At 62.4% G+C, this 56,616-nt stretch carries 50 protein-coding genes and 1 riboswitch (2 of these 51 running past the window's edge); of the genes, 32 read left to right on the forward strand and 18 right to left on the reverse strand.

What is annotated here, in order from left to right; translation table 11 throughout:
* Positions 1 to 2,431: the 3' portion of an IPT/TIG domain-containing protein gene (locus ACQ4W4_RS24285; protein ID WP_436544124.1), read on the forward strand. Its footprint begins 41 nt before the window's first position; 2,431 of the gene's 2,472 nt are visible here — the last part of the coding sequence; its start codon lies off the left edge, out of view; the stop codon is at positions 2,429 to 2,431.
* A 159-nt stretch (positions 2,432 to 2,590) separates the two neighbouring features.
* Entirely contained in the window at positions 2,591 to 2,998 is a 408-nt protein-coding gene (locus ACQ4W4_RS24290; RefSeq protein WP_436544125.1) for a tautomerase family protein, read from the forward strand.
* On the opposite strand, the gene ACQ4W4_RS24295 is transcribed toward ACQ4W4_RS24290, so the two are convergent.
* The 3 genes from ACQ4W4_RS24295 to def form a co-directional block, all read right to left on the reverse strand.
* Entirely contained in the window at positions 2,999 to 3,901 is a 903-nt protein-coding gene (locus ACQ4W4_RS24295) for a LysR family transcriptional regulator (protein WP_436544126.1), read from the reverse strand. It lies immediately after the preceding gene.
* A gap of 30 nt (positions 3,902 to 3,931) precedes the next feature.
* Complete coding sequence (gene fmt / locus ACQ4W4_RS24300; RefSeq protein WP_436544127.1) at positions 3,932 to 4,888, reverse strand: methionyl-tRNA formyltransferase; 957 nt, start codon at positions 4,886 to 4,888, stop codon at positions 3,932 to 3,934.
* A gap of 218 nt (positions 4,889 to 5,106) precedes the next feature.
* Complete coding sequence (gene def, locus ACQ4W4_RS24305; protein ID WP_326458157.1) at positions 5,107 to 5,649, reverse strand: peptide deformylase; 543 nt, start codon at positions 5,647 to 5,649, stop codon at positions 5,107 to 5,109.
* Positions 5,650 to 5,955: 306 nt separating this feature from the next.
* On the opposite strand from def, the gene dprA reads away from it, so the two are divergent.
* The 3 genes from dprA (at position 5,956) to ACQ4W4_RS24320 (ending at position 10,658) form a co-directional block, all read left to right on the forward strand.
* On the forward strand, positions 5,956 to 7,059 hold the full coding sequence (dprA, locus tag ACQ4W4_RS24310; RefSeq protein ID WP_436544128.1) for a DNA-processing protein DprA: 1,104 nt from the start codon (positions 5,956 to 5,958) through the stop codon (positions 7,057 to 7,059).
* Positions 7,060 to 7,153: 94 nt separating this feature from the next.
* Positions 7,154 to 7,618: a Smg family protein gene (locus ACQ4W4_RS24315; RefSeq protein ID WP_070222738.1), complete on the forward strand. Its 465-nt coding sequence runs from the start codon at positions 7,154 to 7,156 to the stop codon at positions 7,616 to 7,618.
* Between the two features lie 373 nt (positions 7,619 to 7,991).
* Positions 7,992 to 10,658, forward strand: coding sequence for a DNA topoisomerase III (locus ACQ4W4_RS24320; protein WP_436544129.1), 2,667 nt, complete (start codon positions 7,992 to 7,994; stop codon positions 10,656 to 10,658).
* A gap of 229 nt (positions 10,659 to 10,887) precedes the next feature.
* Here the strand turns inward: ACQ4W4_RS24320 and ACQ4W4_RS24325 are convergent, their stop codons facing one another.
* The 3 genes from ACQ4W4_RS24325 to ACQ4W4_RS24335 form a co-directional block, all read right to left on the reverse strand.
* Positions 10,888 to 11,625 carry a hypothetical protein gene (locus ACQ4W4_RS24325; protein WP_436544130.1) on the reverse strand — a complete coding sequence of 246 codons (738 nt, stop codon included), beginning with the start codon at positions 11,623 to 11,625 and terminating at the stop codon, positions 10,888 to 10,890.
* Between the two features lie 74 nt (positions 11,626 to 11,699).
* Positions 11,700 to 13,109, reverse strand: a complete 1,410-nt coding sequence (locus ACQ4W4_RS24330) for an alkaline phosphatase (protein ID WP_436544131.1) — start codon at positions 13,107 to 13,109, stop codon at positions 11,700 to 11,702.
* Between the two features lie 29 nt (positions 13,110 to 13,138).
* Positions 13,139 to 14,590 carry an alkaline phosphatase gene (locus tag ACQ4W4_RS24335; RefSeq protein ID WP_436544132.1) on the reverse strand — a complete coding sequence of 484 codons (1,452 nt, stop codon included), beginning with the start codon at positions 14,588 to 14,590 and terminating at the stop codon, positions 13,139 to 13,141.
* 269 nt (positions 14,591 to 14,859) lie between these two features.
* Here ACQ4W4_RS24335 and ACQ4W4_RS24340 point away from each other — a divergent pair, with 269 nt between their 5' ends.
* From ACQ4W4_RS24340 to ACQ4W4_RS24355, 4 genes are all read left to right on the forward strand, one after another.
* On the forward strand, positions 14,860 to 15,729 hold the full coding sequence (locus ACQ4W4_RS24340; RefSeq protein ID WP_436544133.1) for an MBL fold metallo-hydrolase: 870 nt from the start codon (positions 14,860 to 14,862) through the stop codon (positions 15,727 to 15,729).
* Between the two features lie 20 nt (positions 15,730 to 15,749).
* Positions 15,750 to 16,406 (forward strand): DsbA family protein, encoded by a 657-nt coding sequence (locus ACQ4W4_RS24345; protein WP_436544134.1) that lies wholly within the window; start codon positions 15,750 to 15,752, stop codon positions 16,404 to 16,406.
* A 94-nt stretch (positions 16,407 to 16,500) separates the two neighbouring features.
* Positions 16,501 to 17,964: a catalase gene (locus tag ACQ4W4_RS24350; RefSeq protein WP_436544135.1), complete on the forward strand. Its 1,464-nt coding sequence runs from the start codon at positions 16,501 to 16,503 to the stop codon at positions 17,962 to 17,964.
* 170 nt (positions 17,965 to 18,134) lie between these two features.
* Positions 18,135 to 18,518 (forward strand): hypothetical protein, encoded by a 384-nt coding sequence (locus ACQ4W4_RS24355; RefSeq protein WP_436544136.1) that lies wholly within the window; start codon positions 18,135 to 18,137, stop codon positions 18,516 to 18,518.
* 59 nt (positions 18,519 to 18,577) lie between these two features.
* Here the strand turns inward: ACQ4W4_RS24355 and ACQ4W4_RS24360 are convergent, their stop codons facing one another.
* The 4 genes from ACQ4W4_RS24360 to ACQ4W4_RS24375 form a co-directional block, all read right to left on the reverse strand.
* Entirely contained in the window at positions 18,578 to 22,156 is a 3,579-nt protein-coding gene (locus tag ACQ4W4_RS24360; RefSeq protein ID WP_436544137.1) for an ABC transporter permease/M1 family aminopeptidase, read from the reverse strand.
* A 9-nt stretch (positions 22,157 to 22,165) separates the two neighbouring features.
* Positions 22,166 to 23,059, reverse strand: coding sequence for an ABC transporter ATP-binding protein (locus ACQ4W4_RS24365; RefSeq protein ID WP_436544138.1), 894 nt, complete (start codon positions 23,057 to 23,059; stop codon positions 22,166 to 22,168).
* Positions 23,060 to 23,241: 182 nt separating this feature from the next.
* A complete protein-coding gene (locus ACQ4W4_RS24370) occupies positions 23,242 to 24,438 on the reverse strand; it encodes an ABC transporter permease (protein WP_436544139.1) in 1,197 nt (398 codons plus the stop codon).
* 3 nt (positions 24,439 to 24,441) lie between these two features.
* A complete protein-coding gene (locus ACQ4W4_RS24375; protein ID WP_436544140.1) occupies positions 24,442 to 25,221 on the reverse strand; it encodes an ABC transporter ATP-binding protein in 780 nt (259 codons plus the stop codon).
* Between the two features lie 148 nt (positions 25,222 to 25,369).
* Here ACQ4W4_RS24375 and ACQ4W4_RS24380 point away from each other — a divergent pair, with 148 nt between their 5' ends.
* The gene (locus ACQ4W4_RS24380; protein ID WP_070312425.1) at positions 25,370 to 25,801 is read left to right on the forward strand and encodes a hypothetical protein; all 432 of its coding nucleotides are present in this window, start codon (positions 25,370 to 25,372) and stop codon (positions 25,799 to 25,801) included.
* An 86-nt stretch (positions 25,802 to 25,887) separates the two neighbouring features.
* Positions 25,888 to 26,532 (forward strand): 2-polyprenyl-3-methyl-6-methoxy-1,4-benzoquinone monooxygenase, encoded by a 645-nt coding sequence (gene coq7 / locus ACQ4W4_RS24385; RefSeq protein WP_436544141.1) that lies wholly within the window; start codon positions 25,888 to 25,890, stop codon positions 26,530 to 26,532.
* Positions 26,533 to 26,622: 90 nt separating this feature from the next.
* On the opposite strand, the gene ACQ4W4_RS24390 is transcribed toward coq7, so the two are convergent.
* Positions 26,623 to 27,045, reverse strand: coding sequence for an OsmC family protein (locus ACQ4W4_RS24390; RefSeq protein ID WP_436544142.1), 423 nt, complete (start codon positions 27,043 to 27,045; stop codon positions 26,623 to 26,625).
* A gap of 225 nt (positions 27,046 to 27,270) precedes the next feature.
* On the opposite strand from ACQ4W4_RS24390, the gene rplM reads away from it, so the two are divergent.
* The 5 genes from rplM to erpA all read left to right on the forward strand — a co-directional run bounded on the left by rplM (position 27,271) and on the right by erpA (position 30,248).
* Positions 27,271 to 27,699: a 50S ribosomal protein L13 gene (gene rplM / locus ACQ4W4_RS24395; RefSeq protein ID WP_010393282.1), complete on the forward strand. Its 429-nt coding sequence runs from the start codon at positions 27,271 to 27,273 to the stop codon at positions 27,697 to 27,699.
* 9 nt (positions 27,700 to 27,708) lie between these two features.
* Complete coding sequence (rpsI, locus tag ACQ4W4_RS24400) at positions 27,709 to 28,101, forward strand: 30S ribosomal protein S9 (protein ID WP_010393285.1); 393 nt, start codon at positions 27,709 to 27,711, stop codon at positions 28,099 to 28,101.
* Positions 28,102 to 28,271: 170 nt separating this feature from the next.
* A complete protein-coding gene (gene argC, locus ACQ4W4_RS24405; protein WP_436544143.1) occupies positions 28,272 to 29,309 on the forward strand; it encodes an N-acetyl-gamma-glutamyl-phosphate reductase in 1,038 nt (345 codons plus the stop codon).
* 90 nt (positions 29,310 to 29,399) lie between these two features.
* A complete protein-coding gene (locus ACQ4W4_RS24410; RefSeq protein WP_070290243.1) occupies positions 29,400 to 29,789 on the forward strand; it encodes a bactofilin family protein in 390 nt (129 codons plus the stop codon).
* 96 nt (positions 29,790 to 29,885) lie between these two features.
* Positions 29,886 to 30,248: an iron-sulfur cluster insertion protein ErpA gene (gene erpA / locus ACQ4W4_RS24415; RefSeq protein ID WP_029496047.1), complete on the forward strand. Its 363-nt coding sequence runs from the start codon at positions 29,886 to 29,888 to the stop codon at positions 30,246 to 30,248.
* 65 nt (positions 30,249 to 30,313) lie between these two features.
* Here erpA and ACQ4W4_RS24420 read toward each other — a convergent pair whose 3' ends face one another.
* Together ACQ4W4_RS24420 and ACQ4W4_RS24425 are read right to left on the reverse strand one after the other, a co-directional pair.
* On the reverse strand, positions 30,314 to 31,408 hold the full coding sequence (locus ACQ4W4_RS24420; protein ID WP_436544144.1) for an anhydro-N-acetylmuramic acid kinase: 1,095 nt from the start codon (positions 31,406 to 31,408) through the stop codon (positions 30,314 to 30,316).
* 138 nt (positions 31,409 to 31,546) lie between these two features.
* Positions 31,547 to 32,914, reverse strand: coding sequence for a M23 family metallopeptidase (locus ACQ4W4_RS24425; RefSeq protein WP_436544145.1), 1,368 nt, complete (start codon positions 32,912 to 32,914; stop codon positions 31,547 to 31,549).
* Between the two features lie 154 nt (positions 32,915 to 33,068).
* Between ACQ4W4_RS24425 and tyrS the strand changes: the two genes are divergently transcribed.
* The 11 genes from tyrS (at position 33,069) to ACQ4W4_RS24480 (ending at position 42,267) form a co-directional block, all read left to right on the forward strand.
* Complete coding sequence (gene tyrS / locus ACQ4W4_RS24430) at positions 33,069 to 34,334, forward strand: tyrosine--tRNA ligase (protein WP_436544146.1); 1,266 nt, start codon at positions 33,069 to 33,071, stop codon at positions 34,332 to 34,334.
* Positions 34,331 to 34,780, forward strand: a complete 450-nt coding sequence (gene dtd / locus ACQ4W4_RS24435) for a D-aminoacyl-tRNA deacylase (RefSeq protein ID WP_436544147.1) — start codon at positions 34,331 to 34,333, stop codon at positions 34,778 to 34,780. Before tyrS ends, dtd begins: the two co-directional genes overlap by 4 nt.
* Before the next feature lie 18 nt (positions 34,781 to 34,798).
* The gene (locus ACQ4W4_RS24440) at positions 34,799 to 35,437 is read left to right on the forward strand and encodes a YbhB/YbcL family Raf kinase inhibitor-like protein (protein ID WP_436544148.1); all 639 of its coding nucleotides are present in this window, start codon (positions 34,799 to 34,801) and stop codon (positions 35,435 to 35,437) included.
* A gap of 3 nt (positions 35,438 to 35,440) precedes the next feature.
* A complete protein-coding gene (locus tag ACQ4W4_RS24445; RefSeq protein WP_436544149.1) occupies positions 35,441 to 36,085 on the forward strand; it encodes a histidine phosphatase family protein in 645 nt (214 codons plus the stop codon).
* Positions 36,086 to 36,191: 106 nt separating this feature from the next.
* A complete protein-coding gene (dusB, locus tag ACQ4W4_RS24450) occupies positions 36,192 to 37,244 on the forward strand; it encodes a tRNA dihydrouridine synthase DusB (RefSeq protein ID WP_436544150.1) in 1,053 nt (350 codons plus the stop codon).
* Positions 37,245 to 37,422: 178 nt separating this feature from the next.
* Positions 37,423 to 37,656 carry a helix-turn-helix domain-containing protein gene (locus ACQ4W4_RS24455; protein ID WP_008445162.1) on the forward strand — a complete coding sequence of 78 codons (234 nt, stop codon included), beginning with the start codon at positions 37,423 to 37,425 and terminating at the stop codon, positions 37,654 to 37,656.
* Between the two features lie 106 nt (positions 37,657 to 37,762).
* Positions 37,763 to 39,349 (forward strand): bifunctional phosphoribosylaminoimidazolecarboxamide formyltransferase/IMP cyclohydrolase, encoded by a 1,587-nt coding sequence (gene purH, locus ACQ4W4_RS24460; protein WP_436544151.1) that lies wholly within the window; start codon positions 37,763 to 37,765, stop codon positions 39,347 to 39,349.
* 190 nt (positions 39,350 to 39,539) lie between these two features.
* Entirely contained in the window at positions 39,540 to 40,079 is a 540-nt protein-coding gene (ruvC, locus tag ACQ4W4_RS24465) for a crossover junction endodeoxyribonuclease RuvC (RefSeq protein WP_326458183.1), read from the forward strand.
* Positions 40,080 to 40,126: 47 nt separating this feature from the next.
* Positions 40,127 to 40,705: a Holliday junction branch migration protein RuvA gene (ruvA, locus tag ACQ4W4_RS24470; RefSeq protein WP_034784779.1), complete on the forward strand. Its 579-nt coding sequence runs from the start codon at positions 40,127 to 40,129 to the stop codon at positions 40,703 to 40,705.
* 6 nt (positions 40,706 to 40,711) lie between these two features.
* Positions 40,712 to 41,767 (forward strand): Holliday junction branch migration DNA helicase RuvB, encoded by a 1,056-nt coding sequence (gene ruvB, locus ACQ4W4_RS24475; protein ID WP_070312419.1) that lies wholly within the window; start codon positions 40,712 to 40,714, stop codon positions 41,765 to 41,767.
* Between the two features lie 32 nt (positions 41,768 to 41,799).
* On the forward strand, positions 41,800 to 42,267 hold the full coding sequence (locus tag ACQ4W4_RS24480) for a YaiI/YqxD family protein (protein WP_436544171.1): 468 nt from the start codon (positions 41,800 to 41,802) through the stop codon (positions 42,265 to 42,267).
* A gap of 67 nt (positions 42,268 to 42,334) precedes the next feature.
* Here the strand turns inward: ACQ4W4_RS24480 and ACQ4W4_RS24485 are convergent, their stop codons facing one another.
* The 4 genes from ACQ4W4_RS24485 to ACQ4W4_RS24500 form a co-directional block, all read right to left on the reverse strand.
* Positions 42,335 to 43,474 (reverse strand): OmpA family protein, encoded by a 1,140-nt coding sequence (locus ACQ4W4_RS24485; protein ID WP_436544152.1) that lies wholly within the window; start codon positions 43,472 to 43,474, stop codon positions 42,335 to 42,337.
* A 13-nt stretch (positions 43,475 to 43,487) separates the two neighbouring features.
* Positions 43,488 to 45,005: an ice-binding family protein gene (locus tag ACQ4W4_RS24490; protein ID WP_436544153.1), complete on the reverse strand. Its 1,518-nt coding sequence runs from the start codon at positions 45,003 to 45,005 to the stop codon at positions 43,488 to 43,490.
* Between the two features lie 275 nt (positions 45,006 to 45,280).
* Positions 45,281 to 45,709: a DUF2147 domain-containing protein gene (locus ACQ4W4_RS24495; RefSeq protein ID WP_436544172.1), complete on the reverse strand. Its 429-nt coding sequence runs from the start codon at positions 45,707 to 45,709 to the stop codon at positions 45,281 to 45,283.
* A 153-nt stretch (positions 45,710 to 45,862) separates the two neighbouring features.
* The gene (locus ACQ4W4_RS24500) at positions 45,863 to 48,670 is read right to left on the reverse strand and encodes a valine--tRNA ligase (RefSeq protein WP_436544154.1); all 2,808 of its coding nucleotides are present in this window, start codon (positions 48,668 to 48,670) and stop codon (positions 45,863 to 45,865) included.
* 515 nt (positions 48,671 to 49,185) lie between these two features.
* Here ACQ4W4_RS24500 and ACQ4W4_RS24505 point away from each other — a divergent pair.
* Entirely contained in the window at positions 49,186 to 50,226 is a 1,041-nt protein-coding gene (locus tag ACQ4W4_RS24505) for a porin (protein ID WP_436544155.1), read from the forward strand.
* Between the two features lie 7 nt (positions 50,227 to 50,233).
* Here the strand turns inward: ACQ4W4_RS24505 and ACQ4W4_RS24510 are convergent, their stop codons facing one another.
* Positions 50,234 to 52,330 carry a putative bifunctional diguanylate cyclase/phosphodiesterase gene (locus ACQ4W4_RS24510; protein WP_436544156.1) on the reverse strand — a complete coding sequence of 699 codons (2,097 nt, stop codon included), beginning with the start codon at positions 52,328 to 52,330 and terminating at the stop codon, positions 50,234 to 50,236.
* A gap of 237 nt (positions 52,331 to 52,567) precedes the next feature.
* Between ACQ4W4_RS24510 and ACQ4W4_RS24515 the strand changes: the two genes are divergently transcribed.
* From ACQ4W4_RS24515 to ACQ4W4_RS24530, 4 genes are read left to right on the forward strand one after another with little or no spacing between them, the layout of a single operon-like run.
* A complete protein-coding gene (locus tag ACQ4W4_RS24515; RefSeq protein WP_152253562.1) occupies positions 52,568 to 53,308 on the forward strand; it encodes a Crp/Fnr family transcriptional regulator in 741 nt (246 codons plus the stop codon).
* A 44-nt stretch (positions 53,309 to 53,352) separates the two neighbouring features.
* Positions 53,353 to 55,257, forward strand: a complete 1,905-nt coding sequence (locus ACQ4W4_RS24520) for a hybrid sensor histidine kinase/response regulator (protein WP_436544157.1) — start codon at positions 53,353 to 53,355, stop codon at positions 55,255 to 55,257.
* Between the two features lie 28 nt (positions 55,258 to 55,285).
* The gene (locus ACQ4W4_RS24525; protein WP_436544158.1) at positions 55,286 to 56,092 is read left to right on the forward strand and encodes a response regulator; all 807 of its coding nucleotides are present in this window, start codon (positions 55,286 to 55,288) and stop codon (positions 56,090 to 56,092) included.
* A 38-nt stretch (positions 56,093 to 56,130) separates the two neighbouring features.
* The gene (locus ACQ4W4_RS24530; protein ID WP_436544159.1) at positions 56,131 to 56,394 is read left to right on the forward strand and encodes a hypothetical protein; all 264 of its coding nucleotides are present in this window, start codon (positions 56,131 to 56,133) and stop codon (positions 56,392 to 56,394) included.
* 108 nt (positions 56,395 to 56,502) lie between these two features.
* Positions 56,503 to 56,616: riboswitch (TPP riboswitch) on the forward strand; it runs 2 nt beyond the window's last position.

Consider the following 56,616-nt stretch of genomic DNA (forward strand, 5'->3'; position numbering starts at 1 on the left):
CCTGTCCGCTTGCGGCGGTGGAGGCGGTGGTGATACGGTGGTATCGACCACGGCGGGCAATCCTGCCGTGGTTCCTGCCGTAACGGCCGTCTCGGCGGCGAATGTCGCCGTGGGCGGCAGGCTGGTGGTGACGGGCACGAATCTGAGCCGCGTGACGGCTTTCCAGATAGGCAGCGTGAACGTTGCCGCCAGCGCCAGCAGCGACACCAGCGTGACCCTGTCCATGCCGGGCGCGCCGGTGACGGGCGCCTTGAGCCTCGTCAGCGCCAGCGGCACGGCAAGCACCAGTTATAACGTCAATGTGTACTTGCCGCTGAGCGTGAGCAGCGTCGCGCCGGCAACGGGCGGCGTCGGTTCCAGCGTGACGATCGCGGGCGGCGGCATGGGCGCCGTGACGGCGGTGCAGTTCGGCAATGGCGCGTCGGCGACGCCGCAAAGCCAGACGGCCGGCAGCGTGACGGTAGTGGTGCCTGCGGGCGCAGCGACAGGCGCGCTGACGGTGCGCGGTCCGTACAACGATGTGATCAGCAGCGACACGTACACGGTCTTGGCCAGCGTGGCAGTGACGTCGATCACGTCGGTAGTCAACGGCGCGACCTTGTCGGTGACGTTGCAGGGCAGCAATCTCGACCAGGTCAGTTCGGCGACGGTGGGCAGTACGCCAGCCGTCATCGTCAGCGCCAGTAGCAGCCAGCTGCTGCTGTCTGCGCCAGCGTCGGCAACGGGCAACGTGATGCTGTCAGCCGCTTCGCGCATCGCCGTGAATGCGGGCACGGTGTCGGCCTTTACCTTGGGCAGCATTGATTTCGCGCAGGTACTGAACTTGAATTCCAGCGATGCAGCCTTGCGCCTGACGCGCGGCAAGCCGGCCGCCGTGCGCGTCTCCGTGCTGGCCATGCAAACAGGCCAGGCCAGCCCGGCCGTGGTCTTGAATGCGACGGCCGCCAATGGCAGCAACCTGGGCAGCATCACCATGAGCGGTCCATCGGTCTTGCCGACGGTGAAAAGCGATTACAGTTTCAACGGCAATTTCAGCGCCGTCCTGCCTGCTGGCTGGATCTTGCCCGGCGTGCGCGTGCGCGTGACGGCCGTGGGCAATGATGGTACGCAAGTGAGCCAGGAAGCGGCGCCCGTCGTGGCCAGCGCGGCGAAAATTCACCTGGTGCTGGTGCCGCTGAGCACCGACGATGGCGTGGCGCAGCTGCCTGACGTCCAGGATATCCGAGCCGCGCTGCTGCGCGTGTATCCGTATGCGGCGGAAAATATCAGCATTACCACGCGCGCCCCACTGAGCGTGGCGGGCAGCAGCACGGCCGACAGCTGGTGGAACACGACCCTGGAAGCCCTGAACGACAAGCGCGCGCAGGAAGATAGCGACGCCTATTACTATGGTTTCGTGCCGAGAATGTCTTCCACGCGCACCGCCGGCCTGGCCTACATCAACCCGCCTGGCAGCAGCAATGCCTTCACGGCGGCCATTGGCCTCGATGCCAAGTCCAACAGCATTGCCTCCGTCGATCCCTTCGGCAATAGCTGGCCTGAATGGCTGACTACGCTTGTGCATGAGCTGGGCCATAACCACTCGCTGCAGCACGTCGCCTGCGGCGGTCCAGCCAATGCGGCCACCGACTACCCGTATCCGAATGGCGAGCTGGGCCCGCAACCGCTGTACAACAGCAACTATGCGGGCAGCATTGGCCAGTTGAGCAAGGCAGTCTACGGCAGCACGCCGATGAAAGACGTGATGAGCTATTGCAGCGGTGCCTGGTTCTCCGACTACAGCTATGTGCGGGTACAGCAATTCCTGGAAAGACGCAGCACGCAGATTACAGGCAGCAATGTGCTGGCTGCCAGCATGTCCGTGGCCGAGAATGGCTATCTGACCATTTCCGGCCGCATCACGCCGGCCGGCGTGGGACTGCGTCCCGCCGTTGCCTCGTCGGTGCGCATCGGCCCCGCTGCCAGCGGCAGCGGCCATGCGTATATCTTGCGCGTGCTGACGGCGTCGGGACAGACTATCGACTTGCCTTTTGATGGCGTTTCCGTGGCTGACCATGGCGGCAACGCCATGAGCCATTTCCGCGTCAGCTTCGCCAACCCGGGTGAAATCAGCGATGTGCAGGTATTGGCAAATGGCAAGGCTTTAGCCAAGCTGGAGCGCCCTGCGCGCCGCAGCAGGGCCGCCGCCAACGATGCCACGTTCGATGCGACACAAAGCGGCGGCAAGCTGGCGCTGGTCTGGAATGCCGAGACGGAACCGTACGCCGCCGTGCTGCACGTGGCCGCCGATGGCCGCAAGACGGTGGTCGCCAGTGACTTGACGGGTGGCAAAGCCAGCGTCGACGTCAGCGCCTTGCCTGCCGGCGGCCGTTTCGAGGTCAGCCTGTCGTCATCCGTCGGCGCACGCCTGATGAAGGTGGCGCGCCGCTAAATAAGGGTGGCGCATGCAGCAAGGGCTTGCCGCGGCAAGCCCTTTTTTTATGCGCGCAGGCATTGGTGCATAAACTGCACAAATCCTGTACCTGGCGAGGGCTGCCGTTTTACCTCCCGCCTGCCTAGAATGGGGCTTCATCCACTTGCGGAGCATCCCATGCCCATCCTGAACCTGCGTTTGTCCACCACGCCCGATGCGCGCCAGTCGGCCGCCATCGCCGCCACCTTGAGCGCCTTGACGGCGCAGTTGCTGCACAAGGCGCCCGAACTGACGTCGGTGGCGATCAGCCATGCCGATGCGGCGCACTGGTTTGTCGGCGGGCCATCCCTGCAGGCGCAGGGCAAGGCCAGCTTTTTCCTCGATATCCTGATCAGCGATGAAACGAATACGGCGGCGGAAAAGGCCGCGTATATCGCCGCCGTGTTCGCCGCCATGCACGAGCATCTCGGCGCCTTGCATGACGTCAGCTATATCCACGTGCACGACGCGCGCCAGGCGGCCTGGGGCTACGGCGGCTTGACGCAGCAGTTCCGCGCCGTGCGCAAGGCGCTGCAGCCGGCCTGATCAATCCCAGCGGTGATTTTGATAGTGTTGCACGGCAAAATCGACAAAGACCCTGACTTTCGGCGACAACTGGCGGCTGTGCGGGTACAGCGCGTACAAGGTGCGTGGGCGCAAGGTGTAGCCGGGCAAGACTTCCACCAGCTGGCCGCTGCGCAGCGCGTCGCGCACGATGAAGTCGGCCGCGCCGGCAATCCCCATGCCGCCCACGGCGGCCTCGCGCAGGGCCACGCTGGTATTGGCTTGCAGGCTGCCGCGCACGGCTACCTTGTGCGCGCCGCCGCCGGCATCCGTGAACGACCACTCGGCCGGTTTCTCGCCGGAGCTGTACATCAGGCAATTGTGCTGCGCCAGGTCTTGCGGCATGGCCGGATGGCCATGGCGGGCCAGGTAGGCGGGCGAGGCGACGGCCACCGTGCGGCTGCCGCCCAGCTGGCGCGCCACCAGGGTGGAGTCGGGCAAGCCGCGCGCCAGGCGCAGCGCCACGTCGAAGCCATCGTCGATCAGGTCGACGATGCGGTCATTGCAGACGAGATCGATGTGGATGTGCGGGTAGTGGCGCGTAAACTCGGGCAGCCAGGCGGCCAGTTCCAGGGTGCCGAAGGCCATCGGCGCATTGATGCGCAGGCTGCCGGACGGCTGCGCCTGGTGCATGGCGACGGCCCTGTCGGCCGCATCGAGGGCGTCGAGGATGTCGCGGCTGGCCAGATAGTATTCCTGGCCGGCGGCCGTCAGGGCGAAGCGGCGCGTGGTGCGGTTGAGCAATTGGGCGCCCAGCTGGCTTTCCAGCTGGCGGATCTGGCGCGACACGATGGAGTGGGAAATGCCGAGTGCGGCGCCGGCGGCCGTGAAACTGCCCAGTTCCACGACGCGGCGCAAGGCGCGCAGGGCGGTCAGCTGGTCCATGGGCGCTTGCCGCCGGTATCGATTGCTTAATTAAACGAAACGTTTGCCTTCGAGGGGGAAGCCCTTGATGAACTCGGCTGCGGGCAGGCGCTTGCCGCCTGGTTTTTGCAGTTCCGTCAGGCGCAGCGAGCCATTGCCGCAGGCCACGACGATGCCGTGCTGGGCGTCGGCCGCCAGCACCTGGCCCGGCGCTTCCTTGCTGTCCGCTTCGAGTACCTCGGCGGCCCAGATCTTGATGGTGACGCCATCGACCTGGCCGCAGGCGCCGGGAAACGGATTGAAGGCGCGGATTTTCAGGCCCAGTTCCAGCGCCGGCAAGCTGAAATCGAGTGCCGCTTCTTCCTTGGCGATCTTTGCCGCATAGGTGACGCCCGCCTCCGGCTGCGGCACGGCTTCCAGCGGCTGCTGCTGCATCTTGCGCAGGGTCTCGACGATCATCTTGCCGCCCAGTTTGGCCAATTTGTCGTGCAGGGTGGCGGTGGAGTCGCCCGCCTCGATGGGCGTGCGCTCGATGGCCAGCATGGGGCCCGTATCGAGGCCTTCTTCCATCTGCATGATGGTGACGCCCGTTTCATCGTCGCCGGCCTCGATGGCGCGGTGAATCGGCGCGGCGCCGCGCCAGCGCGGCAGCAATGAACCGTGGATATTGATGCAGGGTTTGATGTCGAGCGTGCTGCGCGGCAAGATCAAGCCGTAGGCCGCCACCACCATCACGTCGTAATCGGTGGCCAGCAGGCGCTCGTGAGCCGCCTTTGCCTCGGCGGCGCGCTGCGGATCCTTGCTGTCCATGCGCAAGGACAGCGGCTGCAGCACTTCGATGCCGTGCTGCTGCGCGTACTGCTTGACGGCCGAGGCGTGCAGCTGCATGCCGCGACCGGCGGGGCGGTCGGGCTGGGTCAGCACCAGCGGAATCTCGAAGCCCGCTTCGTGCAAGTCTTTCAGGGCCGTGGCGGCAAATTCAGGCGTGCCTGCGAAGATCACTTTCATATGGTTCCTTGACGTGAGGTGCGCAGGCCCGGGCCGGAGGCGCCAGGCTGGCGTGGTATTACGGTCAGTCTATCAGCAGTGCTGTAAAAACTCCTTTAACACCTTACAAAACCGTAGCGAGCGGAAGCGAATTGTGGCTGAGAAGCGGAACTGTGCTTGAGCACAGTGAGCATCGCAGACCGCAAGTCGCGCCGGCCAGTAGGTTTGGTCAGGTGTTATCAGAAACGGCGGTTCTGTGCGCGCAGGCTCGCTTCGCGCTCGAGACCGCGGATTTCCTTGATCATCTTGGTCTTGATGCGGTTGCGCTTGAGCGGCGACAGGTATTCGACGAATACCTTGCCCAGCAAATGATCCATCTCATGCTGGATGCAGACGGCCAGCAAGCCATCGGCTTCCAGCTCGAACTGCTTGCCGTGGCGGTCCAGGGCGCGCACCTTGATGCGGGCCGGGCGCTCGACGCCATCGTAGACGCCGGGCACGGACAGGCAGCCTTCGTCGTAGACCTGCTTTTCTTCGCTGGCCCAGGTGATTTCCGGGTTGACGAATACTTGCAGCTGGTTTTTCTCTTCGGTGATGTCGATCACCATCATCTGGATATGCGCGTCCACTTGCGACGCGGCCAAGCCGACGCCGGGGGCGTCGTACATGGTTTCGGCCATGTCATCGATCAGGGTTTGCAGGCGCGCGTCGAACTCGGTGACGGGCTTGGCGATCGTGTGCAGACGAGGATCGGGGTAACGCAGGATATTTAATATGGACATACGGATTCGACTGGTTAAGGTGGGCGCCGGTGCGCCGGATTATTCATGCCTGGGCCATGCGAACGATGGCAGGGCTATTTTATTTTTGAGTACGCTACGGTTGGGCGCGTGTGGCGCAACGGCGCGGCAGATGCGTTTGCCAGTGCGCTATTCGTTTGCTGCAAAGGGAAATTTTATCACAGACGCCCATGGCCCTGTGCACGGCGGGCCGTTTTGCGGCGCCATTGCACGCATCCTTGCGCGCGTCGGTATCGCGTGCGCGCCATGGCGCTAGCATGGGATGTCACAGTACACGACGAGGTTGTCATGCATGCACTTGCCACGACGGCGGACACGGCCACGGAACTGGCGGGCTGGCTGCGCCTCCAGCATCTGCCCGGCGTAGGCCCGGTGGCGGCGCGCGCCTTGCTGGCCCGCTTCGGCTTGCCGCCGCACATCTTTGCCACACCGTTCGAAATCCTGCGCGAGGTGGTGCCTGCCAGCGTGGCGCGCGCCATCGTGCAGCCGCCCAAGCCGGTGGCCAACAGCCAGCTGGAACTCACGCTGCAGTGGCTGCAGCGGCCCGGCAACGCCGTGCTGACCCTGGCCGATGCCGCGTATCCGCCCCTGCTGCTGGAAATCGCCGATCCGCCGCTGTTGTTATATGTGCGGGGACGGGCGGAACTGCTGTCGCGTCCGGGCGTGGCCATCATCGGCAGCCGCAATGCCAGCGCGCAAGGCATGCAGAACGCGGCCGCCTTTGCGCAAGCCCTCAGCGCGGCAGGCTTGACCATCATTTCCGGGCTGGCGCTGGGCATCGACACGCACGCGCACGAGGGCGGCTTGCGCGGCGCGGGCGCCACAGTGGCCGTGATCGGCACGGGCGCCGATTTGGTGTATCCGCGACGCAACCTTGCTCTGGCGCAAAGAATTGCCGAACAGGGCTGCATCGTCAGCGAGTACGCGCTGGGGCTGCCCGCCATGCCGGGCAACTTTCCGCGCCGCAACCGCCTGATCAGCGGTCTGGCGCGCGGCGTGCTGGTGATCGAGGCGGCGGCTCAGTCGGGTTCCCTGATCACGGCGCGCCTGGCGGGCGAGCAGGGGCGCGACGTGTATGCCTTGCCCGGCTCCATCCATGCCACACTGGCCAAGGGGTGCCATGCGCTCATCAAGCAGGGCGCCAAGCTGGTCGAGTCGGCCGATGACGTGCTGCAAGAGCTGCAGTGGCTGGGCGGCGTCCCCAGCGTGCCGGCCGCGGTGGAGGACGAGCCGCCGCTGCTGGCCGCGCTGGGCCACGACCCCCGCGATGCCGACACCCTCGCCGCGCGCAGCGGCCTGGCCATGGGCGCGCTGATGGCTGAATTGCTGGCGCTGGAGCTGGCGGGCCGGGTCGAACGCTTGCCGGGAGGACTGTTTCAACGCTGCAAATGACAGCTTGTCACTTGTGTGGCGGCCTTGCCGCACGGGGGCGCTTTGTCTGCGCGCACCCTTGTGTCTTAGCGAACTTAGCTGCTAGAGTAGAGCCATGTTCGATATCCTGGTGTACCTCTACGAGACTTACTATCGCCCCGATGCCTGCCCCGAGCCGGCAGTGCTGGCGCGCAAACTGTCGGCCGTCGGTTTCGACGACGTGGAGATTTCCGAAGCGCTCGTCTGGCTGACGGACTTGAACGCCATGGCCGGCGCCGAACAAACCCTGACGGCCAGCTCCACAGGCACGCGCTTCTATGTGCAGCAGGAAAGCGACGTGCTGGGCACGGCCGCCATCGGTTTCATCCAGTTCCTGGAAAGCGCCAAGGTGCTCTCGCCGCTGCAGCGCGAAATCGTCATCGAACGGGCGCTGGCGCTCGACGAGGCGCCCGTGTCGCTGGGCAAGCTGAAAGTCATCGTGCTGATGCTGTTGTGGAGCCAGGGCAAGGAACCGGACGCCCTGATGTTCGACGATCTGTTTGTCGACGACGAAGACTTGCCTCCCCGCCTGCTACACTAATAAAAATGTCCATGGCGGCGTTACAGCGTCTTGCCGTACTAGCATACTGTCTGCGGCGCTGCGCCTTGCCCTGAACATTTTTATGCTGTCTTGCTGGCTGCCACAGCAGCCCTTGGCCTGACCCTGGCGCCGCCGTCCCGCCATCCCCTTTAATATGTGCCGCACCTGCGCGCACGCCAGACCATTGTGTTTGCGCCTGCGCATTCTTGCTTGCAGATAACTTGCCGAATTCTTCAATAGGCGCTTATCATTGGCCGCTTGACAAGACCACAAGTCACAAGGCCTTGCGCAGACAAAAGCGTCGGCGCCTGGCAATGCACTGTATGATGCGCATGCTGAAACTATCCTAGAGCATTTTTCGAGACTAAAAAATATGACAAAAACCCTCATCATCGCCGAGAAGCCTTCTGTCGCGAACGATATCGCGAAGACGCTTGGCGGCTTCACCAAGCACGATGAGTACTTTGAATCGGATGAATACGTCCTGTCGTCGGCGGTCGGCCACTTGCTGGAGATCGCCGTGCCGGAAGAATTCGACGTGAAGCGCGGCAAATGGAGTTTCGCGCACTTGCCGATGATTCCACCGTATTTCGCGCTCAATCCCATCCCGAAGACGGAAGCGCGCCTCAAAGTATTAAACAAGCTGATCAAACGTAAAGACGTATCCACCCTCATCAACGCATGCGATGCGGGGCGCGAAGGCGAGCTGATTTTCCGCCTGATCGCGCAAAACGCCAAGGCCAAGCAACCGGTCAAGCGCCTGTGGCTGCAGTCGATGACGCCGGGCGCCATCCGCGACGGTTTTGCGCACCTGCGCAGCGACGAAGAAATGCTGCCGCTGGCCGATGCGGCCCGCTGCCGTTCGGAAGCCGATTGGTTGATCGGCATCAATGGCACGCGCGCCATGACGGCGTTTAATTCGAAAGAAGGCGGTTTTTACCTGACCACCGTGGGCCGCGTCCAGACGCCAACCCTGTCCATCGTCGTCGAACGCGAAGATAAAATTAAAAAATTCGTGCCGCGCGACTTCTGGGAAGTGCGCGCCGAATTCGTCTGCGCGGCCGGCATCTATGAAGGCCGCTGGCTCGACACGAAGTTCAAGAAGGACGAGAACGACCCCGAGAAGCGCGCCGAGCGCCTGTGGAGCAAGGCCGCTGCCGACTCGATCGCCACCGCCTGCCGCGGCCGCCAAGGCATCGTCACGGAAGAATCGAAACCGACCACCTCGATGGCGCCGGGCCTGTTCGACCTGACCAGCCTGCAGCGCGAAGCGAACTCGCGTTTCGGCTTCTCCGCTAAAAATACCCTGGGCCTGGCCCAGGCGCTGTATGAAAAGCACAAGGTATTGACGTATCCGCGTACCGATTCGCGCCACCTGCCGGAAGACTACATGCCGACCGTGCTGCAGGCGCTGGAAACGGTCAAGGAAAACAGCAACTACCATCAGTTCGCCAAGCAGATCATCGACAAGGGCTGGGTCAAGCCGAACAAGCGCATCTTCGATAACACGAAGATCTCGGATCACTTCGCGATCATCCCGACGACGATCGCGCCAAAGAACCTGTCCGAGCCGGAACAGAAGCTGTACGACCTGGTCACGCGCCGCTTCATGGCCGTGTTCTTCCCGCCTGCGGAATTCCAGGTCACCACGCGCTACACGGAAGTATCCGGCCATCAGTTCAAGACTGAAGGCAAGGTCATGACCAATCCGGGCTGGCTGGCCATCTACGGCAAGGAAGCATCGACGGACGCCGACAAGGAAAGCAATGGCAACGGCAATCTGGTGCCCGTCGCCAAGGGCGAGAAAGTGCAGACGGAAAGCGTCAACGCCAACGGCCTGGTCACCAAGCCGCCTGCGCGCTTCACGGAGGCGACCTTGCTGTCGGCCATGGAAGGCGCCGGCAAGCTGATCGATGACGACGAGCTGCGCGACGCGATGGCCGGCAAGGGTCTTGGAACCCCGGCGACGCGCGCGGCCACCATCGAGGGCTTGCTGACGGAACGCTATCTGATCCGCGAAGGCCGCGAACTGATTCCGACGGCCAAGGCATCGCAGCTGATGACTTTGCTCAAAGGACTGGGCGTCAACGAATTGACGGCGCCGGAACTGACGGGCGAGTGGGAATACAAGCTGTCGCAGATGGAAAAAGGCAAGATTTCGCGCGAAGAATTCATGCGCGAAATCGCGCAGATGACGCAAATCATCGTCAAGCGCGCCAAGGAATACGACAATGACACGATTCCCGGCGACTACGCGACCCTGGAAACGCCATGCCCGAACTGCGGCGGCGTGGTAAAGGAAAACTATCGCCGTTTCGCCTGCACCAAGTGCGAATTCTCGATGAGCAAGACGCCCGGTTCGCGCCAGTTCGAAATCGCCGAAGTGGAGCAATTGCTGAAGGACCGCACCATCGGCCCGCTGCAAGGCTTCCGCTCGAAGATGGGCCGTCCGTTCGCCGCCATCCTGCGTATCGTGCGCGATGAAGAGATCAAGAACTTCAAGCTGGAATTCGATTTCGGCCAGAACGACGAGAGCGAAGATGGCGAAGGTGTCGATTTCACGGGTCAGACGCCCGTGGGACCGTGCCCCAAGTGCAATGCCGGCGTGTACGAGATGGGCCTGGCCTATGTGTGCGAGCACAGCGTGGCTAAGCCGAAGACGTGCGACTTCCGCAGCGGCCGCATCATCTTGCAGCAGGAAATCTTGCCGGAACAAATGGCAAAACTGCTCAACGACGGCAAGACGGACTTGCTGCCGGGCTTTGTATCGCAGCGCACGCGCCGTCCGTTCAAGGCCTTCCTCGTGCGCGGCAAGGATGGCAAGGTGAGCTTCGAGTTTGAAGAGCGCAAGGCCAAGCCAGGCGCGAAGACCAAGGCGGCAGCCGTCGAAGCCGAAGGCGAAGAAGGCGCGGCGCCAGCGAAGAAGACGGCCGTCAAGAAAGCGGCAGCCGTGAAGAAAGCGCCGGCCAAGAAAGCCACGGCCGTGAAAAAGCCGGCCGCCAGGAAGGCGCCGGCGAAGAAAGCGGCAGCGGCGGAGTAATCCGGCGCCAGCCAGACAGACGAAAGCCAGGGATCGTTCCCTGGCTTTTTTTACGTCCCGAGGCTGGCTAAGAGCCTGTCCCAGTAGATGAATACATCCCCCGCTGGCGCGCCTCAGAAGCGGGGACTGCGTTGATCGTCGTCGCGTGGCTCGCCACGCGTCCTCCTCACGCCTTGTCCGCGCTCCTGATGTGCTGCCAGCAGAAGACGCTCCCTACTGGGATAGGCTCTTAGTCCAGGTAGTCCGAATACTCGCGCTGCGCGTAGTTCTGCAGGTTGGCCCACGGCTGCGCCTTGCTGACGGTCGGCTGCAGCTTGACGTCGACCCGGCGATAGAAGGTGTTCGCGCGGTCGCCGCTTTCGATGATCAGCGGAATCTGCTTTTGCTCATCCCACAGGATGCGCTGGAACACGCCATTCTTTTCCACTTCGCGCCAGCGCGCGCCCGTCACGTTCGATGCCTGCTTCGACAGCGGCATGGCGGCCACCAGTTTCGGGTCCAGCAGGTAAAAACTGTTTTCCCAGGAACCGTCGAAATTGACGTTTTCGTACTCGGCCTTGGGAATCGAGACGACGATCTTGTCATGCGCATCGATGTACTCCACGCGCACGGTGTTCTTTTCCAGCATCACGTGGCGCGGGATCAGCACGGGATTGAAGTGCTTGTGTTCATGCTGCGTGGCCGCAGTCGACGTTTTCAGGGTCACCTTGGTGTTCTCGCCGTGCTTGTGGCCCGCATGCGCATCGGTCGACGGCGCCAGCACGCGCTCGACCCACACGTGGCCGGGACGGCGCAGCATCTTTTCTTCGTAGCGGCTCTCGCGCGTCACGCCTTCCGGCGTCAGCACGCGGCTGTAATAGGTGATGCCCAGGTCCAGGTCGGCAGGAGCGGAAGGCGTGGCAGGCGCGGCTTGCGCGCTGGCGGCAAAGCCGGCGGCGAGGAGGACGGCGATCAGGGACGATTTCATGGTGTTGCCTTTACGTGCAGAGGGGCGGAGGGCATACGCCATCCGCCCCGGTGGGGTTACCGTGTTGATGTGGATCAGAAGCCGAAGGCCGCCTTCAGCAAGTCGAACACCTTGGTGTTGTCCAGTGTGCCCTTGAAGGTCTTCGCGCCCGCGCCCGTGGCCAGCAGCTTGACGTCGCCGCCGCCGTGGGTTTCGCTGGCCAGGCGCACGCCTGTTTCTTGCAGGTAGTTGTCTTTCAGGGCCGTGGCGCTGTCGACGTTGCTGCGCAGGGCAGGGCGGTTCGGGCCGTTGCCGAACACCAGGGTGGTGTAGGTATTGCCATCGGCATCCTTGCTCGGCTGGTTATCCTTGTAGCCGCGGTTGATGTCGAGGATAGGATTGCCGCGCTTGCCATAACCGTTGAAGGCCAGCGTATGGTCATGGTCGGCAGTGACGACGATCAGGGTGTTCTCCAGCTTTGGATCGCTTTCCTTGATCTTGGCGATGGCGGCCTTGATGGCGTCATCGAAGGCGATGGTGTCCGTCAGCGCGCGCTTGGCATTGATGCCGTGCAAGGCGTGGTCGATGCGGCCGCCTTCGACCATCAGGAAGTAGCCGTTCGTGTTTTTCGACAGCAAGTCGATGGCTTTGAGCGTCATTTCCGACAGGCTAGGCTGGGTCGCGCCTTCGCCCAGCGGTGGCGTGGCCGTGCGGTCCAGTTCGTATTCGAGGTGGCTGCGGGTGCTGTACAGGCCGATGAATTTCTTGCCGCTCGGCGCCGCCGCCATTTCCGCTTTCGTCGCGGCCACGGTGTAGCCCTTGGCGGCAAATTCGCTCAAGAGGTCGCGGCCATCGACGCGGCCATACTTGTTGCTGGCCGACCATGGGGTGAAGTGGTTGCGGCCGCCACCCATCAGCACGTCGACGCCATCGCCCAGCGCCGCGTTGTAGCCGGCGCCGCCTGGCGTCGCTTGCGCGGCGATCGCGTATTGCGCATTGCGGTTGCAGATGTGCGAGAACGTCGTCGCCGGCGTGGCGTGCGTCAATTCCGTGGTGGTGATGGCGCCCACGGCCTTGCCCTTGGCTTTCGCCAGTTCCAGGATGGTCGGTACCGTCTTGCCGCCGGCCGGGCAATTGTCCACGCCCAGGTTGCCGTTGGCGTCGCGGCCGGGTTCCTTGGCGATCGTGTCCTGTGCCATCGAGATGACTTCATTGTTCATCTTGACGCCGGTCATGTAGGCGGCCATCGATGGCGCGCTGTCCGTCGTTTGCGCATCGTTCGAGTACGTCTTGATGCGCGCCGTGCGCTCCAGCGTGTCCATCGTCAGGCTGCCGTCTTCCTTGTACTGGTAGATGCGCGCCGCCGTCACGACGGACGGGCCCATGCCGTCGCCGAGGAAGAAGATGACGTTCTTGGCGTCGGCGGCGTAGGCGCTGGCGACGCTGGCGGCTACGAGCGTGGTCAGCAGGGACAGTTTCAGGGCGGGTTTCAATGCAAGTTTCATATGCTTGTCCAATTTTGATGTCTTGGGGATTACAGACCGCCGGCCGTCTTGACCAGGCCGAATACTTTGGTGTTGTCGATGGTGCCCAGGAAGGTTTCCGAACCCTTGCCGATGGCGCCCAGGAAGACGTCGGTGCCGCCGTGGGTTTCGTTGCCGGCCGTGGTGCGGATCACCGCTTCCTGGTGGTAATTATTGGCGCTGGTGACGGTTTCATCGAGGCTGGCCATGGCGGCGCGGCTAGCTTGCGTGCGGTTTTCGCCATTGCCGAAGCCGATGATCGAATACGGTGCGCCGTCCAGGTCTTTTTCGACCGCGCCGGTGACGTAGTTCTTCACCACGCCCAGCACGCCAGGGTTGCCGGCAGCCGTCTTGCCCGTGCGTTTGGCGTAGCCGTTCAGCACCAGGGTGTGGTCATGGTCGGCCGTGACGACGATCAGGGTATTGGCCAGGGTCGGATCGGTGAGCTTGGCTTTTTCGATGGCGGCCTTGATGGCGTTGTCGAACGCGACCGTGTCCTGCAGCGCTTTCTTGGCCGTCGTTTCGTGCAGCGCATGGTCGATGCGGCCGCCTTCGACCATCAGGAAGTAACCCTTCTTGTTCTTCGCCAGCACGTCCATGGCCTTGGTGGTCATTTCCGCCAGGCTAGGTTCCTTGCTTGCATCGCGGTCCAGGTCGTAGCTCATGTGGCTGGAGGTGAACACGCCGAACAAACGGTCCGTCTTGGCTGGATCGACGGCCTTGAAGTCGGTGGCGTTGTTGGCGACCGTGTAGCTCTTCGCTTTCAGTTCGGCCACCAGGTCGCGGTCGTCGGAACGCTTGCCGCCGCTCTTGAATGGCGTAAAGAATTGCGCGCCGCCACCGAGGACCACTTCCAGGCCGGTGGTGCCCAGCGCGCTGTTGTAGCCCGTGCCGCCCGGCACCAGTGCCGCGGCGATATCGTTCTCCAGGTCGCGGTGGCAGATGTGCGCGTAGGTCGCGGCCGGCGTGGCGTGCGTCACGCGCGCCGTGCTGACGACGCCGGCGGCAAAGCCCTTGGCCTTGGCCAGTTCCAGCAGGGTGGTGGCGGGCGTGCCGTTGCCGGTGCCGCATTTGTTGACCAGCTTGTTGCCGTTCGCATCCGTGCCCGGATCGATGGCGACCGTGTTGGCCGACATCGAAATGACTTCATTGTTCATCTTGACGCCGGTCATGTAGGCGGCCATCGACGGCGCGCTGTCGGTCACTTGCGCGTCGTTCGAGAACGTCTTGACGAAGGCCGTTTCCGGCAGGGTGTCCATGGTCAGCGAACCGTCTTCGCCCACCGAATAGATGCGCGCGGCCGTCATGGTGGTCAGGCCCATGCCATCGCCGAGGAAGAAAATGACGTTTTTCGGCGGCGCTTCAGCCACTACCTCTTCTTTTTTTGCATCGCTGCCGCAGGCGGCCAGCATCAGGGTGATGGCGACGCTGCAGCCAGCGACGGAAATTTTTCTGCGTGTCATGTGGTTCATCCGGCTAGGTTTGAAAGAGCTAGCAAGATAGCAATCCAATGTGACACCCTCATGACGCTGTGACATGTTTGGTGACGGCGCCACACCACCGCAGCGGCGTGGCTTTCGCGCACATCAACGCTGGAAAAATACACCGTCCCATGCCCGATATCGGTAGATTGAATCGAAATAAGCAACAAACTATTGCGTTTTAATGGGTTTTTCTACCGAATCAAGCAACGTAAGATGCCGTCATCCCAATCATTTTGTGAAGGCACCTCATGTTCTCCAAATCCATCAGCAGCGTTCTTGTTTCCACCGTGTTTGCCGCCGGCGCCGCCTCGGCCGCCGCCAGCGCTCCCTTGAGCCTGGAAGTATTCAACCCGGGCGAAGCGGCGATTTTTCCCGTCGCTTCCGTGCTGGTGGCGGGCAAGCATGACGCCGTGTTGATCGATGCGCAGTTTTCGCGCGCCGAAGCGCAAAAGCTGGTGGAAAAGATCCGCGCCAGCGGCAAGAAACTGACGACCGTGTACATCAGCCACAGCGATCCCGATTTCTACTTTGGCCTCGACGTGATCAAGGCGGCGTTCCCGCAGGCAAAGATCGTCGCCACGCCGGAAACCGTGGCGGAAATCCGCCGCAAGGCCGATGCCAAGGTCGCCTACTGGGGCCCGATTTTGAAGGACAATGCGCCGCACAGCATCGTCATTCCCGAAGCATTGAAAGGCAAGCGCATCAGCCTGGAAGGCCAGTCGCTGGACATCGCCGGCCCGACGCCAGCGCGCACTTATGTATGGATTCCATCGATCAAGGCCGTCGTCGGCGGCGTGGTGCTGTTTGGCAACTTGCACGTGTGGACGGCCGATACGCAAAGCCTGCAATCGCGCCAGGACTGGCTCAAGACCCTGGACGGCATCGCCGCCCTGCAGCCCGTCACCGTCGTGCCGGGCCACTTCAAGGTCGGTTCGCCCCTGACGCCGGACAGCATCGGTTTTACGCGCGACTATCTGGTGACGTTTGAAGCGGAAACGGCCAAGGCCGTCAATTCGGCCGCCCTGATCGCAGCGATGAAACAGCATTACCCGAGCCTGGGCCTCGATGGCGCATTGGAGACCAGTGCGAAGGTCGCCAAGGGCGAAATGAAATGGTAAGCGGCAACGAGGAGTCAACCATGCCCACTCTGCACTACATTTTCGATCCCCTGTGCGGCTGGTGCTACGGCGCCGCGCCGCTGGTCGAGGCGGCGCGCGCCGTGCCCGGTCTGACGGTGACGTTTCACGGCGGCGGTATGATGACGGGCAGCAATCGCCGCCAGATCACGCCCGCGTGGCGCGGTTATGTGCTGCCGCATGACCGGCGCATCGAGCAATTGTCGGGCCAGCCCTTCGGCGACGCCTATATCGACGGCTTGCTGAACGACACGACGGCCATGATGGATTCCGAACCGCCGATCACGGCCATCCTGGCGGCTGAATCGCTGGCCCGCAAGGGCCTGGACATGCTGCAGCGCGTGCAGCGCGCCCATTACGTGGACGGCTTGCGCATCGCCGACCTGCCCGTCCTGGCGGCGCTGGCGCAGGAGCTGGGCATGGATGGCGCCGCCTTCCAGGCGGCGTATGCGCGGCAGGCGGGCGCCGCCACGCAACAGCACATCGATGCCAGCCGCGTCTTGCTGGCGCAGGTCGGCGGGCAGGGCTTTCCCACCTTCGTGCTCGACGATGGCAGCGGCAAGTTGTCCGTGATCGATATCGGAGCGTTCCTGGGCCAGCCGGCGAAGTTGCAGGCGCAACTGGGCGGCATATGCAACGCTCACGGCTGTGCATTGTAAATAGCTATCGTATCGATAAAATCAATTAACTTTTCCTTTGTTGTTGACCTCGTTACACTAGGTTTCATCAGTCAACAACGAAGGAAAAGCAGTCATGAGCCAACAGCCGCCATTCAGTACCGCCTCGGGCATCCCCGTCGCCGACAACCAGAACGCCATCAGCGCCGGCCCCCGCGGCCCGCTGCTGTTGCAAGACTTCCATCTGATCGAAAAACTCCAGCATTTCAACCGCGAGCGCATCCCCGAGCGCGTCGTGCACGCCAAAGGCTCGGGCGCTTACGGCACCTTTACCGTCACGCACGACATCTCGCGCTACACCAAGGCCAAGCTGTTCAGTGAAGTGGGCAAGCAGACGGCCACCTTCGCCCGCTTCTCCACCGTCGGCGGCGAACGCGGCAGTGCTGACACGGAACGCGATCCGCGCGGCTTCGCCGTGCGCTTCTATACGGAAGAGGGCAACTGGGATCTGGTCGGCAACAACACGCCCATGTTCTTCATCAAGGACCCGATCAAGTTCCCCGATTTCGTCCACACGCAAAAGCGCGATCCGCAAAGCAATCTGAAATCGGCCGAGATGATGTTCGACTTCTGGAGCCATGCGCCGGAAAGCCTGCATCAGGTCACCATGCTGTTCTCGGACCGCGGCACGCCGGACGGCTACCGCCACATGGACGGCTTCGGCAGCCACACGTATAGCCTGATCAATGCCGAAGGCCAGCGCGTGTACGTGAAATGGCACTTCAAGACGCGCCAGGGCATCAGGAATTTGCCTGCGGCGGAAGCGGGCCGCCTGGCCGGTGCCGATCCCGACTATGCCCAGCGCGACCTGTTCGGCGCCATCGCACGCGGCGATTTCCCCCAGTGGGAAGTCAAGCTGCAGGTGGCGACGCAGGAGCAGCTCGATGCCTGGGAGCAGCGCACGGGTTGGAATCCGTTCGACCTGACGAAAGTGTGGCCGCACGCGGACTTCCCGCTGTTGCCCGTCGGTATTTTCGAGCTGAACCGCAATCCGGACAATTATCACGCGGAAGTCGAGCAAGCCGCCTTTTCGCCGGCCAACGCCGTGCCCGGCATGGGATACTCGCCGGACAAGATGCTGCAAGGCCGATTGTTCGCCTATCACGACGCCCAGCTGTACCGTGTCGGCACGAACCACCAGCATTTGCCCGTGAATGCGGCCCGCTGCCCCTTCCATAACCAGCAGCGCGATGGCGGCATGGCGATCCACAATGGCGGCGCGGCGCAGAATTACGCGAACGTGACGGCGGCAGGCACGCAGCCGCAAGGGCTGGGCCATGGCGAACCGGCGCTGGCGCTGGCTGGCGGCGCGGCCCGCTACGATGGACGCGGCGTGGAAGATGATTACACGCAGGCCGGCAATCTGTTCCGCCTGATGTCGGCCCAGGCCAAGCAAAATCTGTTCGACAACCTGGCCGGTCCCTTGAGCCAGGTACGGCCGGAAACCTTGCAGCGTCAGCTGGGCCACTTCGACCGGGCCGATGCCGCCTACGGCGCCGGCGTGCGGGCCGCCTTGCAGGCACGCGGCGTGGCACTGTAAGCGTATGCAGCAGGCGGAACTTGCTTGTTCCGCCTGTTGTTGATATAGCACAAATTAGAGCTTGATATCAAATATTGCCGTATGGACATATTTACCTTCCATGCGTAGACTTGTCGGTCTGATGATCGCGCGGCCTTCCTGGCGGCGTCCTGACTAGAAAGTCTTGCAATATGAATATGGCGAAGCTGTCGGTGCATGGGGACGACCCCACGCTTAAATCCATCCTCGAAGTCTTGCCCACCGATCCGGAGCGGCAATGGCGCAAGGGCGAGGCGAAGGGCGCGAATCGCGTGCATCTCGATTCCGGCTTCGAGGTGCTGATCGCGCAGGCATCCAAATCGCAGGTGTTGCCCTCGCGCATACGCAGCTACCTGGCCGAATGCCGCTCGCGCGGCGTGACGTTCACCATGCCGCGCATTGTGGCCGAGCTGCAACTGGAGCTGAATGGCGACGATACGGTCGATGCGCCGCTCGACCTGTCGCTGGCCGACATGCAGCACCTGACGGAAATGGGCATCAGCCTGAGCCTGGTGACGCGCTGCGCCGCAGCCTGACTTCCGTGTGACACGCAAAAGAATGGCCGCCCATCATTGAACCGGGCGGCCATTTTTCGTCATGGTTCTTCGAGCTCGACGGTGACCATATTGTCATCGGGCTTGCGATCGATCAGCTTGTTGTCGGGATCGATGCCCGCCTTGCCGGGGCGGCTGCCGACGATGACGGTGTAGCTCGCTTCGCGGGCCGTCATGCGCAGGCGTTCGCGCAACAGCGGATGGCCGTTCGCGTCGTCGACGCCGATCTCGATCCAGTCGTGCAGCGGCGCATCGTGTTCCTCGCCCTGTTCGCCGGCCGTCAACTTGCTTGCCTGCACCTTTATGGTGACGGCGTACTTGCCATCGCTGCGCTTGACAGCCGTGGCCGACAGGGCGCGGTTATCGAACAGCACGATTTTCTCGAACAGGTCGTCGATCAGGTAAGCCTGCTCGGGCGGCGTAACCTGGCGCAAGCCGGTAATCAGCGCCGTCACGCTCGCATACGGCGGGCCTTTCTGGCCGTAGGTCGTGAGCAGCTCGCGCAGCACGCCGTTGACCTTGTCTTCGCCGATGATGTCTTGCAGTAAGTACATGGCCAGGCTGCCCTTGTGATAGTGGATGTAAGCCTGGTTTTCATTCTCGGCCAGCGGCAGTTCCTTCTTGCGCTCTTCGCTGCGCCCCATCAGGTATTGATTCAGGTCATAGCGCAGGAAGCGGCGCATCTTGGCCGGCCCTGCGGTTTTCTTCATCACCATCAGGGCCGAATATTCGGCCAGGGTTTCGCTGAGCACGGTGGCGCCCCGTGTATTGCCGCCCACCAATTGGTGGGCCCACCACTGGTGCGCCACTTCATGCGCCGTGACGTAGAACGGATAATCGATGTCCTTCGGATTCTTGTCGTCCACCTTGGCGATGAAACCCAGGCCTTCCGAGTACGGGATCGTGTTCGGGAACGATTGCGCAAACGTGGCGTAGCGGGGGAATTCGACGATGCGCAGGATCTTGTGCTGGTAGGGGCCGAAGTTCTTCGTGTAGTACTCGAGTGCTTCCTTGCTGCCGCGCACGAAACGATCGAGGTTGTATTCATGGCCAGGATGGTAATACACGTCGATGGCCACGTCTTGCCAGCGCTCGTGCCTGACGGCGTAGCGGGCGGACTGGAACGCATAGAAATTCAGGATCGGCTGGTCCATCGTGTAATGGAAGTAATGGCGGCCCTTGGCGATCCAGTCGTTGTCCAGCATGCCCGGCGCGATGGCCGTCTGGCCGTCGATGGTGCTGACGGTGGCCTCAAAACGGATGCGGTCGGCGTCGTTGCTGACGTAATTGTCTTCCAATCCCTTCGCATCGTCGCGCGGCAAGGCCCGTTCGCGCGGGGGCAAGCCGTGCTTCTTGCGGTCGCGCGGGTCCGTCAATTCCTGCTGCGGCTGGTAGCCGATGTGCGGCAGCACGGCGTTCGTGAAGAAGGTGCCGTTGGCCACCACGGGCGTGTCCTGGCCCAGGCCGAAGATGCCGCGCGGCGCGTAGCGGATGTCGAAATCGAGGCCCAGGGTGGCGCCCGGCGCCAGCGGCGCGGCCAGGCGGTAGCTGTAAAAGCCGAGCTTGCCGTCATCGAGGCCGGGATGCACGCGCGTATCGAAACGCAGGCGCATGGTGGCCGTCGGGTCTTGCTGCACAAAAATGTGGCTGATCGGCAGGCTGGTCTTGTTTTGCAGCAGATAGCGGCCCGTGACGGCCAGGGTGCGCTGCGCCGGGTAGATGGCCACGTCGAGCTTCACGTCGGTGATTCTCGGCTGCGGCGTGGCGGCAAACTTGCGGTACTGGCGCTCGATGCTGGCGCGGTCCCCATCGCGGGAAAATTCGGACTGGTAATCGTTGGCCACGTGGAAAACGTAGAACAGCACGCCGCCGGCGCCGACGAAGATCAGGGCGCCGCCGGCAAAGCTGGCCAGCACGCCATGCGTCAGGCCGTGGCGCGCCAGGCGCAGGCGGATGCGCCAGCTGTCCTGCGCGCCGCGGGGCCAGAACAGCAGCGACAGCACCGTCAGCATGACGGCTGCGCCGCTCCAGTACAGCAAGTACCAGCGCTCGCGCAACACAAAGTGGCCGGCGCCGTTCATGGCCGAATACACGACCTCCGGCGTGCTGCCGTACAGCAGCAGCGGGTCGCCCAGGCCCAGCGAGGAAAAGCTGATGCTGGCGATGTGGTACAGAATCATGGCGAAATACGCCAGGTATTTCTGATTGATCAGCACCTGCACGAAGATGGCCAGCACGGCGACCAGCGCATAGTAGGGCAGGTGCGACAGGAACAGCGATTCCACGTACAGGCCGGGGTCGAGGCGGTAATAGCCCTTGAAGACCTGGATCGACATGCCGCACAGCATGATGACCAGGCTCAGCAAGGCTTGCAGGCCGACCAGCGCACACAGTTTCGACAGCAGGGGCAGCCAGTTCGGCACGGGCAGGGCGTCGAGCATCAGATACGTGCCCGCTTCCCGTTCGCGCCACACCAGCTCGCCCGCGTAGAAGGTGGTAATGATCAGCATGAACAGGGCGAACGAGGCGCTGACCATGTCCAGCACCTTTTCCGTCACGGGATAGGTATTCGTGCCGTACATGGAACCCATGTCCAGCGCGCCCGCATACATGGTCAGTACGCCGGCCAGCACGATGACGACAAAATAGATGTTCTTGATGGTTTCGCGCAGGTTCAGCCAGCTCATCTTGAGGAGCAGGGCGGCCAGGTTGCGCTGCGCGAAGTCCGGCGTTTCCTGCGTGGACAGCGAGGCGTTCGACAGGCGCTGCGGCGCCTCGCCCTCGCTGCGGCGCCGGGCGGCGCCCGCGTCCGTCGTCGCGTGGAACTGGAAGCGCCAGTAGCCGAGCAGCAAGGCGACCAGGGCGAAGCCGGACCAGATGGCGCGGTTCAGCAGGTACACGCCTTCCAGGGTCACCAGGCGCGCGTTGCGTTCCGCGTTCGGCCAGTATTCCGTCAGGCGTATCAGCGCCGTCGTGCCGAAAGGGTCGATCAGGGCCGCCAGGGTCTTGTAGTCGAGGTCGCGCGCCAGCGACGGCGCCACCAGGTAGCCGATCAGCATGACTACCGAGCTGATGTACACGGGCAGCATGCGCCGCGTCAGGGCCGCGATGACGAAGAAGATGGCGCCGAAGATGAACAGGTTGGGCAGCAAGGTAAACACATACGGCATCAGGTAGGCCAGCGCCCGCTGCGGCCCCAGCCGCTCCGGGTCGATGCCGGGAAGCCAGGCGCCCAGCCAGGCGCCGATCACGATGCTGGAAAACACCACGGCCAGCACCAGATAGGCGCCGAGGAAGCGGCCGAAGACGTATTGGTACTTTTTGATCGGCGCGCTGAAGAAGAAATGCTGCATGCCGTATTCGAAATCCTGCTGCACCGAGCGGCCCATCATGGCGGCCACCACCACGGCGCCGAAGCAGCCCAGCACGCTGCACGTGAACGCCAGCGAACGGGGGGCGTTGATCAGGAACTTGCCGCCGAAACTGATGCTCGCTTCCTTGAAGACGCCGCCGGCGGCCGCCATCCACAGCATGGCCAGCGCCAGGAACATGGCGAAATACACCCAGGTGGACAGCAGCTTGAGCCGCTGTCGCGCTTCAAAGCGGGCGATGGCAAACATGGCACCCCCTCAGTCGCACTGCGGGGCGACGCGGTGGCGCCCGGCAATGGTGGCGAAATACAGGTCTTCCAGGTCGCCGATGGCTTCCTCGAAGCCGTCGCCAGGGTCGTCGTCGCTGTAGACGTGGATCAGGGTGCGGCCCGACAGCAGGCGCGTGGAAATGACGGCGTGGCGCTGCTGGAAGCTGGCCAGCTCCTTCTTCTCGACGAAGCGCGCCCAGATCTTGCAGCTGACTTCGTCGATCAGTTCCTGGGTCTTGCCGCACAGCAGTAAATGGCCCTTGTTGATGATGGCCATGTTGGCGCACAGGTCCGCCACGTCGGACACGATATGCGTCGACAGGATCACCGTCTTGTCTTCCCCGATGTCGGACAGCAGATTGTGGAAGCGCACGCGCTCCTGCGGGTCGAGGCCGGCCGTCGGTTCGTCGACGATGATCAGCTTCGGGTCGCCCAGCAGGGCTTGCGCGATGCCGAAGCGCTGGCGCATGCCGCCGGAAAAGCCGCCCAGGCGCTGGTGGCGCACGTCGAACAGATTGGTTTGCTGCAACAGCCCTTCGACGACTTCGCGCCGGCGCGCCCGCTGCGACAAGCCTTTTAACATGGCAAAGTGGTCGAGCAGCTCGTAGGCCGTCACTTTCGGGTACAGGCCGAAGTCTTGCGGCAGATAGCCCAGCATGCGGCGGATTTCGTCCTTGTCGTCGAGTACGTCGTAGTCGCCGAAGAAGATGGAGCCGGAATCGCATTCCTGCAGGGTGGCCAGGGTGCGCATCAGGGTCGACTTGCCGGCGCCATTCGGGCCCAGCAAGCCAAACATCCCGGGCGGTATCGTCAGCGAAACGTTGTCCAGCGCCACCACGCCATTGGCGTAGGTCTTCGACAATTTGCGGATCTGCAATTCCATACAACTCCTAACTCATGCGTTGCTGCCCGATGCGACAGGGCTACTCTATGCTGGCATTGTATTGAATTTAGGACGCACTGGGCAGTTGCATGCGATACACGGCATTTTCGCGTGCCCAGAGTGCAGTTGGCGAGGGCGGATGGCGGGCCGGTCCTGGTCTTTTCGGCCGCGCCATGAAAGTGTCAGTTGCGGAACAAAACCGATTCCCGGTTAAACCACCAGCGGCACAGCATCAGCAGCGCACCGGCGATCACCGTCGTCGAGGCCAGGATCACGCCGAACATGCGGTAATCCATGGTGCCCTTGACCAGTTCCTTCATGGCCAGCGACACGTTCGTCAGCGGCACCATGGCCCATATCCAGTTCAGCTCGACGCCGGGCAGCATGGCCGTCACCGTGGGCAGGATGACAAACAGCATCAACGGCGTGATCATGCCGGCCGCCTCCTTGTAGCTCTTCGCATAGATCGAGATCGACAGCAGCAGCGAGGCGAAAATGGCGGCCGTCGGCACCAGCATCAGGGTCACCATGGCCAGGTCGGGCAAGCCGATGCTGTGCACGAGGATGGCCATGTGGCCTTCCAGCGAGCTGCCGAAGATGGCCAGCAGGACGCCCATGCTGCCCACCATCAGCACGGCGGAAGTCATGCCCACCGTAAACAGGACGAGGAACTTGGCCAGCACGATGGCGCTGCGCGGCACGGGCGCCAGCAGCAGGGTTTCCAGGGTGCCCCGCTCCTTTTCGCCGGCGCCCAGGTCGATGGCCGGATACATGGCTGCCGTCAGGCACACCATCAGCAGCAGATACGGCACCATGCCGCCGATGATGGCGCCCATCTGTTCGCGCTCGTTGGCCGTCGATTGCTTGTCGAGCACGATGGGATTGAGCGCGTAGGCCAGCTGGGCAGGGCTCAGGTTCAGGGCGGACAAGGCGCCTTCGCGCAGGCTGGCGTTGTAGGCGTCGACGATTTCGCGCACGCGCTGGTGCGTCACGTCCACCGAGCTGGCGCTGTTGTAGTGCAGGGTCACCTTGGCTTGCGCCTGCTGCTTCAGCGATTGTTCAAAATGCGGCGGGATGACGACGGCAAACTTGATGGTGTCGTCGCCGATGGCGCGGCGGATGTCGCCCTCGCTGGCCAGCGGCACTTCGCGCAGGTTGTGCTGCTGCGCAAACCGCGCGCTCAGGCCCGGCGAATGGTCCTTGCCGAACAGCGCGTAGCGCAGCTCCGCCGTCTTCGCGTTCTTGAACATATTGCTTGAAACATAAGCGAAGCCGCCAAAGATCAGCGGCATGGCAAAGATGGGAATGAGGATGGTGAAAATCAGCGTCTTGCGGTCGCGCGTGAGTTCCAGCAACTCTTTCAGATAAATGGTCCACATGGCTCAGGCTCCCTGGTTGATGACGCTGACAAAGGCGTCGTACAGATCGGTACTGCCGCCCAGGTGGCGCAGTTCGTCGACCGTGCCATTGAAGGCGGTGGTGCCGCGGTTGATGATGCAGACGCGGTCGCACAGCTTTTCCACCTCGTGCAGGTGGTGCGTGGAAAAGATCAGCGGCACGCGCAGCGCCTTGTAGCTGGCGATGAAGTCGAGCAGGATCTTGGCCGACATCACGTCCAGGCCCGTGGTCGGCTCGTCGAGGATGACCACTTGCGGCTCGTGCACGACGGTGCGGGCGATCGCGCACTTCTGTTTCATGCCCGTCGACAACTGATCGGCCCGCTTGCTGCCGTATTCCTCCATGTGCAACAGGGCAAACAGTTCATCGCAGCGGCGTTTCAGCTTGTCGGCCGGCATGCCATGCAGGCGGCCAAAGTATTCCACGTTCTCGCGCGCCGTCAGGCGACCGTACAAGCCTGTCGAACCGGACAGGAAACCGATGCTCTGGCGCGCCACCAGCGGCTGGCGCAGCACATCGACGCCATTGACGTGGGCGCTGCCCGCGTCCGCCTGCAAGGCCGTCGACAGCAGGCGCAGGGTGGTCGTCTTGCCGGCGCCATTCGGGCCCAGCAAGCCCAGCACTTCGCCGGGGGCACAGCTGAAACTGACGTCGCGCACGGCGTGGAACCAGCCCTCGTGTTCGCGCGGATCGCTGACGTGCACGCCCTTGCCCTTGTGGGGCGGCATGCGGAAACGTTTTGCCAGGTGCTTGACCTCTATCATGTGTTTGATCCATTCAACGGTGAACAACGAGAGTAGCATGCAAAAAATGTAACTTGCAAGGTGGAAATATCGTTTGGTCTATTGAAAAAAACAGCATCTTCATGCAAGCTGGCCCGGTGGGCGCCGGCGGACGGCGCGGGAGAGCGCAATGCAAACGATCGATCAGGCGATGCAGGACAAGGTATTGGCCGTGGCGCGCGCCGGCATGACCAGTGCCGAAGCCATCGGTTTCTTCCGCGTCAGCCTGGGACTGTACTACCTGGCCGGCCTGATGACGGAGGAAACCCTCGATTTCAAGCAGATCGACGCGAAGTACAACCGTTTTATTTACCACTCGCTAGGTGGCGGGCACAGCATCGCCAGCGTGCTGCAATTCATGAGCGGCGAGAAAGTCTTGCGCGTGCTGCAATCGGAGCGTTTTCGCGCTGCGTTTGCCCAGCACTGCCCGGATATCCCCGTCGACAGTATTTCTTTCCTGGTTTCACTGAACCTGGGCGTGGCGAAAAGCCTGTCCGGGCTTGATGCCGTCGGCCCCGTGGTGGACTGGATCGAGCAGGAAAAAGCGCGCACAGGTCAATAAAGCCCCGTTCGCCCTGCGCACGGCGTGGGGACGGCTGGCCGCTATCATCCTATAATTCATGTTTTCCCTTACATGAATAGCCCACGATGACCGCGAACCGCCATTTTGCCCCCCTGGATCGTTTGATTGTTGGCGCCGACAAGGCCTTGCGCGTCATCGCGGGCGTGGCCTCGGCCTCGCGCCCCACGCCGGCCGCGCATGCGCCCGATGCGGAGCTGAGCCCGGCCGAACAGCGCCACAGCGCCGGCCTGATGCGTGTCAACCATGTGGGCGAAGTGTGCGCGCAAGCCTTGTACAACTCGCAGGCGCGCTATGCGCACAGCCCGGCCATCCGCGCCCAGTTCGACGAGGCGGGACGCGAAGAGGAAGACCACCTGGCCTGGACGGCGCAGCGCCTGACGGAGCTGGGCTCGCGTCTGAGCCTGCTCAATCCCCTGTGGTACGCGGGTTCGTTTGCGCTGGGCACCATCGCCGCGCGCATGGGCGACGGCCGCAGCCTGGGTTTTGTGGTGGAAACGGAACGCCAGGTGGAAGCGCACCTGGCCAGCCACCTGCAGGAATTGCCGCCGCAGGACGCCAAGTCGCGCGCCATCGTCAAGCAGATGGCCATCGACGAAGTGGAACACGGCGCCGCCGCCCAGCGACTGGGCGCCATCGACACCCCGGCGCCCGTGAAGGCGTTGATGGGCATCATGGGGAAAGTGATGACGAAAACCGCGTATTACTTGTAGGTCGGATTAGCGCGGCAACGCCGCGCGTAATCCGACATATTGTTGACGTTACTGGTGTTGTCGGATTACGCGCTGGCGCGCAAATCCGACCTACTCTTCGATAATCTCGAAGGAATGGGTAATCTCGGCCGTCTTGGCCAGCATGATCGACGCCGAGCAATATTTGTCATGCGACAATGAAACGGCCCGTTCCACGGCCGTCGGTTTCAGGGCCTTGCCCCGTACCGTAAAGTGGAAGTGGATCTTGGTAAACACTTTCGGGTCGGTCTCGGCGCGCTCGGCCTTCAGGGTCACTTCGCAGCCGTTGACGGCTTCGCGCCCGCGTTTCAGGATCAGCACCACGTCATAGGCGGTGCAGCCGCCCGTGCCCAGCAAGACCATTTCCATGGGGCGCGGCGCCAGGTTGTGGCCGCCGCCATCGGGCGCGCCATCCATGGTCACCAGGTGGCCGGAACCGGTTTCTGCCCGAAAACTCATGCCCGACGGGCCATTCCAGCTGACTTTGCATTCCATCGTACTCTCCGAAAATTGTAAGCGTTTTGTATTGTAATAGAGGAATGCCCATCCATGTGCCGGCCGCCAGCCCGCGGCCGGCCTGCATTGCGGCTTGACGCGGCAGGGCAAAGCCGCTTATACTTGTCGGCTTTCCGTTCGCTCAGGAAAAGTAAATAAGGCAGAGTCCGCACAGCAACATCGGCGGAACCACCATTTGAGCGTGTAATCTATTAGGAAGTCAACATGAAAACATTTTCCGCTAAAGGACATGAAGTCCAGCGCGATTGGTTCGTGGTTGACGCGACGGACAAAGTCCTCGGACGTGTTGCCAGCGAAGTGGCACTCCGACTGCGCGGCAAACACAAACCAGAATTTACTCCTCACGTCGATACCGGCGACTTCATCGTCGTCATCAACGCAGGCAAACTGCGTGTGACCGGTACCAAAGCTACTGAGAAAATTTACTACCGTCACTCTGGCTATCCAGGCGGCATCTACGAAACCAACTTCCAGAAAATGCAACAGCGTTTTCCAGGTCGCGCGCTTGAGAAAGCGGTCAAAGGCATGCTGCCTAAAGGCCCACTCGGCTACGCAATGATCAAGAAGCTGAAAGTGTACGCGGAAGGTTCCCATCCGCACGCTGCTCAGCAACCTAAAGCACTTGTTCTCTAAGGAACTGACATGATCGGTAATTACAATTATGGAACCGGCCGTCGCAAAAGTGCAGTGGCTCGGGTTTTTATCAAAGTTGGCACAGGCTTGATCGTTGTTAACGGCAAACCAGCAAACGAATACTTTTCGCGCGAAACGGGTCTGATGGTCATCCGTCAACCTCTGGAACTGACCGGCAATGTCGAGCGTTTCGACATCAAAGTCAACGTCCATGGCGGCGGTGAGTCGGGCCAGGCTGGTGCAGTTCGTCACGGCATCACCCGCGCTCTGATCGACTACGATGCAGCGTTGAAACCGGAACTGGCGAAAGCCGGCTTCGTGACCCGCGATGCACGTGAAGTCGAGCGTAAAAAAGTTGGTCTGCGCAAAGCACGTCGCGCAAAGCAATTCTCGAAGCGTTAATTTCTACGCTACAGCACCTTCCGGGGTGCTGGTCGAAAAGCCGCTGGACTTCGGTCCCGCGGCTTTTTTGCATTTCAGCGTGACTCGGCGTTGCGCTGTAAAATACGCGGAAAACCCGCAAGGGGCGCGTTTCCCTTCATCTTTATGCAATCTATACACAAGGAAAGAACATGATCAAAGTTGGCATCGTCGGCGGCACTGGATACACGGGCGTGGAGTTGCTGCGCTTGCTCGCTACCCATCCAGATGTCGAGTTGACGGCGATTACTTCGCGCAAGGAAGATGGCTTGCCCGTTGCTGACATGTATCCTTCCCTGCGCGGCCACGTAAAGCTGGCGTTTTCCTCGCCGGACAAGGCGAACCTGGAACAGTGCGACGTGGTCTTTTTTGCGACCCCGCATGGTGTTGCCATGGCTCAAGCTCCAGCCTTGCTGGCCGCCGGCGTGAAAGTCATCGACCTGGCCGCCGACTTCCGCCTGAAAGACCAGGCCAAGTTCGAGCAGTGGTACAAGATTCCCCACACGGCCCCCGAGCTGATTGACCAAGCCGTGTATGGCTTGCCGGAGCTGAACCGCGAAGACATCAAGCAAGCCCAGCTGATCGCCAACCCCGGTTGCTATCCGACCACCATGCAGCTGGGCTTTTACCCGCTGCTCAAGGCGGGCCTCGTCAATGCGGGCGGTTTGATCGCCGACTGCAAGTCGGGCGTGTCCGGCGCCGGCCGCAAGGCGGAAATCGGCATCCTGTTCTCGGAGGCAAGCGACAGCTTCAAGGCCTACGGCGTGGCCGGTCACCGCCACCTGCCGGAAACGACGGCGCAACTGCAGCGTTTCACGGATGACAAAGTGGGGCTGACCTTCACGCCGCACCTCGTGCCGATGATCCGCGGCATGCATTCGACCCTGTACGCGCAACTGAACAAGGATGTCAGCAATGAAGCATTGCAAGCCTTGTTCGAAGAGCAATACAAGGACGAGCCTTTCGTCGACGTGATGCCATTCGGCTCGCACCCGGAAACCCGCTTCACGCGCGGCTCGAACATGCTGCGCCTGGCCTTGCACCGCCCCGAAGGCGGCAATACCGTCATCGTGCTGGTGGTGCAGGACAACCTGGTCAAGGGTGCAGCGGGTCAGGCCGTGCAATGCATGAACTTGATGTTTGGCTTGAAAGAAACGGCCGGTTTGCAACACATCGCCGTGATGCCTTAAATATAGGCACAAGCGTTTGCGCAGGTCCGGCGCCTTTTTGCCGGACCTGTGATAAATTGGACTGCCACCTACCCCCACAGGATGACGTTCATGTTCGAGCGCAACGCGAAAAATCCCATCGACACCCTGATCGGCGCTTCCACGCGGATCGAGGGCGACTTGCTGTTTTGCGGCGGCCTGCGCATCGATGGCCATGTGCGCGGCAACGTCACGGGCGAGGCGGGCGAACCTACGCATATAGTGCTGGGCGAGGCGGGCCGCATCGATGGCGAGGTGCGCTGCTCGAGCCTGGTTGTCAGCGGCGAGATCAATGGCCCCGTGTATGTGTCCGAAATGCTTGAAATTCAACCAAAAGCCCGCATTGTAGGAGAGGTCTACTACAAGGTGCTGGAAATGCATAGCGGCGCCCTGGTGCAAGGCAAGCTCAGCCGTCACGACAGCGCCGACCCCGTGCTGCACCTGGCCGTATCGGAAATGTGAGCAGGAACAACACCGGCCAGCCGTGTCAGCGGCGGCCGCAGCGCGAGTTGCGCCAACAGTCTATAATGACTAAATGTTTTCTGAGGAGTGCCTGATATGAATGCCGTCGCTGAAATGCAAGATGTGATCCCTTCCCCAATTATCTTTACCGATAGCGCCGCTGAAAAAGTCGCGCAGCTGATCGAAGAAGAAGGCAATCCCGACCTGAAATTGCGTGTCTTCGTGCAGGGCGGCGGCTGTTCCGGCTTCCAGTACGGTTTCACCTTCGACGAAATCGTCAATGAAGATGACACCACCATGGTCAAGAACGGCGTCCAGCTGTTGATCGATTCCATGAGCTACCAGTACCTGGTCGGCGCGGAAATCGACTACAAGGATGACCTGGAAGGCGCGCAGTTCGTGATTAAAAACCCTACCGCGACGTCCACCTGCGGTTGCGGTTCGTCTTTCTCCGTTTAAGCACTAAACTGAGCAAGCAAGAAAATAGCGGATCGATGATCCGCTATTTGTGTTTCTACATCTGCTCAGCGCGGGTACAGCGCGCCCAGTACGCGTAAGCCCTGCGCACCCGTTACGGCCGGCAAGTTGCCCGGCTTGCGCTGGTTAAAACGCCAGGCCAGCCAGGCGAACGCCAAGGCTTCGACCTGGCTGGGCGCCACGCCCAGCGCTGCCGTCGACGCCACCGCCATGCCCGGCAATTCAGCGGCCAGGGCCGCCATCAGGCTGGCGTTCTGCGCTCCCCCGCCACACACATATACGGTTTCCGCCTGCGCGCCGTCGCGCAGGATCGCGTGCGCCAGACTGGCGGCCGTCAGCTGCGTCAAGGTCGCCTGCACGTCGGCAGGCTGGGCGCCCGGATGCCTGGCCAGCTTGGCGCTCAGCCAGTCGGCATGGAACAGGTCGCGTCCCGTGCTTTTCGGTGCAGGCAAGTCAAAATAGGTTTCATTGAGCAACTCCGCCAGCAGGGCGGGCAAGACTTGGCCCGTGGCGGCCCAGGCGCCGTTGGCGTCGTAGGGCTGACCCAGGTGTTGCAAGGCCCAGCCATCCATCAGCGCATTGCCGGGACCCGTGTCGTAGCCCGTCACCGTGCCGTCCGCGTGCAGCACGCTGATATTGCCGATGCCGCCGATATTGGCCAGCACGCGCGTGTGGCCGGGCAAATTGAAAATGGCCTGGTGAAAAGCGGGCACCAGCGGCGCACCCTGGCCGCCGGCCGCCACGTCGCGGCTGCGCAAGTCGGCGATCACGTCGATGCCCGTCAGTTCCGCCAGCAGGGCTGGGTTGTTCAGCTGGCGCGTAAAGCCCAGTTCGGGGCGGTGGCGGATGGTCTGGCCATGCGCGCCGATGGCGGCGATGGCGTCCGCGCCGATGCCCGCGTTGCCTAAAAGCATGGCGACGCAGTCGGCGTAGTGGCGCACGAGTTGATTGGCCGCCAGCGCTTCGCGTTCGATTTCATTCTGGCCGGCACTTTGCAAGGCCATCAGGTCGTCGCGCAGGCTGGCGGGAAAGGGAATGTAGGCGTCGCCCAGGCTGCGCGTGCCGCCGTCGTCGGAAAAGTCGACCAGCGCGCCATCGACACCGTCCAGGCTGGTGCCCGACATCAAACCGATATACAGCATGGGGATTTCCTTGAATGCGTCAGTGAAGAAGTGCATTGTGCCGCATTTGTGCCGGACGCAAAAGCACGCGGGAAAAAAACAAAGGCACCGGCCAATGCATGGGCGGTGCCTTTATAGGTTGCCCGAAGGCAGTGTTGCTTAGCGCGACGCCAGTGCTGTGTCGTTCGGACGCAGCAGGGTGAAGCGGTGCATCATGTCGGCGGAGACCATGCGGAAGCGGCTCAGCTCGGCGGCCGTCAATGGCGCCTGGGCTTGTACGTTCAGCTTGCTTGGATCTTGTGCCACGCCGCCGACGCGGAATTCATAGTGCAAGTGGGCGCCCGTCGACCAGCCGGTGGTGCCGACGTAGCCGATCACATCGCCCTGGCTCACTTTTTGACCTTTTTTCAGGCCTGAAGCGAAGCGGCTCATGTGGGCGTAGGCGGTGCTGTAGTTGGCCCAGTGTTTCAGGACAACAACATTGCCATAACCGTTTTGGGTGCCGACGGAGTCGACCACGCCGTCGCCCGAAGCGCGGATAGGGGTGCCCGTTGCTGCAGCGAAATCGATGCCCTTGTGTGCTTTCCAGTTGCCGGAAATCGGGTGCACGCGCATGGAGAAGCCGGACGAGATGCGGGAGAATTCGAGGGGGGATTTCAGGAAGGCTTTTTTGAGGGACTTGCCGTCGAAACTGTAGTAACCGCCGCCTTGCTTGCTGGCTGGGTCTTCGAACCAAACGGACTGGTAAGTCGTGCCGCGGTTGGTGAATTCACCGGCCAGGATGCGGCCCGCTCGGACAAATTCGCCGTCTTGCCAGAATGTTTCGTAGACAACATTAAACGAGTCGCCGCGTTTCAGGTCGGAGCGGAAGTCGATATTGGTCGAGAACATTTCCACGATTTGCGCGGAAATCGAGTCTGGCAGGCGGGTGCCGTCCAGGCTGGAGTCGGTGGCGGCGAACAGGGTGGAGGTAATCTTGCGCGCGTGCATTTCAACGCGGCGCTCCAGCTGGGCTGCCACTTCCGTGGCCACGAACTTGTCGCCCTTGCGGGTGATCAGGATGTTCTTGACCGATTTGTCGGTGCCATCGACGAGGGTGGCGCGCATCCAGTTGAGATCGCCGTTTTCGGTCGTTTGCGCTTGCACGCGCTTGCCCGATTTCAGCAACATCACGCCGCGCGCGATCTTGTCGGTCTTGATGAAATTGGCGGCCGCCGGATCATCCACGCCGAGACGGGTCAGCAGGGTGGCGAGGGTATCGCCGGCGCGGACTTTTTCTTCGTGGGTGAAATTCTGGTCTACCTGTTCCATCGCGGAAATTTGCGAGGCGAGATCCGGCATTTCCAGGTTCTGGGCGATGGACGTGACCGGCAGGTCGGATGCGTCGGGCGCCATGGGCGACACAGCGACCGCGCCGAAGGCGGCCACGGCGAGCAGCACTGCGGAGGCGCCAATAATGCGCGCCTTGCGTGTCGTCGTCAGCTGTGTGTACAAGCGTGAGCCTGTGATTTTATGTATAGGGTTCATGCAATCAGTTAAAATTTGCCCTTGAACGATACCTGAACTAGCGCTCTTTGTTATTGTTATTTTGATTCGTTTTCATACGGCAAGATTGATGGGATCGAGCATTATAGCAAACTCCGCAAACCTACTACCATTTTGAGATCTACAGTCAAATTTTATGGAAATCAACACCACCGCATCGCCTACAAAGGCTAACGCCGCTCAGACCGCGCTTCCACTGTCGGACAGAGTACAAGAAGCCCTCGCGATTACCAAGCGTGGCGTCGACGAACTCTTGATCGAAAGCGAATTTGCGCAAAAATTAGCGCGCTCCGAGAAAACCGGTGTTCCACTGCGCATCAAACTGGGCCTGGACCCGACCGCACCCGACTTGCATCTGGGCCATACTGTCGTGCTGAACAAGATGCGCCAGCTGCAAAACCTCGGCCATCAAGTCATTTTCCTCATCGGCGATTTTACTTCCATGATCGGCGACCCTTCGGGCCGCAACGTCACGCGCCCGCCTTTGACCCGCGAACAGATCGAGATTAACGCGATGACGTATTTCGCGCAAGCATCTTTAGTGTTGGATGCCAGCAAGACCGAAATCCGCTATAACTCCGAGTGGTGCGATCCGCTGGGCGCGCGCGGCATCATCCAGCTCGCTTCCCATTACACGGTGGCGCGCATGATCGAGCGCGACGACTTCACCAAGCGCTTCCAGGGCGGCATTCCTATTTCCGTACACGAATTCCTGTACCCGCTGATGCAGGGCTATGACTCGGTGGCCCTGAAGTCGGACCTGGAACTGGGCGGCACGGACCAGAAGTTCAACCTGCTGGTGGGCCGCGAACTGCAAAAGCAGTACGGACAGGAGCAGCAGTGTATTTTGACCATGCCGCTGCTGGAAGGTTTGGATGGCGTGGAAAAAATGTCCAAGTCGAAGAATAACTACATCGGCATCACGGAACCGGGCAACACCATGTTCGCCAAGCTGATGAGCATTTCCGACGTCATGATGTGGCGCTACTACGAGCTGCTGTCGTGGCGCTCGATCGCCGAACTGGCGCAGCTGAAGCGCGAAGTCGAGGAGGGCCGCAATCCGCGCGATGCCAAAGTTGCTCTGGCGCAAGAAATCGTCGCCCGCTTCCATTCGCAGCAGGCGGCCGAAGATGCGCTGGCCGACTTCGTCAACCGCTCGAAGGGCGGCATTCCCGACGATATCCCGGCCGTGACCCTGGCCGGCGCGCCGCTGGGCATCCCGCAACTGCTGAAACAGGCTGGCCTGTGCCCATCGACGTCGGAAGCCATGCGCAAGATCGACCAGGGCGGCGTGCGCATCGACGGCACCGTCATCAGCGACAAGGGCTTGCAAGTGGCGGCCGGCGAATTCGTCTTGCAAGTTGGCAAGCGCAGTTTCGCGCGCGTCACCCTGACGGCATGATCGCGCTGCTGCAGCGCGTCACGCAGGCGAAAGTCGACGTCGGCGGCGCCACCGTCGGCGCCATCGACGCCGGCCTGATAGTACTCGTGTGCGCCGAGCGCGGCGATACGGAAAAGGAAGCGGACGCCTTGCTGACCAAACTGCTCGGCTATCGCGTGTTTGCCGATGACGCCGGCAAGATGAACCGCAGCGTGACGGACGTGGCCGGCGGCTTGCTGCTGGTGCCCCAGTTCACCTTGGCGGCCGACACCAAGTCCGGCACGCGCCCGTCGTTCACGCCGGCGGCCGCGCCGCAGGACGGCTTGCGCCTGTTCACGCATTTCGTGGACCAGGCGCGCAGCCGCCATGCGACCGTGCAAACGGGGCAGTTCGGCGCCGACATGCAGGTGTCGCTGACGAACGACGGCCCCGTCACCTTCTGGTTGCAGGTCAGCACCAAACAATAACGATAGAAGGAGCAAGTGATGAAATTGTGGAGCGAGACGTTTCGTGATGGCGGCCTGATGCCGGCCGAGTATGCCTTTGCCGAGATCGATCCGGCCAGCCGCGTGCGCCTCGCCGGCAACCGCAATCCCCATCTGGCCTGGGACGAGGTGCCCAACGGCACCGAGTCGCTGGCCCTGTTCTGCATCGACCCCGATGCGCCGCAGGACGCCGGCCTGGCCAACCGCGACGACCAGTCCCTGCCGCTGACGGCGCTGCGCGGCGACTTTTATCATTGGAGCTTGCTCGACTTGCCGCCGGCCATGCGTTCGATTGCCGCCGGTGAATTTTCCAGCGGCATCACGCCGCGCGGCAAGGCCGCCGGGACCGCTACTGGGCTGCGCCAGGGCATCAACGACTACACGGGCTGGTTTGCCGCCGACCCGGACATGGCTGGCGACTATTACGGCTACGATGGCCCGTGCCCGCCGTGGAATGACGAGCGCATCCATCATTACATTTTCCGCCTGTATGCGCTCGACGTGCCGCAATTGATCTTGCCCGAGCGTTTCACGGGGCAGCAAGCCCATGCCGCGCTCTACGGCCACATCCTCGACGAAGCCCAGCTCGTCGTCGCCTATTCGCTCAATCCCGAGTTGGCACTTACCCTGAAGAAATAACGCATGAGCACCACGATTTTATTGATACGCCATGGCGAAACGGCCTGGAATGCGGGCCGCCGCCTGCAGGGCCATATCGACATCGCCCTGAACGAGGCGGGCCTGGCGCAAGCGGCCGCACTGGGGCAGGCGCTGGCCGATGAACCGCTGGCCGCCATCCTCGCCAGCGATCTGCAGCGCGCGCAGCAGACGGCGCAAGCCGTGGCCGACGTGAAAGACTTGCCTGTGCAGACGGACCCCTTGCTGCGCGAGCGCTGCTATGGCGCGTTCGAAGGCTTGTTGTATGCGGACATCGCCGCGCGCTATCCGCACGAGTATGCGCAATGGCAATCGCGCCAGATCGACGCCGTGATGCCGTCGGGCGAGCGCGATGCGGAGAGCTTTCGCCAGTTTTACGCACGCGCGAATGGCGCCATCGCCCGCTGGGCCGAACGCTATGACGGCCAGACGATCGCCATCGTGGCCCACGGCGGCGTGCTCGAGTGCGCTTACCGCGAGGCGGTCGGCATGACGCTCGACAGTCCGCGCGACTTCCAGGTCAAAAATGCCAGCGTCAACCGCTTCTCGTATGCGGACGGCAAGTTGCATTTGGTGCACTGGGGAAATATCGAGCACCTGAGCGCGCCCGCGATGGACGAGCTGGGTTAAGGGCTCCATCCTCACTCTGACGCACTGATCCAAAAAAATAGTGCTTATTAAATAGGCAGGGAATCGGTTAAAATAGCAGGTTCCTCCGTCCATTCCAGGTTCTTCAGTGCAAATCGGCCCTCACATTCTGCGCAACAATGTTTTCGTCGCTCCCATGGCGGGCGTGACGGATCGGCCTTTCCGCCAGTTGTGCAAGCAGCTGGGTGCCGGCTACGCCGTGTCGGAGATGGCGGCGTCGAATCCGCGCCTGTGGGCAACGGAAAAAAGCGCACGCCGCACGGACCACGACGGCGAAATGGAGCCGAAAGCCGTGCAGATCGCCGGCGCCGATCCGCAAGACCTGGCCGATTGCGCCAGGTTCAACGTAGACCGTGGCGCGCAGATCATCGACATCAACATGGGTTGCCCCGTGAAGAAGGTGTGCAACAGTTGGTGCGGTTCGGCCCTGTTGCAAGATGAAAGCCTGGTCGAAAAGATCTTGCACGCCGTCGTCAATGCCGTCGACGTGCCCGTCACCCTGAAATTTCGCACGGGCTGGAACCGGTCCAACAAGAATGCCCTGACCATCGCCCGCATCGCCGAGCAAGCTGGCATCCAGATGCTGACCTTGCACGGCCGCACGCGCGCCGATGGCTACAAGGGCGATGCCGAATATGAAACTATTGCCGCTGTGAAAGCATCGGTGGGCATCCCCGTGGTGGCCAATGGCGACATTACCAGCCCGGAAAAGGCCCGCTTTGTGCTGGATCAAACGGGCGCCGATGCCGTCATGATCGGCCGCGCGGCGCAGGGCCGGCCGTGGATTTGTCGCGAAATCGACCATTTCCTGCGCACCGGCACCTTGCTGCCGGCGCCGTACGTGGATGAAGTACGCACCCTGATGGATGAGCATTTGCGCGCCCATTACGCGTTTTATGGCGAATTCCTTGGCGTGCGGACGGCGCGCAAGCACATCGGCTGGTATGTCAAGGATCTGGAAGGCGGCGAAGCGTTCCGCCAGGAAATGAACTTGCTGGAGTCGACGGAGGCGCAATTGCTGGCCGTCGATCAATTTTTTGAGTCGCAATGGAAATTTGGCGAACGGTTACAATACCGCCTCGCCGAATCCAGTGAAAGTGGCCTGATCGATGTGATCAAACCTACGGTCACGGCAGCATGATCAGATAGCAACGTAGTGATATAAGTTACAAGCAATAGTTATAAGTAATACAAGGGCGAGCGCCTATACAGAGCGTCATGCAATATTAATTACAACACCGAGGCAAGAGGGCAGCACGCGGACCGCATGAGCGGCGCGGCGTCGGATAGCCAGGTGTTCAGCCGGTTGAAGCATACAAATGAGCAAAGAAAGCATTCAGGAAGTCGTACAGAAAAGTCTAGAAGATTACTTCAATGACCTGGGCGAACAGCAAGCATCGAATATCTACGACATGGTCGTGCTGACCGTGGAAAAGCCCATCCTGGAAGTCGTGATGACACGCGCCGATGGCAACCAGTCGCACGCCGCGCAGATGCTGGGCATCAACCGCAATACCCTGCGCAAGAAATTGCAGGAGCACGGTTTGCTGTAATGCCGGCATGCAAGTGACGCCAAGATTTGAATCCGCCGCAGCGGGCTTCGCCTGAAGCTGACCGCTGCGCCATTCGCCAAGAACACTTAACCACCTAGCCACAGCCATGATCAAACAAGCTCTCCTCTCCGTTTCCGACAAGACCGGCGTTCTCGAATTCGCCCGCGCCCTGTCTGCCCTCGGCGTCAACCTCCTGTCCACCGGTGGTACCGCCAAATTGCTGGCAGACAACGGTGTTCCCGTCACGGAAGTCGCCGATTACACGGGTTTCCCGGAGATGCTCGATGGCCGTGTGAAAACCCTGCACCCGAAAGTGCATGGCGGTATCCTGGCGCGCCGCGATTTCCCTGAGCACATGTCGAAACTGGTCGAGCACAACATGCCGACCATCGACATGGTGGTCGTCAACCTGTACCCGTTCCAGGGCACGGTCGCCAAGGCCGATTGCACCTTGGAAGACGCGATCGAAAATATCGATATCGGCGGCCCGACCATGCTGCGTTCGGCAGCCAAGAACCACAAGGATGTGGTCGTCATCTGCGATCCGACCGACTACGATGCCGTGCTGGCGGAAATCCGCTCGGCCGACGGCCAGGCCGGCGACGTCAGCTATGACACCAAGTTCATGCTGGCGAAGAAAGTCTTTGCGCACACGGCGCAATACGACGGCGCCATCACCAACTACCTGACCAGCCTGGGCCCGACGAAAGTGCACGCCGAGCGCGGCGCCTATCCGCAAATCTTGAACGTGGCCTTTGAGAAAGTGCAAGACATGCGTTACGGTGAAAACCCGCACCAGAGCGCCGCCTTCTACCGCGACCTGGTCACCACCGATGGCGCGCTGGCCAACTACCGCCAACTGCAAGGCAAGGAATTGTCGTACAACAACATCGCCGACGCCGATGCAGCCTGGGAATGCGTGAAGAGCATGGGCGGCTTCGAGCAAAGCGCCGCCTGCGTCATCGTCAAGCACGCGAACCCATGCGGCGTAGCGCTGGGCAAGAATGCGGCCGAAGCGTACGCGCGCGCCCTGCAGACGGACCCGACTTCGGCCTTTGGCGGCATCATCGCGTTTAATACCGAACTGGACGGCGCCACCGCCGGCGAAATCGCCAAGCTGTTCGTCGAAGTGCTGATCGCCCCATCGTTCTCCGCCGAAGCGAAACAGATTCTGTCGAGCAAGCAAAACGTGCGCATGCTGGAAATCCCGCTGGGCAGCGGCGTGCACGCCATGGACTTCAAGCGCGTCGGTGGCGGCTTGCTGGTGCAATCGCCGGACGCGAAAAACGTCGGCATCGGCGACTTGCGCGTGGTCAGCAAACTGCAGCCAACGCCGCAGCAACTGGCCGACCTGATGTTCGCCTGGAAAGTGGCGAAATTCGTCAAGTCGAACGCCATTGTCTTCTGCGGCAATAACATGACCCTGGGCGTGGGCGCAGGCCAGATGAGCCGTATCGATTCTGCCCGCATCGCTTCCATCAAGGCGCAAAACGCGGGCCTGTCGCTGACTGGCTCCGTGGTGGCGTCGGACGCCTTCTTCCCGTTCCGCGACGGCCTCGACGTCGTCGTCGACGCGGGCGCGACCTGCGTGATCCACCCGGGCGGCTCCATGCGCGACCAGGAAGTGATCGATGCGGCGGACGAGCGCGGCGTCGTGATGTTGTATACCGGAACGCGTCACTTCCGTCATTAAGAAGGCGGTCTAAACCTACTGCGCGGCGCGGGGCGCGGCCTGCGATGCTCACTGTGCTACAGCACAGTTGCGCTTCTCTGCCACGCCGCATCGCCGCTCGCTACGGTTTATCCCATCTTCTTTGAAGGTGGTTAAACGGCAGGCACCGGTTATTCACCGGTGCCTGCCGTATTCATTATAGAATCTGGCGATGATTATTCTTGGCATCGATCCTGGCTTGCGCACGACCGGCTTTGGGGTCATTGAAAAACACGGCAACAAGCTGCGCTATATCGCGTCGGGGACCGTCAAGACGGGTTCCGAAGGGGAATTGCCGCCGCGCCTGAAGATCATCCTGCAGGGCGTGAGCGAAATCGTCGGCACCTACCAGCCCGATTGCGCGGCCATCGAAAAAGTGTTTGTCAACGTCAATCCCCAATCGACCTTGCTGCTGGGGCAGGCACGCGGCGCGGCCATTTGCGCGCTGGTCCACGCCGACTTGTCGGTGGCCGAATACACGGCCCTGCAAGTGAAACAGGCCGTCACGGGCCACGGCAAGGCGGCCAAGGAGCAGGTGCAGGACATGGTGTCCCGGCTGTTGTCACTGCCCGGCTTGCCCGGCACCGATGCGGCCGATGCGCTGGGCGTGGCCATTTGCCACGCCAACAGCATCGATGCGCTGGCCATGATAGGCGCGCTGGCGCCCCAGCTGCAGGGCTTGCGCATGAAGCGCGGCCGCCTGGTAGGCTAGGCGCGCCATATGCCCCTCATATATATACACAACATTAGGAACACGCAATGATAGGCCGTCTCTCCGGTATTTTGCTTGAAAAAAATCCGCCACAATTGCTGGTCGATTGCCAGGGCGTCGGCTATGAAGTCGACGTGCCGATGAGCACCTTTTATAACTTGCCCCACGTGGGCGAAAAAGTCGTGCTGTTCACGCACCAGGCAATCCGCGAAGATGCGCATCTGCTGTTTGGCTTCGGCAATGCGGCCGAACGCGCCGTGTTCCGCCAGTTGATCAAGATCACGGGCGTGGGCGCGCGCATGGCGCTGTCCATCCTGTCCGGCATGACGATTGCCGACCTGGCGCAGGCGATCACCTTGCAGGATTCCGGCCGCCTCGTGAAAGTGCCGGGCATCGGCAAGAAGACGGCCGAACGTTTATTACTGGAATTGAAGGGCAAGATCGGTGCGGATCTCGGTCCGCTGGGCGCGCATGCGGCGCCGGACGCCCAATCGGACATCTTGAATGCGCTGGTCGCGCTCGGCTACTCGGACAAGGAAGCGCTGGCCGCCGTGAAGAACGTGCCGGCCGGCAGCGGCGTCTCGGACGGCATCAAACTGGCGCTGAAAGCGCTGTCGAAAGGCTGATAAGGCATGAGCATCCAGACCGACAGCTTCACGGAACAGCGCATCATCGATGCGGCCCCCATCTCGCACAACGAAGAGGCCATCGAACGGGCCTTGCGCCCGAAGCAGCTCGACGAGTATGTGGGACAGGAAAAGATCCGCGACCAGCTCGAGATCTTCATCACGGCTGCGCGCCAGCGCAAGGAAGCGCTCGACCACACCTTGCTGTTCGGCCCGCCAGGCCTGGGCAAGACGACGCTGGCGCACATCATCGCGCGTGAAATGGGCGTCAATCTGCGCCAGACCTCCGGGCCCGTGCTCGAACGCCCGGGCGACCTGGCGGCGATCCTGACGAACCTGGAAGCGAACGACGTCCTGTTCATCGATGAAATCCACCGGCTGTCGCCCGTCGTGGAAGAGATTTTGTATCCGGCCCTTGAGGATTATCAGATCGATATCATGATCGGCGAAGGCCCGGCCGCCCGTTCCGTGAAGCTCGATCTGCAGCCGTTCACATTGGTCGGCGCCACCACGCGCGCCGGCATGCTGACCAATCCGCTGCGCGACCGTTTCGGCATCGTCGCCCGCCTCGAGTTTTACAACACGGGCGAGCTGACAAAGATCGTCACGCGCAGCGCCGCCTTGCTGAAGGCGCCGATCGACCCGGAAGGCGCGCATGAAATCGCCCAGCGCGCCCGTGGCACGCCCCGCATCGCCAACCGCTTATTGCGCCGCGTGCGCGATTTCGCGGAAGTCAAAAGCAATGGCGACATCACCAAGGTGGTGGCCGACCGCGCGCTGGCCATGCTCGACGTCGATTCCGCCGGCTTCGACGTGATGGACCGCAAACTGCTCGAAGCCGTGCTGTTCAAGTTCGGCGGCGGCCCCGTCGGCATCGGGAATCTGGCGGCGGCCATTGGCGAAGCGGCCGACACCATCGAAGACGTGCTGGAACCATACCTGATCCAGCAAGGCTTTTTGCAGCGCACGCCGCGTGGCCGGGTCGCCACGCCGGCCGCGTATCTGCACTTCGGCGTCAGCGCGCCGCGCATGGGTCCCGGCGGCGAAGCGTGGGAACTGTGATGGCGGACGGCAGCCAGCAGGCTATCGAGGGCATGCAGATCTGGATCGACGCCGATGCCTGTCCCGTCGTCATCAAGGAAATTCTATACAGAGTCGCCGACCGCCTGGAATTGCCGCTCATCCTGGTGGCCAACCAGGGCTTGCGCGTGCCGCCGTCGCGTTTCATCCGCACCGTGCAAGTGCCGTCCGGCGCCGACGTGGCCGACCAGGAAATCGTGCGCCTGCTCAACCCCGGCGACCTCGTCATCACGGGCGACATCCCGCTGGCCGCCGACGTGCTGGCCAAGGGCGGTTTTGCGCTGAACCCGCGCGGCGAGTTCTACACGCAGGATAATATCGCCCAGCAACTGACGATGCGCGCCTTCATGGAGGAATTGCGCAGCGGCGGCGTGGACACGGGCGGCCCGGCCGCCTTCAGCCAGTCCGACCGCCAGCAGTTTGCGAATAGCCTGGACCGGCATTTGAGCAAGCACCACCGCAAGCGGACCCCGGCGCTATAAGCGGTGGACGAAAAAACTGTGGGCGAAAAAAAACCGGCGCAAGCCGGTTTTTTTGTGCGCATGAAACTTAACGCATGACTTTTCTCGTGCCCACGACTTCCACCGTCACGCGGCGGTTTTTGGCGCGGCCGGCGGCAGTCGTGTTGTCGGCCACGGGCTGCGTTTCTCCCTTGCCTTCCGTGTAGACGCGGCTCGTTTCCACGCCTTGCGCCACCAGGTAAGCCTTGACGGCTTCGGCGCGGCGCTGCGACAGTTTCTGGTTGTAGGCGTCGGAGCCGACGGCATCCGTATGACCGACCGTGACGATGACTTCCAGGTCCATGCCCGTCAACTGACCGAGCAGCTGGTCCAGCGCCGCCTTGCCTTGCGGCTTGAGCGTCGATTGATCGAAATCAAACAGCGCTTCGGAAGCAAATGACACTTTTTCCGCCACGGGCACCGGTGCGGGCTTGGCTTCGATCAGCGGTGCCGGCATGGCGACGACGGGGGCGACTTCGGGCGCCGGCTGGTAGGCCGGCGTGGCGCTGGCCGGACGGCCCAGCTTATACACGAGGCTGACGGAATACAGGTCCGCATCGCCGCGGTTGCCGACGGCGTCGTTCAAGCGATAACGCTCGACTTCGCCGCGCAGGGCCAGCGCTTCGCTGAACTTGTATTCGAGGCCCAGGCCCAGCTTGGCGTTGAGCTTGCGCTCGCTGGCATGGGTATTGGTCGAACCCAGCAGGCGGTTGCCGCTGAACTCCGTGTTGGTCTTGGTGTAGTGCATGCCGACACGGCCCAGCAAGGACAGGCGCTGCGACAGCGGCAGCTGGCCCAGCAAGTCCAGGTTCACGCCGCGAAAGGCCGCTTGGCCGTTGAGCACGCCGTTGCCGCTGGTGGTCGACTTGAAATCGAACTTGCCCAGGTCAAAGTAACCGGCTTCCATGGCGAAATACTGGTTCAGTTGGCGGCCGACAAACAGTTTATAGCCGGTGTCGCGCTGGTCCTTGCTAAAACCGGTGACGGTTTCGCCGTTGGCGGCAAGGCTGGCGCGCAGGCGCGGCTCGTCGATGGTGGCGCGCGACTGGCCCACGCCCGCGCCGATGTACCAGGCGCTGTTGGCCCAGTCTGGGTTGATGAAGGTGTTGTCCTGCGCCTGCGCCGATTGGGCCGCCAGCAAGGCGCCGGCCATTACGCTCAGGGTGCCCAGTGTGTGTGCGATAGTCATGGTCATGTCCCGATTATTTGGTGATCTGATTGTTGCGCAGGGTCACGGCGGCAGCCGTCAGCACGCGGCCATTGAGCAGGGTCGCGTTGTCGCCCACCGTGATGGCGGCCGACTGGCCCAGGATATTGCCCTTGAAGACGCTGTTGGCGGCCAGGGTGGTCGGGCCGACGGGCAGCCAGCTGACGTTGTCGGCCGTGGCGCCATTGTTCAGGGCAACCACCGAGTTGACGGTCGAGTTCAGGGTCAGCGCCGTGCGGAAAATGTACACGCCGGGACCGTTCAGGGTCAGCGTACCCGTGATGCTGATGGCACCGGCATAGCAATACACGCCGGGGCCGAAGGTTTGGCCGCCGAGGTCGATGCCGCCGGCAAAGCTGACGTCGCACGTGCGGCTGTTGCCATCCGTGATCGCCGCTTGTAAATCCGTCATGGCGCCGGCCAGGATGGCGCCCGACTTGTAGTTGGTAAAGCCAGCCGCCTGGGTCGGATCGACCGTTTGCGAAGGTGAGCCGACGTCGCCCGTGATCAGCGTGGTGCCGCCCGAATTGTTCGTGATCGAGGTGCCTGCCAGCACGCCGAACGGTGCCGCGCGCCCCAGGACGATCGGGTTCAGGACGGGCGGGATGGCGACAGCGGTGACGGTCAGCAGCGCGCTGCCCGACTGGCCGCCGGCCGTGGCGGTGATACTGCTGGTGCCGGTGGCAACACCGGTGGCGACGCCCGTGTTCAGTACCGTGGCATTGGCAACGGTGCCCGAGGTCCAGGCGGCGCTGTTGGTGATGATGGCGTTCGAGCTGTCCGAATACGTTGCGGTGGCAATGAATTGCTGCGTGGCGCCGACAGCGATGCTGGCGGTGGCCGGCGTGACGGCGATGCTGACGATGCTGGCGGCAGGCACGGTGATGGTGGTGCTGGCCGTCTTGCCGTTGAAGCTCGCGTTCATGACGCTGGTGCCAAAGGCAACGCCGGTGACGAGGCCGCCGTTGGCGACGGTGGCGAAAGCGGGCGTGACGGCAAGGAAGCTGCTGCCGGCCGTGACGTCAGCCGTGCTGTTGTCCGAGTAGGTGGCAATGACGGCCAGCTGGCGCGTCGCGGCGACGGGCACGATGGGGCTTTGCGGCGTGACGGCGATAGCCAGCAAGGTCGCTGGCGTGACGGTCAACTGGGCCGCTGCGCTCTTGCCGCCAAAGGCGGCGCTGATGCTGCTGTTGCCGGCAGCCACGCCGGCGGCAACGCCGCTGCTGGCGTTGACGGTGGCACTGGCCGGCGTGGCCGATGTCCAGGCCGCCTTGGCGCTGACGTCTTGCGAGGAGCCGTCGCTATACGTGGCGATCGCCGTGAATTGCTGGCCGGCGCCGATGGCGACCGTCGCCGTGGCTGGCGTGACGGCCAGGCTGGACAAGGTGGCGCCCGGCAAGCCGAGGATGGGATCGCGTCCCTGGTCGCCGCCGCCGCAACCGGCCATGGCGGCCATGGCCAGCAAACCTGCCGAGACGAGCAGCGGATTCAGATATCGCTTGAAGAGGTTCATATAGTTCCTTTGTGCATGGCAATCATTGCCGGGCATCCGCGGATGAGGTCATCCGGCAGAGCCATGCCGCTTTTCGCTACAGGCGATGGCGTCACAGGCATGCACTATTTCATTTAGGAAACTGGAGGTATGTGCGCTGGCGCGCTTAGCTTGTCTTTGACGGGAAATCGCCGCAAACGCGCGCGATTCGGCCTGGAAAACAACGGACGTGTGCGAAAAACAGACACAAAAAAGCCGGCGCAGGGCCGGCTTCATCAGGGCAGGGCGTGCCGTGCTTACTCTTCGCGCACCCACGTCTGCGAGCGGCCAAACATCGGCACGCCGACATAGCCGCGCACTTGCAGCTTGGTGCCGCCTTCAATCAGTTCGGCCTTGCTCTTGTAGGTCTTGCCATTGGCCGGGTCCATGATTTCGCCGCCCGTCCATTCCTTGCCGTCATATTTCAGGCCGGACAGGATCACCAGGCCGACGATGGGCTGGTCCTTGTTGGCGCCCGTGCACTTGTCGCACTTCGGATTTTGCTCTTCATTCGGGGCGCGGAACAGCTTGTCGATCTTGCCTTGCAAGACGCCGTTGCTTTCCGTGATGACGACGAGGGATTTCGGCTTGCCGCTGGCGTCATCGATGGTTTTCCACGTGCCGACGGGGGTGTAATTGCCGTCGCGCGCGATGGCGCTGCCGCCGATGGCCAGGGCGGCCATCATGATGCTTGCTGTGACGGTGGTTTTGAATAAAGTACGCATCGCTAGTCTCCATTGGTTTTTTTGATCGGGTCACGAACAGTGTATATACCAAGGCAAGACCAGCCATCCTGCGCGGCGTCACGGATGACGCCGCGCAATCCTTCCAAACCTGCCTTATGCGCTGGCTAGTTTAGCAAACTGTTCGCGCAGTTTTTCAATTGTCGCCGAAAAACTGAGCAAACGCTCGTTTTCTTGCGCAACGATGGCGGCCGGGGCGCGCGCGACGAAGCTTTCATTGCCTAATTTGCTATTTACTTTGGCAATTTCCGCTTCGATGCGGGCGATTTCCTTGCCCAGCCGCTCGCGTTCGGCAGCCACGTCGATTTCCACTTTCAGCATCAGCTTGGTGGTGCCGACGATGGCGACGGCGGCTGGCGAATCCGGCAGCGCATCGACGATCTGCACGTCGGCCAGCTTGCCCAGCGACTGGATGTACGGCGCGTACGACGCCAGCGCTGCTTTCTCGCTGGCATTGCCTGCCTCGACGATCAGCGGCACGCGCACGGATGGCGAGATCTGCATTTCGCCGCGCAGGTTGCGCGTGGCGTCCGTCAAGGCTTTCAGCTGCTGCATCCACGCTTCGGCCGACTCGTCGATCTTGTCGGTGTTGGCGATCGGATACGGCTGCATCATGATCGAATCACCCTCTGGCTTCAGGGTCTTGCCGGCCAGCGGCGCCACTGTCTGCCACAGGGCTTCCGTGACGAAGGGGATGATCGGATGAGCCAGGCGCAGCACCACTTCCAGCACGCGCAGCAGGGTGTGGCGGGTGGCGCGCTGCTGGCCTTCCGTGCCCTGCTGTACCTGGACTTTCGCCACTTCCAGGTACCAGTCGCAATACTCGTCCCACACGAATTTATAGATGGTCGCGGCGATATTGTCGAAACGGAAGTCTTCAAAGCCCTTGGCCACGTCCAGTTCCGCCTTTTGCAGCAGCGAGATGATCCACTTGTCCGCCTGCGACAGGTCGGCCTCGTTCGGGCTGCAATCCTTGTTCTCCGTATTCATCATGACGAAACGGGTGGCGTTCCACATCTTGTTGCAGAAGTTGCGGTAGCCTTCGCAGCGGCCCAGGTCGAAATTGATGTTGCGGCCCAGCGAGGCATAGCTGGCCATGGTGAAGCGCACGGCGTCCGTGCCGTAGGCCGAAATGCCTTCCGGGAATTCCTTGCGCGTCGCCTTGGTGATCTTTTCCGCGTCGCGCGGGTTCATCAGGCCCGTGGTGCGCTTGACGATCAAGCCTTCCAGGTCGATGCCGTCGATCAGGTCGATCGGATCCAGCGTGTTGCCCTTCGACTTGGACATCTTCTGCCCTGTCGAATCGCGCACCAGGCCGTGTACGTAGACGGTTTCAAACGGCACCTTGCCCGTGAAGTGCGCCGTCATCATGACCATGCGCGCGACCCAGAAGAAGATGATGTCGAAACCCGTCACCAGCACGGACGAGGGCAGGAAGGCCTTCATGTCCGGTGTTTCTTCCGGCCAACCCATGGTCGAGAACGGCACCAGGGCGGACGAGAACCACGTGTCGAGCACGTCGTCGTCGCGCTTCAAGGGACCCGTGCTGCCGGCGGCCAGCGCCTTGGCTTCCGCTTCGGCTTGCGTTTTTGCAACAAAGATATTGCCCTTGTCGTCGTACCAAGCCGGGATTTGATGGCCCCACCACAGCTGGCGCGAGATGCACCAGTCCTGGATGTTGTTGAGCCACTGGTTGTAGGTGGTGCTCCAGTTTTCCGGCACGAACTTGATTTCGCCGTTGGCGACCTTGTCCAGCGCCGTTTCAGCGATCGACTTGCCCGGGAAGAACGTGCCTTCCGGGGCCGGTTTGCTCATGGCGACAAACCACTGGTCCGTCAGCATCGGTTCGATGACGACACCCGTGCGGTCGCCGCGCGGCACCATCAGTTTGTGGGGCTTGACCTGTTCCAGCAAGCCTTGCGCGTCGAGGTCGGCGACGATCTGCTTGCGCGCGGCGAAGCGGTCCATGCCGCGGTAGGCCTCGGGCGCATCGTCGGTGATCTTCGCGTCCAGGGTCAGGATGACGATCTGCGCCAGTTTGTGGCGCTGGCCGACGGCGTAATCGTTCATGTCGTGCGCCGGGGTGATCTTGACGCAGCCCGTGCCGAATTCCTTGTCGACGTACTCGTCGGCGATGATGGGGATTTCGCGGTCCGTCAGCGGCAGTTTCAGCATCTTGCCCACCAGTGCCGTATAACGCTCGTCCGTCGGATCGACGGCCACGGCCACGTCGCCCAGCATGGTTTCAGGACGCGTGGTAGCCACCGTCAGGAAACCGCTGCCGTCGGCCAGCGGGTACTTGATATACCACATGGAACCATCTTCTTCCTCGGACACCACTTCCAGGTCGGACACAGCCGTGCCCAGCACGGGGTCCCAGTTGACGAGGCGCTTGCCGCGGTAGATCAAGCCTTGCTCGAACAGGCGCACGAAGACGTCGGTGACGACTTTCGAGCGCGGCTCGTCCATCGTGAAATATTCGCGCTGCCAGTCGGCCGAGGCGCCCAGGCGGCGCATCTGGCCGGTGATGATGGAACCGGATTTTTCTTTCCATTCCCACACTTTTTCCACGAATTTCTCGCGGCCCAGGTCATGGCGCGAAATCTTTTGCGCGTCCAGCTGGCGTTGCACGACGATTTGCGTGGCGATGCCCGCGTGGTCGGTGCCGGGAATCCAGGCTGTGTTGTGGCCCAGCATGCGGTGGTAGCGGGTCAGGCCATCCATGATGGTCTGGTTGAACGCATGGCCCATGTGCAGGGTGCCGGTGACGTTCGGCGGCGGCAACTGGATGCTGAAGGAAGGTTTTCCGGCATCGAGGGTGGCGGTAAAGTAACCGCGCTGTTCCCACTCGGTGCGCCAGAATTGTTCAATGTCGGCGGGCTCGAAAGACTTGGCTAATTCCATGATTTGGCGTGTGATTGGCAAAAGGAACCATTATAGATGACGCGGCAACGCCTGCAGCGTGGCAAGCGGCCTTTTTCAGTGTTTTGGCGGCCTGGCGGGGCGCGAACCAACAACAGAGGGCGCAATAAAACGGGGGAGAAAGGGCGGCCGATGCTATAATGCCGGCCTCGGCGCCTCCTGCCCCATCCTTGCGGACGGCGCCAGCAGACGCGGTGGGATCAACGTTTCATATCCAGCACCCGTCCGCGTCTCACGGCCAGCGCATCTGCGATGCCAGCCACTTTCAGCGCGTCCCCTTCGGGCCGGGCGCCTGAGCCACGCGCACCGCCAGCGGTGCACCATTCACGGCGGAATCAAAGCGGCACGTCATTGCACGCCGCTGCCGCCACAGCTTAGCCAGGATCTGTTGTCCGGCGCGTCGTCTTTTGACACGGCACACCCCGCTTGGCGCCTTGCCGCCTGTGGCCTTGCCGTGGCCGCCGCTTTCCTGGTTTCGCTTTTACAAGGAAATCACCATGAAAAAAATCGCCATCGTTGCCGGCCTTGCCACCACCCTCGGCGCCATGTCCGCCGCCCACGCCCAGTCGTCCGTCGACGTGTATGGGCTGATGGACGCGGGCCTGGTGCAGGAAGGCGGCGTCAGCAAGCTCACCAGTGGGATATCGGCCGGCTCGCGCCTGGGTCTGCGCGGCACGGAGTCGCTGGGCGACGGCTGGCAAGCCGTGTTCACCCTGGAAGCGGGCGTCCTGAGCGACACGGGCCGCTCTGACCAGGCGGGGCAATTGTTCGGCCGCCAGGCCTTTGTCGGCCTTAACAGTCCGCTGGGCATGCTGACCGTGGGGCGACAGTACAACCTGCAAAGCCAGGCGCTGACCGACGTGGCCGACCCCTTCGAGGGCGGCTTTGCCGGCGCGGCGACCAACCTGGCCGGCTATTCGGCCACGCGCATCGACAATACCGTGCGCTACACCTCGCCCGAGCTGCGCGGCGTGACGGCGACGGTGATGTATGGTGCTGGCGAGCACACGGGGATTGCGGCAGATCAGCGTTCGCTGGGCCTGGCCCTCGGCTATGTCAACGGTCCGTTGACTTTGCGCCTGGCGCGCCAGAGCCGTGCCGGCGAGCCGGGCAAGGCCGACGTCAACAACACCATTCTGGCCGGTAACTACAACTTTGGCGTGGCCACGGCGTTTGCGGGCTATGGCCGCAACACGGGCGATGGCAGCACCATGTTCTTCGCGGAAAATCCGTACGGCGCGGCGCAGGCGCCGGCCCAGTCGACCGACAGCCGCGACGCCATCGTTGGCGTCTCCGTGCCGCTCGGTGCGACGACCTTGCTGGCCTCGTATGTGCGCAAGGATGACCGCGATGCGGCCAACCGCGATGCGCAGCAGCTGGCCATCGGCGCCACGTATGCCTTGTCCAAGCGCAGCAAGGTCTATCTTGCCTACGCGCACATCCGCAACCGCAACGACGCCGCCTACATGGTGGGCAACGCCACGGAAGTGGGTACGGGCAACCGCGCCTTCAACGTCGGCCTGCGCCACGCGTTTTAACGCATGGTCAACCCATCGCCAAGGCAGGCAACATGCTGCCTTGGCGTAATAGTTCTTCGAAGGCGGGCGCGGCCAGGGGGCGGCTGAACAGATAGCCCTGCATCTGGTCGCAGCCGTGCTGGCGCAGGAAGGCCAGCTGCTGCTCTGTTTCCACGCCTTCGGCGATCACTTTCAGGCGCAGACTGTGCGCCAGCGAAATGATGGCGCGCACGATGGCCGCATCGTCGTCGCTGTGCGTGATGTCGCTGACGAAGGTTTTGTCGATCTTTAATACATCGATGGGGAAGTGGCGCAGGTAGGCCAGGCTGGAGTAGCCGGTGCCGAAGTCGTCGATGGACAGTTGCACGCCCAGCGCCTTCAGGTTGGCCATGATGGATGTGGCTTGCTCCACGTTATGCATGACCATGCTTTCCGTCAATTCCAGTTCCAGATGGGCGGCGGCGAGGCCCGTCTCGGCCAGTGCCTGCGCCACCGCGTGCAGCAGATTTCTTTGCTTGAATTGCCGCGCCGACAGGTTGACGGCCAGGCGCAGCGGACCGTGGCCGGCCAGTTGCCAGGCGCGCGTCTGGGCGCACGCCGTGCGCAGGACCCAGTCGCCGATGGGCGTGATCAAGCCCATTTCCTCTGCCAGGCCGATGAAGCTGGCAGGTGGAATGCGCCCCAGTTGCGGATGCTGCCAGCGCAGCAGCGCTTCCATGCCCACCACTGCGCCGCTGGCCAGATCCAGCTGTGGCTGGTATTCGAGGTGAAACTGCCCCCGCTCCAGGGCGTGGCGCAATTCGCTCTCCAGTCCCAGTTGTTCCAGGGTGCCTGCATTCATGCCCGACGCATAGAATTGCCAGTGCCCCCGTCCCTGTTCCTTGGCGCGGTACATGGCGATGTCGGCGTGCTTGATCAAGGTGTCGGCATTCTGGCCATCGTCGGGATACACGGCCACGCCCATGCAGCAGCTGAGAAAAAATTCATATTCGCCCAGTTGCAGCGGCTGCGCCACGGCGTCTTGAATGCGCTGCAGGATGGCGGCGCCCGGTTCGCCATTGCCATGCTGGGGCAGCAGCAGCACGAATTCGTCGCCGCCCAGTCGCGCCACCGTGTCGACTTCGCGCGTGGCGTCGCGCAGGCGCTCGGCCACGTTTTTCAGCACCTGGTCGCCCGCATCGTGGCCCAGCGTGTCATTGACGAATTTAAAGCGGTCGAGGTCGATGAACACCACCCACAGGGGAAGGCCGTTGCGCCGGGTGACGGCCATCGCCTGTTCCAGCCGTTCGCGCAGCAGGGCGCGGTTGGCCAGCCCTGTCAGGATATCGTGCCGGGCCTGGAATTCCAGTTCCTGCTCGAAGCGCATGACGGTGCTGATGTCGTATTGCGCCACGACAAAGTGGCTGACGGCACCATCGCCATCATCGCGCACGGGGGCGACGAACAGCTCACTCCAGTAGCAGCTGCCATCCTTGCGAAAATTGCGCACGATGGCCTTGCCTTCGCGCTGTTCGCGCAGGGCCGCCGTGATGGCGTGCATGTCTTGCCGTCCTTGCTGCGGACCCTGCAAGTCTTCCAGGCGCTGTCCGATCACCTCGTTGCCGGCATAGCCGGTGATGCGCTCGAAGGCGGGATTGACGTACTCGATCAGGTAGCCGGGCGCGTCGGCGCTGCACAGGATGATGGCATTGGCCGACACTTCGATGATGCGTTCGCGCAGCCGCAGCGATTTTTCATTGTGCATGCGCGCGGCGATGTCTTCGGACAGGCGCAAATTGGCAAACTGCAGCGCCGCCGTGCGCTCGCCCGTGATGCGGGCAATCACGGAATTGCGCGACACCAGCTGGTACACATACGCCGTTGCCAGCAGGCTCGACAGCAGTCCGCCCAGCAGCACATACAGCGAGCCGCGATGGTTCGCGTCCAGGCTCATGCCGTTGGCCGGCAGCAGGGCGGCGCGCAGCGTCTGTCCGCTGGCGTGGTACTGCAGCAGCAGCCGGGTGCTTTCCGACTCGATCTGGCGCGCCGAGGCGTAGCATAGCGCCGTCAGGCACAGTCCGACCGCCAGGGTGATCAGGGCCGAGGTGGAAACGGAAATGGAGATACGTTTGAAGAATGATTGCATGATGACGTCCGGTGGCAGCGCCGGTGCCGATCCATGATCCGGCAGCCCTGGCAGTGATTGACTGTAGGGCGCGCGCCACATGGCCGTCCGTTCGCTGGCGAACGGACGGCCATGCCGACAAGAAATATAGTCGGGTCACTGTGCCAGTGCTGTGTTACGCTGCCGCATATGGCGCCCCTCGTTCGGACGTCTTACCTCTATCCCCTAGCTGACGACTGGAAACCAGGAAACCTGCCCATGTCGAGTCCGCATGCCCAGCTGCACAACCCGAATCAAAACCATTTGCTCGCCGCCATGCTCGACGCCGATTTCGCGCGCCTGGCTCCCCACCTGGAGCAAGTCTCCATGCTGCTCGGCGACGTGATCTACGATTCGGGCGACAAGCTGCAGCATGTGTATTTCCCCACCACGGCCATCGTTTCCATTCACTACCTGCTGGAAAACGGCGGCTCGTCGGAAATTGCCGGCGTCGGCAATGAAGGCATGGTGGGCGTGTCGCTGTTCATGGGCGGCAACTCGACACCGAGCCGCGCCGTCGTGCAGACGGGCGGTGTCGGCTATCGCCTCAAGGCCCACCTGCTGATGGAAGAGTTCGACCGCGCCGGTCCCGTCATGCGCTTGCTGCTGCGCTATACGCAAGCCTTGATCACGCAAATGTCGCAGACGGCCGTGTGCAACCGCCACCATACGGTGGAGCAGCAACTGTGCCGCTGGCTGCTGCTGACCATGGATCGCCTGCCGAACCGCGAACTGACGATGACGCAGGAGTTGATTGCCAACATGCTGGGCGTGCGCCGCGAGGGCGTGACGGAAGCGGCCGGGCGCCTGCAGCAGCGCGGCTTCATCAGTTACCGGCGCGGCCATATCTCCGTGCTGGACCGTGCCGGCCTCGAAGGCCACGTGTGCGAATGCTATGGCGTGGTCAAAAAGGAATTCGCGCGCCTGCTGTCGGACGTGCGCCAGCGTCAGGGTTCCTAAGACCGCAATCCCCCTTCCTATCGTTGTCATTGCCCAGGCTCATCATGCAATCTGTCGAAAACATCCCCCCGCGCGCGCCGTCGCGCTGGCCCATGGCACTGGCCTTTTCCTTCAGCGCCGTCGCGCTGCTGGCCGTCGGCGTGCTGGCCTGGCGCGCGCCGTTCGAGACGGCCTGCGTCATCGACGCGCTGGTCTTCCTGCTGCTGATGCTGCTCGTGGCGCTGTACCGGCGCACGGTGGCGGCCAGCCTGCCGCGCCAGCTGCTCAAGGCGGGCGCCTTGCAGGATGCGATTTTCAACAGCGCCAATTTCTCGTGCATCGCCACCGATGCGCAGGGCGTGATCCAGATTTTTAATGTGGGCGCCGAACGCATGCTCGGTTATGCGGCGAGCGACGTGGTCGACAAGCTGACGCCGGCCGGTATTTCCGACGCGCAAGAAATCGTCACGCGCGCGGCGGCCCTCAGTGCCGAACTCGACACCGTCATCACGCCGGGCGTGGAAGCGCTCGTCTTCAAGGCTACGCGCGGCATCGAAGACATTTATGAACTGACCTACATCCGCAAGGATGGCAGCCGTTTCCCCGCCATCGTCTCCGTGACGGCCTTGCGCGACGCGCAGAGCAAGGTCATCGGCTACCTGCTGATCGGCACCGACAATACGGCACGCAAGCAGGTCGAGGCGGAACAGGCGCTGCTGGATCAGCGCCTGCGCGAACAGCAGGCGTACACGCGCTCGCTCGTCGAGACCAACAATGCCGAGCTGAAGAAGGCGCGCCTGGTGGCGGAAAAGGCCAACCGCGCCAAGTCCGAATTCCTGTCGAGCATGAGCCATGAATTGCGCACGCCCCTGAATGCCGTACTCGGCTTTGCCCAGCTGATGGCGTCCGACGTGCCGCCGCCCACCGTGCCGCAGCAGCGCTCGATCGAGCAAATTCTCAAGGGCGGCTGGTATCTCTTGCGTTTGATCAATGAAATCCTCGACCTGGCCATGATCGAGTCGGGCAAGGTCACCCTGTCGCAGGAAGCGATGTCCTTGCTCGACGTGCTGCAGGATTGCCAGGCCATGATCGCGCCGCAGGCGGAAAAGCGCGGCATCCGCATGCAGTTTCCCCGCTGCGGCCAGGCTTTTTATGTGCACGCCGACCGCACGCGCGTGAAACAGGTGATGGTCAACCTGCTGTCGAACGCCATCAAGTACAACCAGGGGGGGGGCACCGTCACCGTCGAATGCAGCCGGCATGGCGAGCGCGTGCGCGTGAGCGTGCGCGACAGCGGCGCCGGCCTCGACGCGGCCCAGGTAGCGCAGCTGTTCCAGCCCTTCAACCGCCTGGGACAGGAAAACAGCACGGAAGAGGGCACGGGCATCGGCCTGGTCGTCACCAAGCAACTGGTCGAATTGATGGGCGGCACCATCGGCGTCGACAGCACCGTCGGCGTGGGCACCACGTTCTGGTTCGAGCTGGCCGCCAGCAGCGCGCCGGAACTGGTGCTGGGCGACGGCGATGCGCTGCCGCAGGTGCAGGAACCGCAGGAAAGCCAGCGCACCTTGCTGTACGTGGAAGACAATCCCGCCAACCTGGCGCTGGTCGAGCAATTGATCGCCCGCCGCAGCGACTTGAAACTGCTGACGGCCATCGATGCGCACCTGGGCATCGACCTGGCGCGCACCTATCAGCCCGACGTGATCTTGATGGATATCAATCTGCCCGGCATCAGCGGCTATGGCGCGCTGCATATCCTGCATGATGATCCCCTCACCAGCCACATTCCCGTCATGGCCCTGTCGGCCAATGCCGTGCCGCGCGACATCGAAAAAGGCTTGCAAGCGGGATTCTTCCGCTATCTCACCAAGCCGATCAAGGTCGTCGAATTCATGGATGCGCTCGATGTAGCCCTGCACCATGCAGCCGCGCACGGCCTGGCCGACGACACTCACGCAATACGCTAATTCAGCACTCAATTTTAGGAATACCGCCATGCTTCAAGCCACCGAGATCCTGAACGCCAGCATCCTCATCGTCGATGACCAGGAGGCCAACGTCATGCTGCTCGAACAGGTGCTGCGCAATGCCGGCTACACGCGCATCACGTCCACCATGGACCCGCAAGCCGTGCGCGCGCTGCACCAGCAGCACCGCTACGACCTGATTCTGCTCGACTTGCAGATGCCGGAAATGGATGGCTTCGAAGTCATGGAAGGCTTGCGCGACCTCGAAGCGGGCAGCTACCTGCCCGTGCTGGTGATCACGGCCCAGCCCGGCCACAAGCTGCGCGCCCTGCAGGCCGGCGCCAAGGATTTCGTCAGCAAGCCCTTCGACCTGGTGGAAGTCAAGACGCGCATCCACAACATGCTGGAAGTGCGCTTGCTGTACCAGAAGCTGGCCGAATACAACAAGTCGCTGGAACAGATGGTGGAAGACCGCACGGCGGAGCTGCGCGAAAGCGAAGCGCGCTTCCAGCGCTTCACGGAACTGTCGTCCGACTGGTACTGGGAACAGGATGCGCAGGGCAACCTGACGCGCTTTTCCGGCCCCGTGGCTGAAATGCTGGGCATCGGCAGCGAGGAAGAGCCGCAGCGCTGGAACGCCACCGAACGAGCGCTGCTCGACGCAAAAATTGCCGCGCGCGAACCGTTTCTCGATTTCATCTACAGCCGCGCCAACCTCGACGGCAGCACGCAGTATCTGCAGGTCAGCGGCGAACCGATGTTCGACACGGGCAGCCGCTTCATCGGCTACCGCGGCATCGGCCTCGATGTCACGGAGCGCTTGCGGGGAGCGTGATTTATACTTGGTGTTATTGATATTGACCAGGAAAAATCATGACTGACAAATCACCACCGCAATACTGGTTCCCCGCCAAGACCTATGGCTGGGGCTGGGGCTGGGGCTTGCCCATCACCTGGCAGGGCTGGCTGGTGTTCCTCGCTGCGCTGGCCCTGTTCGCCTGCGGCGCCTTCCTGTTCCCGCCGCAAACCATGCTGCTCGGCTACATCGTCTATGAAGCGGCCATCGTTGCCGTGCTCATTTTCATCTGCCAGCTGAAGGGCGAACCGACCGCCTGGCGCTGGGGCAAGAAGAAATAATCGTGCCGCCATCTGCTGCATTGCAGCAGATGCGCAAAGACGACACCTGCAAGAAATCATCTGGCCACGCGGCGCGAACCGCGTATAATTGGCTCGCTGCCGCAAGGCGGCAAACGCTAGGGGTCCTGCCTTTCGCTGTGGAAACACAGTGCAAGCGCGGGTGAGAAATACCCTCCGAACCTGATCTGGATAATGCCAGCGAAGGGAAGCTTTAGGATGAAC

Origin of the sequence: Janthinobacterium glycogeni (assembly GCF_051380725.1) — a bacterium.
GTDB lineage: Bacteria > Pseudomonadota > Gammaproteobacteria > Burkholderiales > Burkholderiaceae_D > Janthinobacterium.

Bases quoted from the DNA above. Each gene is read 5' to 3' on its own strand.
- ACQ4W4_RS24290 (WP_436544125.1), top strand. From the start codon at position 2,591: ATGCCCATCCTGAACCTGCGTTTGTCCACCACGCCCGATGCGCGCCAG.
- ACQ4W4_RS24295 (WP_436544126.1), bottom strand. From the start codon at position 3,901: ATGGACCAGCTGACCGCCCTGCGCGCCTTGCGCCGCGTCGTGGAACTG.
- fmt (WP_436544127.1), bottom strand. From the start codon at position 4,888: ATGAAAGTGATCTTCGCAGGCACGCCTGAATTTGCCGCCACGGCCCTG.
- def (WP_326458157.1), bottom strand. From the start codon at position 5,649: ATGTCCATATTAAATATCCTGCGTTACCCCGATCCTCGTCTGCACACG.
- dprA (WP_436544128.1), top strand. From the start codon at position 5,956: ATGCATGCACTTGCCACGACGGCGGACACGGCCACGGAACTGGCGGGC.
- ACQ4W4_RS24315 (WP_070222738.1), top strand. From the start codon at position 7,154: ATGTTCGATATCCTGGTGTACCTCTACGAGACTTACTATCGCCCCGAT.
- ACQ4W4_RS24320 (WP_436544129.1), top strand. From the start codon at position 7,992: ATGACAAAAACCCTCATCATCGCCGAGAAGCCTTCTGTCGCGAACGAT.
- ACQ4W4_RS24325 (WP_436544130.1), bottom strand. From the start codon at position 11,625: ATGAAATCGTCCCTGATCGCCGTCCTCCTCGCCGCCGGCTTTGCCGCC.
- ACQ4W4_RS24330 (WP_436544131.1), bottom strand. From the start codon at position 13,109: ATGAAACTTGCATTGAAACCCGCCCTGAAACTGTCCCTGCTGACCACG.
- ACQ4W4_RS24335 (WP_436544132.1), bottom strand. From the start codon at position 14,590: ATGACACGCAGAAAAATTTCCGTCGCTGGCTGCAGCGTCGCCATCACC.
- ACQ4W4_RS24340 (WP_436544133.1), top strand. From the start codon at position 14,860: ATGTTCTCCAAATCCATCAGCAGCGTTCTTGTTTCCACCGTGTTTGCC.
- ACQ4W4_RS24345 (WP_436544134.1), top strand. From the start codon at position 15,750: ATGCCCACTCTGCACTACATTTTCGATCCCCTGTGCGGCTGGTGCTAC.
- ACQ4W4_RS24350 (WP_436544135.1), top strand. From the start codon at position 16,501: ATGAGCCAACAGCCGCCATTCAGTACCGCCTCGGGCATCCCCGTCGCC.
- ACQ4W4_RS24355 (WP_436544136.1), top strand. From the start codon at position 18,135: ATGAATATGGCGAAGCTGTCGGTGCATGGGGACGACCCCACGCTTAAA.
- ACQ4W4_RS24360 (WP_436544137.1), bottom strand. From the start codon at position 22,156: ATGTTTGCCATCGCCCGCTTTGAAGCGCGACAGCGGCTCAAGCTGCTG.
- ACQ4W4_RS24365 (WP_436544138.1), bottom strand. From the start codon at position 23,059: ATGGAATTGCAGATCCGCAAATTGTCGAAGACCTACGCCAATGGCGTG.
- ACQ4W4_RS24370 (WP_436544139.1), bottom strand. From the start codon at position 24,438: ATGTGGACCATTTATCTGAAAGAGTTGCTGGAACTCACGCGCGACCGC.
- ACQ4W4_RS24375 (WP_436544140.1), bottom strand. From the start codon at position 25,221: ATGATAGAGGTCAAGCACCTGGCAAAACGTTTCCGCATGCCGCCCCAC.
- ACQ4W4_RS24380 (WP_070312425.1), top strand. From the start codon at position 25,370: ATGCAAACGATCGATCAGGCGATGCAGGACAAGGTATTGGCCGTGGCG.
- coq7 (WP_436544141.1), top strand. From the start codon at position 25,888: ATGACCGCGAACCGCCATTTTGCCCCCCTGGATCGTTTGATTGTTGGC.
- ACQ4W4_RS24390 (WP_436544142.1), bottom strand. From the start codon at position 27,045: ATGGAATGCAAAGTCAGCTGGAATGGCCCGTCGGGCATGAGTTTTCGG.
- rplM (WP_010393282.1), top strand. From the start codon at position 27,271: ATGAAAACATTTTCCGCTAAAGGACATGAAGTCCAGCGCGATTGGTTC.
- rpsI (WP_010393285.1), top strand. From the start codon at position 27,709: ATGATCGGTAATTACAATTATGGAACCGGCCGTCGCAAAAGTGCAGTG.
- argC (WP_436544143.1), top strand. From the start codon at position 28,272: ATGATCAAAGTTGGCATCGTCGGCGGCACTGGATACACGGGCGTGGAG.
- ACQ4W4_RS24410 (WP_070290243.1), top strand. From the start codon at position 29,400: ATGTTCGAGCGCAACGCGAAAAATCCCATCGACACCCTGATCGGCGCT.
- erpA (WP_029496047.1), top strand. From the start codon at position 29,886: ATGAATGCCGTCGCTGAAATGCAAGATGTGATCCCTTCCCCAATTATC.
- ACQ4W4_RS24420 (WP_436544144.1), bottom strand. From the start codon at position 31,408: ATGCTGTATATCGGTTTGATGTCGGGCACCAGCCTGGACGGTGTCGAT.
- ACQ4W4_RS24425 (WP_436544145.1), bottom strand. From the start codon at position 32,914: ATGAACCCTATACATAAAATCACAGGCTCACGCTTGTACACACAGCTG.
- tyrS (WP_436544146.1), top strand. From the start codon at position 33,069: ATGGAAATCAACACCACCGCATCGCCTACAAAGGCTAACGCCGCTCAG.
- dtd (WP_436544147.1), top strand. From the start codon at position 34,331: ATGATCGCGCTGCTGCAGCGCGTCACGCAGGCGAAAGTCGACGTCGGC.
- ACQ4W4_RS24440 (WP_436544148.1), top strand. From the start codon at position 34,799: ATGAAATTGTGGAGCGAGACGTTTCGTGATGGCGGCCTGATGCCGGCC.
- ACQ4W4_RS24445 (WP_436544149.1), top strand. From the start codon at position 35,441: ATGAGCACCACGATTTTATTGATACGCCATGGCGAAACGGCCTGGAAT.
- ACQ4W4_RS24455 (WP_008445162.1), top strand. From the start codon at position 37,423: ATGAGCAAAGAAAGCATTCAGGAAGTCGTACAGAAAAGTCTAGAAGAT.
- purH (WP_436544151.1), top strand. From the start codon at position 37,763: ATGATCAAACAAGCTCTCCTCTCCGTTTCCGACAAGACCGGCGTTCTC.
- ruvC (WP_326458183.1), top strand. From the start codon at position 39,540: ATGATTATTCTTGGCATCGATCCTGGCTTGCGCACGACCGGCTTTGGG.
- ruvA (WP_034784779.1), top strand. From the start codon at position 40,127: ATGATAGGCCGTCTCTCCGGTATTTTGCTTGAAAAAAATCCGCCACAA.
- ruvB (WP_070312419.1), top strand. From the start codon at position 40,712: ATGAGCATCCAGACCGACAGCTTCACGGAACAGCGCATCATCGATGCG.
- ACQ4W4_RS24480 (WP_436544171.1), top strand. From the start codon at position 41,800: ATGCAGATCTGGATCGACGCCGATGCCTGTCCCGTCGTCATCAAGGAA.
- ACQ4W4_RS24485 (WP_436544152.1), bottom strand. From the start codon at position 43,474: ATGACTATCGCACACACACTGGGCACCCTGAGCGTAATGGCCGGCGCC.
- ACQ4W4_RS24490 (WP_436544153.1), bottom strand. From the start codon at position 45,005: ATGAACCTCTTCAAGCGATATCTGAATCCGCTGCTCGTCTCGGCAGGT.
- ACQ4W4_RS24495 (WP_436544172.1), bottom strand. From the start codon at position 45,709: ATGATGGCCGCCCTGGCCATCGGCGGCAGCGCCATCGCGCGCGACGGC.
- ACQ4W4_RS24500 (WP_436544154.1), bottom strand. From the start codon at position 48,670: ATGGAATTAGCCAAGTCTTTCGAGCCCGCCGACATTGAACAATTCTGG.
- ACQ4W4_RS24505 (WP_436544155.1), top strand. From the start codon at position 49,186: ATGAAAAAAATCGCCATCGTTGCCGGCCTTGCCACCACCCTCGGCGCC.
- ACQ4W4_RS24510 (WP_436544156.1), bottom strand. From the start codon at position 52,330: ATGCAATCATTCTTCAAACGTATCTCCATTTCCGTTTCCACCTCGGCC.
- ACQ4W4_RS24515 (WP_152253562.1), top strand. From the start codon at position 52,568: ATGTCGAGTCCGCATGCCCAGCTGCACAACCCGAATCAAAACCATTTG.
- ACQ4W4_RS24520 (WP_436544157.1), top strand. From the start codon at position 53,353: ATGCAATCTGTCGAAAACATCCCCCCGCGCGCGCCGTCGCGCTGGCCC.
- ACQ4W4_RS24525 (WP_436544158.1), top strand. From the start codon at position 55,286: ATGCTTCAAGCCACCGAGATCCTGAACGCCAGCATCCTCATCGTCGAT.
- ACQ4W4_RS24530 (WP_436544159.1), top strand. From the start codon at position 56,131: ATGACTGACAAATCACCACCGCAATACTGGTTCCCCGCCAAGACCTAT.